The 57,671-nt window shown below is 46.5% G+C and carries 48 protein-coding genes and 1 pseudogene (2 of these 49 only partly in view); 14 read left to right on the top strand and 35 right to left on the bottom strand.

The window, feature by feature from the left end; translation table 11 throughout:
- Together QFZ80_RS37260 and QFZ80_RS37255 are read right to left on the bottom strand one after the other, a co-directional pair.
- Positions 1-988, bottom strand: the 5' end (the start) of a protein-coding gene (locus QFZ80_RS37260; protein ID WP_307563642.1) for a hypothetical protein. The gene continues 3,326 nt to the left of window position 1, outside the view; the window shows 988 of its 4,314 coding nt (coding positions 1-988); its start codon is at positions 986-988; the stop codon falls past the left edge of the window.
- 316 nt (positions 989-1,304) lie between these two features.
- Positions 1,305-2,369 carry a zinc-dependent alcohol dehydrogenase gene (locus QFZ80_RS37255; protein WP_307563640.1) on the bottom strand — a complete coding sequence of 355 codons (1,065 nt, stop codon included), beginning with the start codon at positions 2,367-2,369 and terminating at the stop codon, positions 1,305-1,307.
- Positions 2,370-2,557: 188 nt separating this feature from the next.
- Here QFZ80_RS37255 and QFZ80_RS37250 point away from each other — a divergent pair, with 188 nt between their 5' ends.
- The 3 genes from QFZ80_RS37250 (at position 2,558) to QFZ80_RS37240 (ending at position 5,576) form a co-directional block, all read left to right on the top strand.
- Positions 2,558-3,391, top strand: a complete 834-nt coding sequence (locus QFZ80_RS37250; RefSeq protein WP_307563639.1) for a helix-turn-helix domain-containing protein — start codon at positions 2,558-2,560, stop codon at positions 3,389-3,391.
- 125 nt (positions 3,392-3,516) lie between these two features.
- Complete coding sequence (locus QFZ80_RS37245) at positions 3,517-4,530, top strand: zinc-binding dehydrogenase (RefSeq protein WP_307563638.1); 1,014 nt, start codon at positions 3,517-3,519, stop codon at positions 4,528-4,530.
- Positions 4,527-5,576, top strand: coding sequence for a Gfo/Idh/MocA family protein (locus QFZ80_RS37240; RefSeq protein WP_307550131.1), 1,050 nt, complete (start codon positions 4,527-4,529; stop codon positions 5,574-5,576). The genes QFZ80_RS37245 and QFZ80_RS37240 overlap by 4 nt, the downstream gene beginning before the upstream one ends.
- Before the next feature lie 67 nt (positions 5,577-5,643).
- Here QFZ80_RS37240 and QFZ80_RS39260 read toward each other — a convergent pair.
- Both QFZ80_RS39260 and QFZ80_RS37235 read right to left on the bottom strand, forming a co-directional pair.
- Positions 5,644-5,775 (bottom strand): annotated as a pseudogene (locus QFZ80_RS39260) (helix-turn-helix transcriptional regulator); the annotation flags it as partial.
- Positions 5,776-5,785: 10 nt separating this feature from the next.
- Positions 5,786-6,859 (bottom strand): AraC family transcriptional regulator, encoded by a 1,074-nt coding sequence (locus QFZ80_RS37235; protein WP_307563636.1) that lies wholly within the window; start codon positions 6,857-6,859, stop codon positions 5,786-5,788.
- A 173-nt stretch (positions 6,860-7,032) separates the two neighbouring features.
- Here QFZ80_RS37235 and QFZ80_RS37230 point away from each other — a divergent pair, with 173 nt between their 5' ends.
- The 3 genes from QFZ80_RS37230 to QFZ80_RS37220 are packed head-to-tail and all read left to right on the top strand — an operon-like array spanning position 7,033 to position 10,057.
- Positions 7,033-8,136 (top strand): Gfo/Idh/MocA family protein, encoded by a 1,104-nt coding sequence (locus QFZ80_RS37230; protein WP_307550134.1) that lies wholly within the window; start codon positions 7,033-7,035, stop codon positions 8,134-8,136.
- 20 nt (positions 8,137-8,156) lie between these two features.
- Entirely contained in the window at positions 8,157-9,014 is an 858-nt protein-coding gene (locus tag QFZ80_RS37225) for a DUF6807 family protein (RefSeq protein ID WP_307563634.1), read from the top strand.
- An 8-nt stretch (positions 9,015-9,022) separates the two neighbouring features.
- On the top strand, positions 9,023-10,057 hold the full coding sequence (locus QFZ80_RS37220; RefSeq protein WP_307563632.1) for an NAD(P)-dependent oxidoreductase: 1,035 nt from the start codon (positions 9,023-9,025) through the stop codon (positions 10,055-10,057).
- A gap of 104 nt (positions 10,058-10,161) precedes the next feature.
- Here the strand turns inward: QFZ80_RS37220 and QFZ80_RS37215 are convergent, their stop codons facing one another.
- The 3 genes from QFZ80_RS37215 to QFZ80_RS37205 form a co-directional block, all read right to left on the bottom strand.
- Complete coding sequence (locus tag QFZ80_RS37215) at positions 10,162-11,130, bottom strand: CapA family protein (RefSeq protein ID WP_307555801.1); 969 nt, start codon at positions 11,128-11,130, stop codon at positions 10,162-10,164.
- A gap of 195 nt (positions 11,131-11,325) precedes the next feature.
- Positions 11,326-12,162, bottom strand: coding sequence for an alkaline phosphatase family protein (locus tag QFZ80_RS37210; protein ID WP_307563630.1), 837 nt, complete (start codon positions 12,160-12,162; stop codon positions 11,326-11,328).
- A 22-nt stretch (positions 12,163-12,184) separates the two neighbouring features.
- Positions 12,185-13,945, bottom strand: coding sequence for a glycoside hydrolase family 35 protein (locus QFZ80_RS37205; RefSeq protein WP_307563627.1), 1,761 nt, complete (start codon positions 13,943-13,945; stop codon positions 12,185-12,187).
- A gap of 162 nt (positions 13,946-14,107) precedes the next feature.
- Between QFZ80_RS37205 and QFZ80_RS37200 the strand changes: the two genes are divergently transcribed.
- The gene (locus QFZ80_RS37200; RefSeq protein ID WP_307550142.1) at positions 14,108-15,022 is read left to right on the top strand and encodes an AraC family transcriptional regulator; all 915 of its coding nucleotides are present in this window, start codon (positions 14,108-14,110) and stop codon (positions 15,020-15,022) included.
- 103 nt (positions 15,023-15,125) lie between these two features.
- Here QFZ80_RS37200 and QFZ80_RS37195 read toward each other — a convergent pair whose 3' ends face one another.
- The 7 genes from QFZ80_RS37195 to QFZ80_RS37165 form a co-directional block, all read right to left on the bottom strand.
- On the bottom strand, positions 15,126-16,034 hold the full coding sequence (locus QFZ80_RS37195) for a copper amine oxidase N-terminal domain-containing protein (RefSeq protein WP_307563625.1): 909 nt from the start codon (positions 16,032-16,034) through the stop codon (positions 15,126-15,128).
- Positions 16,035-16,146: 112 nt separating this feature from the next.
- On the bottom strand, positions 16,147-18,426 hold the full coding sequence (locus QFZ80_RS37190; RefSeq protein WP_307550145.1) for a helix-turn-helix domain-containing protein: 2,280 nt from the start codon (positions 18,424-18,426) through the stop codon (positions 16,147-16,149).
- A 173-nt stretch (positions 18,427-18,599) separates the two neighbouring features.
- On the bottom strand, positions 18,600-19,478 hold the full coding sequence (locus QFZ80_RS37185) for a carbohydrate ABC transporter permease (RefSeq protein ID WP_307550147.1): 879 nt from the start codon (positions 19,476-19,478) through the stop codon (positions 18,600-18,602).
- A gap of 12 nt (positions 19,479-19,490) precedes the next feature.
- The gene (locus tag QFZ80_RS37180) at positions 19,491-20,408 is read right to left on the bottom strand and encodes an ABC transporter permease (protein ID WP_307563623.1); all 918 of its coding nucleotides are present in this window, start codon (positions 20,406-20,408) and stop codon (positions 19,491-19,493) included.
- Positions 20,409-20,618: 210 nt separating this feature from the next.
- A complete protein-coding gene (locus QFZ80_RS37175; protein WP_307550149.1) occupies positions 20,619-22,259 on the bottom strand; it encodes a type 2 periplasmic-binding domain-containing protein in 1,641 nt (546 codons plus the stop codon).
- A gap of 240 nt (positions 22,260-22,499) precedes the next feature.
- Positions 22,500-23,270, bottom strand: a complete 771-nt coding sequence (locus QFZ80_RS37170; RefSeq protein ID WP_307550151.1) for a DeoR/GlpR family DNA-binding transcription regulator — start codon at positions 23,268-23,270, stop codon at positions 22,500-22,502.
- 139 nt (positions 23,271-23,409) lie between these two features.
- A complete protein-coding gene (locus tag QFZ80_RS37165) occupies positions 23,410-25,065 on the bottom strand; it encodes a DUF4091 domain-containing protein (RefSeq protein ID WP_307550153.1) in 1,656 nt (551 codons plus the stop codon).
- Positions 25,066-25,355: 290 nt separating this feature from the next.
- On the opposite strand from QFZ80_RS37165, the gene QFZ80_RS37160 reads away from it, so the two are divergent.
- The 5 genes from QFZ80_RS37160 (at position 25,356) to QFZ80_RS37140 (ending at position 29,929) form a co-directional block, all read left to right on the top strand.
- Positions 25,356-26,306, top strand: a complete 951-nt coding sequence (locus QFZ80_RS37160) for a metallophosphoesterase family protein (protein ID WP_307550155.1) — start codon at positions 25,356-25,358, stop codon at positions 26,304-26,306.
- A 27-nt stretch (positions 26,307-26,333) separates the two neighbouring features.
- A complete protein-coding gene (locus tag QFZ80_RS37155; RefSeq protein ID WP_307563621.1) occupies positions 26,334-27,185 on the top strand; it encodes a DMT family transporter in 852 nt (283 codons plus the stop codon).
- A gap of 112 nt (positions 27,186-27,297) precedes the next feature.
- Positions 27,298-27,885, top strand: coding sequence for a TetR/AcrR family transcriptional regulator (locus QFZ80_RS37150; RefSeq protein WP_307550158.1), 588 nt, complete (start codon positions 27,298-27,300; stop codon positions 27,883-27,885).
- 65 nt (positions 27,886-27,950) lie between these two features.
- Entirely contained in the window at positions 27,951-29,375 is a 1,425-nt protein-coding gene (locus QFZ80_RS37145; protein ID WP_307550160.1) for an MFS transporter, read from the top strand.
- A gap of 287 nt (positions 29,376-29,662) precedes the next feature.
- Positions 29,663-29,929 carry a hypothetical protein gene (locus QFZ80_RS37140; protein ID WP_307550162.1) on the top strand — a complete coding sequence of 89 codons (267 nt, stop codon included), beginning with the start codon at positions 29,663-29,665 and terminating at the stop codon, positions 29,927-29,929.
- Positions 29,930-30,183: 254 nt separating this feature from the next.
- Here QFZ80_RS37140 and QFZ80_RS37135 read toward each other — a convergent pair whose 3' ends face one another.
- The 3 genes from QFZ80_RS37135 to QFZ80_RS37125 are packed head-to-tail and all read right to left on the bottom strand — an operon-like array spanning position 30,184 to position 33,234.
- Positions 30,184-31,344 carry an SMP-30/gluconolactonase/LRE family protein gene (locus QFZ80_RS37135; RefSeq protein WP_307550164.1) on the bottom strand — a complete coding sequence of 387 codons (1,161 nt, stop codon included), beginning with the start codon at positions 31,342-31,344 and terminating at the stop codon, positions 30,184-30,186.
- A 31-nt stretch (positions 31,345-31,375) separates the two neighbouring features.
- Positions 31,376-32,386, bottom strand: a complete 1,011-nt coding sequence (locus QFZ80_RS37130; RefSeq protein WP_307550166.1) for a zinc-dependent alcohol dehydrogenase family protein — start codon at positions 32,384-32,386, stop codon at positions 31,376-31,378.
- Entirely contained in the window at positions 32,383-33,234 is an 852-nt protein-coding gene (locus QFZ80_RS37125; protein ID WP_307563619.1) for an SDR family NAD(P)-dependent oxidoreductase, read from the bottom strand. Before QFZ80_RS37125 ends, QFZ80_RS37130 begins: the two co-directional genes overlap by 4 nt.
- Before the next feature lie 277 nt (positions 33,235-33,511).
- Between QFZ80_RS37125 and QFZ80_RS37120 the strand changes: the two genes are divergently transcribed.
- The gene (locus QFZ80_RS37120) at positions 33,512-34,171 is read left to right on the top strand and encodes a TetR/AcrR family transcriptional regulator (protein ID WP_373460459.1); all 660 of its coding nucleotides are present in this window, start codon (positions 33,512-33,514) and stop codon (positions 34,169-34,171) included.
- A 265-nt stretch (positions 34,172-34,436) separates the two neighbouring features.
- Here the strand turns inward: QFZ80_RS37120 and QFZ80_RS37115 are convergent, their stop codons facing one another.
- Together QFZ80_RS37115 and QFZ80_RS37110 are read right to left on the bottom strand one after the other, a co-directional pair.
- Entirely contained in the window at positions 34,437-34,766 is a 330-nt protein-coding gene (locus QFZ80_RS37115) for a carboxymuconolactone decarboxylase family protein (protein ID WP_307550172.1), read from the bottom strand.
- 2 nt (positions 34,767-34,768) lie between these two features.
- On the bottom strand, positions 34,769-35,179 hold the full coding sequence (locus QFZ80_RS37110; protein WP_307550174.1) for a tautomerase family protein: 411 nt from the start codon (positions 35,177-35,179) through the stop codon (positions 34,769-34,771).
- 110 nt (positions 35,180-35,289) lie between these two features.
- On the opposite strand from QFZ80_RS37110, the gene QFZ80_RS37105 reads away from it, so the two are divergent.
- Entirely contained in the window at positions 35,290-36,168 is an 879-nt protein-coding gene (locus QFZ80_RS37105) for a LysR family transcriptional regulator (protein ID WP_307550176.1), read from the top strand.
- A gap of 175 nt (positions 36,169-36,343) precedes the next feature.
- Here QFZ80_RS37105 and QFZ80_RS37100 read toward each other — a convergent pair whose 3' ends face one another.
- From QFZ80_RS37100 to QFZ80_RS37025, 16 genes are all read right to left on the bottom strand, one after another.
- On the bottom strand, positions 36,344-38,035 hold the full coding sequence (locus tag QFZ80_RS37100; RefSeq protein WP_307550177.1) for a hypothetical protein: 1,692 nt from the start codon (positions 38,033-38,035) through the stop codon (positions 36,344-36,346).
- Positions 38,036-38,068: 33 nt separating this feature from the next.
- The gene (locus QFZ80_RS37095) at positions 38,069-40,186 is read right to left on the bottom strand and encodes a phage tail protein (protein WP_307550178.1); all 2,118 of its coding nucleotides are present in this window, start codon (positions 40,184-40,186) and stop codon (positions 38,069-38,071) included.
- Positions 40,187-40,215: 29 nt separating this feature from the next.
- Complete coding sequence (locus QFZ80_RS37090; protein WP_307550180.1) at positions 40,216-42,450, bottom strand: putative baseplate assembly protein; 2,235 nt, start codon at positions 42,448-42,450, stop codon at positions 40,216-40,218.
- A 302-nt stretch (positions 42,451-42,752) separates the two neighbouring features.
- Positions 42,753-45,827, bottom strand: coding sequence for a baseplate J/gp47 family protein (locus QFZ80_RS37085; protein ID WP_307563616.1), 3,075 nt, complete (start codon positions 45,825-45,827; stop codon positions 42,753-42,755).
- Between the two features lie 53 nt (positions 45,828-45,880).
- A complete protein-coding gene (locus tag QFZ80_RS37080; protein ID WP_307550182.1) occupies positions 45,881-46,282 on the bottom strand; it encodes a GPW/gp25 family protein in 402 nt (133 codons plus the stop codon).
- Positions 46,283-46,300: 18 nt separating this feature from the next.
- Positions 46,301-47,026 (bottom strand): phage baseplate assembly protein V, encoded by a 726-nt coding sequence (locus QFZ80_RS37075; RefSeq protein ID WP_307550184.1) that lies wholly within the window; start codon positions 47,024-47,026, stop codon positions 46,301-46,303.
- Positions 47,026-48,114 (bottom strand): phage late control D family protein, encoded by a 1,089-nt coding sequence (locus QFZ80_RS37070; RefSeq protein WP_307563614.1) that lies wholly within the window; start codon positions 48,112-48,114, stop codon positions 47,026-47,028. Before QFZ80_RS37070 ends, QFZ80_RS37075 begins: the two co-directional genes overlap by 1 nt.
- A gap of 4 nt (positions 48,115-48,118) precedes the next feature.
- Positions 48,119-48,745: a CIS tube protein gene (locus QFZ80_RS37065; protein WP_307550186.1), complete on the bottom strand. Its 627-nt coding sequence runs from the start codon at positions 48,743-48,745 to the stop codon at positions 48,119-48,121.
- A gap of 63 nt (positions 48,746-48,808) precedes the next feature.
- Positions 48,809-53,215, bottom strand: a complete 4,407-nt coding sequence (locus QFZ80_RS37060) for a hypothetical protein (RefSeq protein WP_307563611.1) — start codon at positions 53,213-53,215, stop codon at positions 48,809-48,811.
- Between the two features lie 23 nt (positions 53,216-53,238).
- Complete coding sequence (locus QFZ80_RS37055) at positions 53,239-53,694, bottom strand: phage tail protein (RefSeq protein ID WP_171642337.1); 456 nt, start codon at positions 53,692-53,694, stop codon at positions 53,239-53,241.
- A 7-nt stretch (positions 53,695-53,701) separates the two neighbouring features.
- Entirely contained in the window at positions 53,702-53,881 is a 180-nt protein-coding gene (locus QFZ80_RS37050; RefSeq protein WP_307449325.1) for a DUF6760 family protein, read from the bottom strand.
- A 20-nt stretch (positions 53,882-53,901) separates the two neighbouring features.
- Positions 53,902-54,279 carry a hypothetical protein gene (locus QFZ80_RS37045; RefSeq protein WP_057304095.1) on the bottom strand — a complete coding sequence of 126 codons (378 nt, stop codon included), beginning with the start codon at positions 54,277-54,279 and terminating at the stop codon, positions 53,902-53,904.
- Between the two features lie 122 nt (positions 54,280-54,401).
- Complete coding sequence (locus QFZ80_RS37040; protein ID WP_057304094.1) at positions 54,402-54,836, bottom strand: phage tail protein; 435 nt, start codon at positions 54,834-54,836, stop codon at positions 54,402-54,404.
- 42 nt (positions 54,837-54,878) lie between these two features.
- Positions 54,879-56,612, bottom strand: a complete 1,734-nt coding sequence (locus QFZ80_RS37035; protein ID WP_307550189.1) for a phage tail sheath family protein — start codon at positions 56,610-56,612, stop codon at positions 54,879-54,881.
- A 126-nt stretch (positions 56,613-56,738) separates the two neighbouring features.
- On the bottom strand, positions 56,739-57,542 hold the full coding sequence (locus tag QFZ80_RS37030) for a beta-sandwich domain-containing protein (RefSeq protein ID WP_307550190.1): 804 nt from the start codon (positions 57,540-57,542) through the stop codon (positions 56,739-56,741).
- 12 nt (positions 57,543-57,554) lie between these two features.
- Positions 57,555-57,671, bottom strand: the 3' end of a protein-coding gene (locus QFZ80_RS37025) for a Pvc16 family protein (protein WP_307550192.1). The gene runs 462 nt beyond the window's last position; only the last 117 of its 579 coding nucleotides appear in the window; its start codon lies beyond the right edge, outside the window — the gene reads right to left on this strand; it ends in the stop codon at positions 57,555-57,557.

Here is a 57,671-nt window from a genome sequence, read left to right as displayed (position 1 = left end):
TCGCTGTTTCTGCTTTATCCGGAGCTATCCCCTCTATTTTGATTTGCTTCCATGTATTCAGCGGTGTGCCATGTGAAACGGAGGATGTTCCAATTTCTTTGCCTGATTCATTATAAAATTTGATATAAATGCTTACGCCTCCTCCGGATACTAAGTAAACGCTGGCTTTCGCTTCATATATGCCGTCTTCTTTCACACTGATCGCTTGAGTGCTCAGCCCAACGGATTTATCCGTATAGGTGTCATCAAGGAGAAGACTAGACAACCCGCTGTTCTGCTCCGTCTTACTTATCGACACAGAGCCCGCAGGCGTACCCGTGAACAACCCCCAACCAGGAATAGTTGATCCCGAAGCAGGATCTTCAAATCCGGGATTGAGCACGGCAATCGTATCGGCCACGCGGTAAAACTGGGCCTCGTCCACATATGCCGTCATGGTAGTACCCGATGAAGCATACACGAAGACCGTCGCAAAGGCTGCATCCGCCGGAGCAATACCTTGGGCTCGAATGTCCAGCCATTTGTTTAACGGAGAAGCGGTGAGATTATAAGTCGCCTGTTTGTTCAAAGGTTTCCCCGCTGCGTCGTGCCAGCGAATCCAAAGAGCAGGAGTTCCTGTAAAGTTTTCGATATACAACTTGACTGCTGCCTCAAAAGATTTTCCGGACGTTACAGCCAGCTTTACGCTTTCCGCTCCAAGCGCCCCTGCCACTGCCCCAGTTCTCTCCATCTTCAAGCTTCTATTGCCTGCGAATTTGATCGTTTCTGACAAAGAGAGCCCTGAAGGTATTCCGGCAGAAAAATAACCCCAGCCCGGAATTTTGCCTGATACCAAATCTTGTTCGAATCCGGAGTTGGGCACCGGAATGATCTCCGCCGCCTCAGCGGCTCGTACGTTGGAGGGCAAGTAAAAAGCTAAGCATAGTAAAGCCAACAATCCCAACAACCATTTGGATAACGTGCTTCTTCCAACCATTGATATAGCCATTCTCATCATCCTTTTTCAAAATTCTACCCGATCGGCAGTGTGTGTGGTGATAGGCGAGATTGATGTAATGCTTTTGTGAAATCGCTTACATACCGTGTATAAACGAACTAATGAGAAAAAGTTGTAACCTGACCAGTCAAGGAGCATGACAACGCTATTTTTAAATAAAAATGGCTAGAAATATCTATAATACTCTCATGGACTAGTAGGATTTGATGAAGGAAAACGAGGTACGCATCAACAATGAATGGCATTGAACACTTGTACAATATTGGCTTTGAGCGTTTCTTTGGGGATCGTATACAAATAGCAGTAACTACAACATTTCAAAAGATACAGGTACAGCACTTACTTGTTTTTCAGCTTCTACTTCTTGCTCCTTCCCATAATCAATGAGAACGCCTAATACGTCTCGTGGAGATTTGCGAAGTAATTCGTAAGCCACTGTCATAGATGATAAAGCCATCTCATGCGTGATAAGTGCTTGGATGGAAAACCGTCGTTCAGAAAGTAAACGGATAAATTCCGCCATGTTGCGACCTTCTGTCCAACGTACGTAACCGATCGGATAGTCAACGCCCTTGCTTTCGTAGCTGTCATGATACCGCCCAGGACCACCAGCGCGCGAGATAAGCACCTGTGCCTCTTTGGCAAACATCAACTCCCGATCGAAGTCCATCTTCACATCGCCGACGATGACGATTTTCCCCCTGTCGCGAATCCAGCGTAGAGCCTGATCAATAATGCCGGAATTGGCACCATTGGCACAGATGATAACCGCATCAACACCTTCATGCTGATGTAGTGAATCGATGGTACGGTTGACATCCTGTACATTGTCACACACTTGTACGGCACCGGCTTCCGAAAGCTTGGCGCAGCGTTCTGCCAACAAATCAAGCCCGATTACCCTACTGCCGGAAACGTCTGTAATCCGACATACGATTTGTCCCAGAATACCTAGTCCAACCACGACAACCGATTCTCCAAAACGCAAATCCGCTTGACGCAGCGCATGAATAGCGATCGCACCGAGTCCGACGAAGGACGCTTCTTTCGAACTGCATTCCTCCGGAAGCGGAACAACCAAAAGCTTAGGCACCACTAAGAATTCCGCATGCTTAACATAAGGAGAACCGTAACAAGCGACTCTCTGCCCTACCTTCACATGGGAGACGCCTTCGCCGATTTCCCGCACGATTCCCATCGCACTGTAACCAAGTTGAATGGGAGTATCGGTCATCAGGTTTTTCAGCAGAAGCTCTGTGCCTGAACTAATTGCAGAGTAGCAGGTTTCAACACGTACATGGTTCGTTTCAATGGAAGGTTCTTCAATGTCTAAGACTTCAACCTTGCCTTTCAAGGAAATGACGGCTTTCATCTCTTTCCTCCTTTCGTCATTGGTATTTATCTGGATCATATGATTCATGTTAAGCGATAGTAAAAGGACTGTCAAACCTTTTTTCATAGGCATTTCGTCCTTTTCTTCTGCAAATAGATTTAGATAAGAATCAAATAAGAACCAGTGATTATGATATAATCAACTTTAAGATGGGGGGGGGAACTAGCATGAAGAATGATATGCTCTCTTCTCTGCTGGAAACAGCCGAGCTAAAAGTGTTAAAGTTTGATATCCATCGCCGTCGCGAGATGAACTACCGGAACCGTGTATTTCAAGAGTATTACATGATGACCTATGTGAGAAAAGGCTCGGCCAAACTCAAGGTTCAGGACAACATCTATGTGATTGAACCGGGATCCGTCATTTTTATCCCTACTTTTCTGGAACACGACCAATATAAAGATAGTGATGAGGAAACCGAGTTTCTCTGGTGGCATTTCACTTACAAGATTCAGAATGTGATCGATGTGCTGCCGTTTTTACAGATCCCTTATATCTATCCGCTGAAAAATCACAAAAAATTCGAGGCCGTATTCGACGAATTCGTACTATCCACCACAAGGGAAGGCCATATCCCTAACATCATTTTGCAAAAAGCAAAATCTCTTGAATTGCTTTACTTGTTATTGGACAACGCTTTGGGAAGTATGAATACCTCGGATTTGAGACAGCAGTCTCACAGCTTTTTGTCCATTTTATTGAAAATTGTAACCCAGCCCGAGGCTTCGCTTTCATTAGCGGATTTAGCCAAGGAATTACATATGAATCCAACCTACGTAAGCAACCACTTCAAAGCGATGTTCGGCAAATCACCGATCCTGCTGCATCGAGAGATTAAGATCGCAAAAGCGAAATCGCTTTTGGAAATGCAGGAAATGAACATCACCGAAATCAGCAGCACTCTCGGATTTAATGACCTCCAAACCTTTACCCGCCTTTTCAAGAAATACACGGGCATTTCCCCTGCTCAATACAAGCGTTTGTTTGATAAAAATATTTAAAAATGCTTCCAGCTGCACGACCTGTATAAGTGTTAAACTTCAGCAAAGTTGTGCTCTATTTTTGTAAATCCGATACCTATACACTAATCTTGAGGGTCAATGAACCCGTTCGAGGAGGTAGGGAAATGGAAACACTGCGTATCGTTTTCACAGAAAAGCAAAAGGTTGAGGTCCGAAAGGAAACATTCGATCCTACAATCGGCCAGACCGAAATTTTATGTGCCGCTCTATGTTCCCTGATTAGTACAGGGACAGAGCTTCAATGCCTTAGAGGTGTATTTGACCCCGATACCAACTGGTCGGACTGGGTGAAGTATCCTTTCTATCCCGGTTATTGTATGGTGGCTGAAGTGCTTGAAGTTGGCCCTGAAGTTACGGGAATACAAAAAGGCGATCGCGTATTTGTCGAGAATTCGCATTCGCAATATTTTAAAACAGATGCCAAGCATGCCTATCTTCTTCCGCAGAATATCAGCGCCGAGCAAGGCGCATGGATCAATCTTTCCAAAACAACACAACTTGGTGTAAGAAGAGCAGAGCTGCAGCTAGGAGAAACGGTAGGCGTCATCGGTCTCGGACTTCTCGGACAGCTGGTTACTCAATATTTATATCTGTCTGGGGTGAAAGAGATTTTCGCCATCGATCCTGCTGAGAGCCGTTTACAGCTGGTTCAAGAACGACCGGGCATTCATCTGCTTCCCATGGATGCGGGAAAAGCACATGAAGAAATCAAGCATAAAACAGATGGCAGGATGCTGGATGTTATCTTCGACATTACCGGACATCCGGCCGTTTTAGCCCAAGCCACTCGGCTCGTCAAGCCTTTGGGACGAGTTATTTTGCTGGGAGATACAGCTACACCTTCTGAGCAGGGAATGGGGCGCAATGTTGTGTCTAATTCCGTTTCCATTCTGGGTATCCACGCCCAAATGAATTACAAAGGTTGGAATCATCCTGAAATGGCCGCCTTATTTTTAAGTTATCTCGCGCAGGGACGAATGGACGTGTTACCTTTGATTACCCATTATTATTCTCCATCAGAGGCCCCGCAGGTGTACGATTCATTGGTGCAAAACCGTAGTTCTGCCATGGGCGTTCTGTTTGATTGGACGAAATTAATGGGAGGAAGCGAATTGTGAAATCACAATTGAGGGTAGGACTAATTGGATGCGGGGCCATTTTACAGCGCCGCCATTTGCCTGAGTACCTTGCACATAAGGATGTAGTCATTGTAGCTGTATGTGATCCTAATTTGGAACGCGCACAAGAAGTCGCTAGACAGTTTGGTATACCGAATGCATACCAAACACATCAACAATTGCTGCAGAGTGGCGGCATTGACGCTGTTTCCGTCTGTACCCCGAATCATCTTCACAGCTCGGTGTCCATTGAAGCCATGGAATTGGGCATTCACGTACTGGTCGAAAAGCCGATGGCCACCTCTCTGAAAGAAGCGGAAGCTATGATTCGCACGGCCAAAGAACAGAATGTGTTTTTGATGGTCGGCCACAATCAAAGGTTTATGCCGGCACATCGCAAAGCGAAAGACATTTTACAATCCGGAAAATTAGGCAAGGTGTTAAGCTTTAGTACGGTATTTGGTCATTCTGGACCCGAACATTGGAGCATAGATGGCAAAAACAGCTGGTTTTTCAACCAGGAGCACGCCTTTTCCGGGGCATTAGGGGATTTAGGCATCCATAAAGCGGATTTGATCCACTGGCTGTTGGAAGACAGTTTCATGGAAGTCACGGCATTTTGCTCGACGCTGCATAAACCTACGAACGTGGACGATCACTCGATGATATTATTGAAAACAGCGAGCGGAACCGTTGGCTCGCTAACAGCCAGTTGGACCAATTACGCGAATGAAATAAACGCCACTATTTTATACTGCGAAAAAGGTACACTAAAAATCGGAACCGATGACCGTTTCGGAGTGATCGTTGAATACTCAGACGGTATGAGGGATTACCATGAAGTCGGGGCATTGCAAACCAATAAGGCTGGGGAGCAGCATAATTCGGGTGTTATTCATCATTTTGTCGAAGGTATTCTGTCTGGAAGCGGCCATGAAATTACCGGAGTGGATGGGTACAGAGCACTTCAGACCATACTTGCGGGTATGGAATCTCAGCAATTGAAGAAAGTCGTCGTTATTCCGGAGCTGGTGGTAATTAACTAATTCTTTTCTACAATAAAATGTAAAAAGTGCCCCTCCCACGCGATTGCAATGAGAGTGGCACTTTTGTCTACAAATCTTGCATTCGATGTTTATTCTGCTGACGAAACTCCCCAGGTCTGATTCCAGTCGCTCTCTTAAAGACTACACTCATATATTCTGTATGCTTAAAGCCGATGCGTTCGGCGATGACGGCTAATGAAAGTTTTGTATCAAGAAGTAGTTTTTTTTACAAGCTTAAGTTTTACATTTATGATTTCATCATGTGGTGTGCGACCCAATACTTTCTGAAATCGGCTTTCCAATATACGACGCGAAACCTTAAGTTGATCAAGAATATCTTGAACTTGAATGTCATCATAAGCATGATTGCGAATAAATCGTACGGCATCAGATACCATTTTATCCTCTACGGCAAGAACATCTGTTGACAATCGGACTTGAACATTTAAGGGTTCAATCAAGTGCATTTGTCCCCCTATTACTTCACCTGACATCATACGTTCGAGTAACTCCGCTGCTTGGTAGCCTGTTTTGACGGCATTCGTTTGGATGCTGGATAAGGGGGGATTGGATAATTCGCACAAGAGCTCATCGTTATCCACACCCAAGACAGCCACTTCATCAGGAACGGGAATCCGAGCAATGCGACAAGCCTCGAGAAGCTGTTGGCCGCAAATGTCATAGCACGCCATTATCCCTATTGGCTTGGGTAGGTCATACAACCATTGGACCAGCTTGTCTTTTTCTGTCTTCCATGATTTTTCACCTAATAGATTTTCAGAGGCTTCAAAAGCATGGCAATGATAGCCTCTCTCCGCAAGATAGACCTCCAAATAGGTGCATCGTAATTTAGACCATCGAAAACGAGAGTCCCCGTAAAATCCTATATGTTTAAAACCTCGTTCGAGAAAATGCTCTGCAGCCAATTGAGCAATGGATTGGTCATTGGTCTCTACATAAGGAAGGCTCGGAATCATTCTTGAGGCACTGAGGTCCACTGTTGGAAGACACGCGTCCTTAATAAACCGCGCGGTTTGCTCGTTTTCTATACGGGCGATAATACCATCACCCTGCCACTCACGAAGCCAACTCAAATCGGTGTTATTTCGGCTATATTCACTGAGAAATATCGACCAAGGACGGTTTTCGCGCAAATAGGTGTTTATCCCGCTAAGAAGTCCACGAGCGTACCCATTCGAAGTTTCAATTAAAAGAGCAACCTGTTTTTGCTGTGGATTCGTTATGGATAAGTTTTCGTTGAATCTTGATGTGAATAAACTCATTCGCAAACACCCCTTTACGCACTAGTAACTAATATATGGTTATATTCTACTATTTACAACTATAAAAGAACAGGTGAAAAATCTCATTTTAAAAAGCAAATAATCTCATCGACTTCCTTTGTTGTTTGGTCTAAAGTCAATTTATAAACGGAATATGATAGGAGGATCCACCTGTGTCTTCAAAAATACGAGTCGCCATTGTTGGTTTAGGCTTTGGAGCAGAATTTATTCCAATCTATCAAAATCATCCCCATGTGGACATGTACGCCATCTGTCAAAGAACAACGGATAAATTGAATCAAATAGGTGACCATTTCGGTATCCAAGTTAGATATTCCAGTTTTGATGACATGCTGAAGGACGACAACATTGATGCCATACATATTAATTCACCAATTCCAAACCATGCCGAGCAAAGCATTGCGGCATTGATGGCAGGCAAGCATGTAGCTTGTACAGTCCCTATGGCAACGACAGTTGAAGATTGTAGGCGAATAGTCGAAGCTGGGCAGCTGTCTGGGAAGAATTATATGATGATGGAAACCTGCGTTTACACCCGCGAGTTTCTATATGTGAAAGCATTGCGGGACAGCGGCCAACTTGGGAGGATTCAGTTCCTGCGCGGAGCTCATCAACAAGAGATGTCAGGCTGGCCTGGATATTGGGAAGGGCTCCCACCCATGCATTATGCGACGCACGCGGTAAGTCCATTGCTCGCACTTGCCGACAAGGAAGCAGAATTCGTTTCGTGCCTAGGTTCTGGACAAATAGCTGACAATCTTGCTGCAAAATATGGGTCACCTTTTGCAGTCGAATCCGCGTTATTCCGACTTCGTGACTCTAATCTTGCCATGGAGGTTACGCGTTCTCTATTTGAAACATCCCGTGAATATGTTGAAAGCTTCGACGTTTATGCGGATCAAATGAGCTTTGAATGGCAGCAGTTAGAAGGAGAAGAACCTATTATCTTCACCGGAGAGAACGCCCAGCGGGTTACAATTCCAGATTATGCAAACTTGCTCCCAGAAGGCATACGTAAATATACGATGCAGGGTGTCTACGATTCGGCAGATAACGTACATTTATCCTTTAAACAAGGAAACGGGCATGGTGGCTCCCATCCGCATTTGGCACATGAATTTATCATGAGCATAGTTGAGAAGCGTGAGTCTTTCCCAAATAGCTATACGTCTGCCAATTGGACTTGTGCCGGCATATGCGCACATGAATCCGCCATGAACAATGGTGCGCAAGTGAAGCTGCCAATATTCCGTTAAATCATATGGAGGTCATCCCCATGGATATTCCTTATTTAAGAGCTGAAAATGATGAACAAAGCATACGTATTTATCGTGGTAATCATCCAGATCCGATTCTTGTACAGAATGCACAAACACATCAACGTCCCTTTATTCACCCCATCCTTGCTCCGGATGGAAATGGTGTGTTAACTGAAAATGCTCCGCCTCATCACCCCTGGCAGCATGGCATTTATATCGGTTTGAATGATGTAAATGGCATTGGATTTTGGGAGGAAGGCATTAATCATCATCCAAAGGACGGCAGCTTTCACCCTCTGCCGCTCAAGCCTGCGGTTATTAATCTACACCATGCTTCATGGGAGATTGAAACATGGTGGCGCGATCCAGAAGGAAACCACATGATAACAGAACGGCAGCAATGGAGTCTGCATGATCTGAGGAGTACATATGAGCTTGATTTCCAATGGTCCTTACGAGCAGAAATCAAGCTAACTTTCGGACGTTACGATTACGGCGGTCTTTTCCTTCGTATGCCTTATCGTCATGAACTAGGAGGCGAAGCGCTCAATAGTGAAGTTCAAATAAATGGTGAAGCAGAGGGAAAACGTGCCCGTTGGGTTTCCTGCAGAATGCCGATTGAAGGCCGAACTGATAACGCTGGCTTTGTGCTTATGGATCATCCGAACAATGCTGAACATCCTGTGCCATGGCGTGTTGATGGACAATTAGGTATTTCACCAAGCCGGTGTATTGCAGGTCAGTGGATGCTTGGTAAAGGAGAAACACAAATCCATCAATATCGGATACTCGTATTTTGTGGTGATATGGATCCATCCCATGTGAATAACAACTGGCGAAATTTTGCGTCAAAAATATCAATTTACAAGGAGTGAATCCTATTATGAGAAGCGTTATTATCGTCCATCCTAGCTTCGATGCGACCTGGCCGTGGACCGCGGACCACTTTCACACACTTTGGAAAGCCCAAGGATCAACTGATTTTATTCGATTGGCCCCTAATGAGTTAAAAACGCTTGGCGAGCTTGTTCCCGAACCCGGCAGCGTTACCCGTTTGATTTCTTTAAATGTAGCTGTAACATCCGATTGCTTACATGCTTTCAGTAGTTTAAAAGAAGCCGTTATTACAACCTGCTCCTATGGGAGTCCTGTAACGGAAGAACAAATGGCCATTTTGAAAGATGCAGGGGTTAACATGTACACGCATCCAAGCGAAGGTTATTGGGGACAATCGGTATCCGAATTTGGTCTGGCGCTAACCTTATGTGGTTTACGTAGAATTCCTCAAACGCATCATGACATCATTTCAAGCTTGCAGCCCTGGAATTATGAACCTGAGAATGGTGTAGGCACACCGAAAAAAAGAGGAGAACAGTTTTGTGACGATCCCAACTTTACGAATGGAACCGTTGAAGGTAAACGAGTCCGTATTGTTGGGGCAGGCAATATTGCTTCCCGTTATGCAAGCTTTGTCAGCATGCTTGGGGCAGACGTTGCGGCGTGGGATCCCTTCGCTACGGAACCTTCATTTCACCGTGCAGGAGCTAGAAAAGAATGGCATTTGAGTCAACTCATCCATGATGCTGAGATTTTCGTACCCATGGTGCCATTAACAGAGCAAACAAGAGGACTACTTACATCGGAACATATTCATTCACTGCCTAAAGGATGTTTAGTGGTACTGGTAACGAGAGCGGAAATTTGCGATATGCAGGCAATTCGTGAGCGTGTTCTTAAAGATGAGATTAGCCTTGCAGCAGATGTATTTGATATCGAGCCCTTACCATTGCAGGACTCGCTGTTAGGAAGACACAATGTTGTTCACACCCCACATAACGCTGGACGAACTGTGCAGGCGAATCAACGTTGGGCCGAAAAACTAGTCGAACAGTTCCTTCCGATTTCACAATATGAATAAAAAAATAAATCAAAAGTGCCCCTCTCATGTGATTACATGTAGAGAGGCACTTTTTTTATGTTCGATATGCCATCGTATGGATTTTGGAAAATCCCCCTATTGTGTTATCTAGCCGGAACAACAGTAAACGTAGTCTTATCCGCTTTCTTCTTCTCCACTATCGTGGGAATTCGGTCAATTTTAATAACATCTATGACGCCACTTTCATTTTTAGTTAGAGTCAACGACAAAATCATTCCCCGAATCGTATTCTCACTTCTCGTCAGCTTCGACGATACGAAGTTGCCTAAGGAGGAAGCAGCGACTCGATTACGCACCTTACCATCGTTGTCTTTCACTACGGTCTGAGTTAACGGGTGCAGCACATGAGGATGTGAACCTAAGATTACGTTAACGCCTTGTTTAAAGAGGAACTGTATCAATTGTTTCTGATCCCTGCTCGGGTACGTCTGATACTCTTTCCCAAAATGTAAGCATACTATGATGAAATCGGTTTTGTTTTTCAATTGGCGGATATCTGCAATCATTTTTTTTCGATCAAATGGATTAACCATCCATCGATGAGGAACAGGTATGGCATTCGTCCCTTTGGTATAGGCCAAAATGCCAATATTCACCCCTTTTACACGCATGATCAGATGCTGATTAGCTTCATTAAGGGTACGAGAAGTCCCCGTATGTTTGAGCCCATGTTGATCGAGGATCTTCAATGTTCGCTTTAAGCCGACTGCACCACCATCCATACAATGGTTATTGGAAGTTGTTAATACATGAAACCCTACGTTTTTTAGCGTTGCTGCTAATGCATCCGGGCAATTGAATACGGGATACCCTGTTCTCGGATTTCTTCGTTCCATTGGACAATTGCATTTGGGTCGGATTCCCATCGCGCCTAATTTCCTGTTCCCGGAGAAGGTCGTCTCTAGATTACCAATCGAAAGATCGTGGTTCATTAGATAAGGTTTAATGGGTTCAAAAATAGAGTCAAACGAATATCCGTCTCCTTGTTTAGCAGAGTCAATGATTTCACTTTTCATCAACAAATCTCCCACAGCGGCAATCGTTATTTGCACCAATGCTTTCACTCCTCTCATGAGCACATTATTCGATGAAAGGGGGTGTTGATTGCAAAATAGGCTGAGCTTTGGAAGAAGAACCTCCATTCCCACTTCAGGTGGATTTGGAGGTTCCTTTACGAAAATTCGTGACTGACTCCTTGTGCTGAGCCCATACAACGTATGGCTAGCTCCAGCCGCTGTGCGTAATCCTTAGCGCTGCCCCGTTTTCACCAGCAACCCGTTCGGAAGCTTGGCATCCCAATTACCCGGGACTGGTAGACCCAGCGCAGACAGCACGACGGCAGCCGTGTCCATGATAGTCAGGCCAACCAAATCAGCCTCTGATTGAACGCCAGAACCACGGCAGCCCCAGAAAATCGTCATATCTTTCGGATGATCGCTGCCATGATTGAAAGCATCCAAGCCTCCGCCACCATGATCCGTCGTTACGATAATCAGACTGTCTTCCAGCATTCCGGCATTTAAAATGGCTTTACTGATCTCACCGATTTGTTTGTCTGCACGCGAGATCGCCTTTAAGTACTCCTCGGAGCCATACCCATGCTGATGGCCGGCAGCATCCACATCATCCAATTGAACGAACAGCAGCTCAAAATCCGGATTGTTACGGATATACGCGACAATGGCAGGAACCAACTCTTCATCTGGTGCAGCGTATTTATATACCGATTCGTTCTCTTCAATGATTCCGGTCTGGATCGGTTTCCATGAGACGAAGGATGCCATTTGGCTGTTAGGTTTGGCTTCGCTTATGATTTGAAATAAGGAAGGCGCATCCGAGGCTATTGGGTAGTTCTGTTCCATTTTAATATTCAAATGGGACTCATGCCTCTCAGGCGTTACACCATGCAGCAGAGAACCCCAGCATTCCCCGCTATTGGAGGGAAATACGGTCTGGGCATGATTCGTTTTGGCTCCGCCCAGGAGGAGTACATCGATATACGGCGTATCAGCTTCGCTGACGAACGCCCCTGCTCCATCAATACCAAGAATGATGACTCTTTTGACCGCCATTGATGATGCCATTGTCAATCCCTCCGACTACAAGTTATCCCAAATCCGGCGTATCCGTCAGTTCAATGACCGACGTATCCGTATGATGTAATTCAAATACGATAATTTCATTGCGTCCAATTCGCAGTAATGGCGCCGGTAGATACAACGTTTGCTGCGGCCCTTTCTCCCAGTAACGTCCCAAATTAAACCCATTAATCCAGACTATGCCTTTCGACCAGCTATCTAAACGAACGAACGTGTCCCCCGCTTCTTCCACGGTGAATTCTCCTCGATAAAAGGCAGGACGATCATTCCTTTCACTCACCTCAGCAGAGCGTCCAAATGGAACCGTCGTCAAATTGTCCAGTGGGAGTGGATATATTGTCCAATCAAACAAGAACTGATTGTTCATCCGTACACCCTCTGTTATACCTTTATAGTCCTTTAATTTCGGACCGTAGTTGACGCGCCCCATGTTCTCGACCACAATGTCCAGCTTCGCACCTTGAGCGGGAATATCCATCGGGAGTGGACGCGAGTCCCATCTTTCCACCGTGCCTTGGTAGACACCGTCCAAGAAGACTTGCGCACGGTCATGTACCTCCTGCAGGTGCAGCTTTTCACCCGTACGCGGCCCGGACACATGCGTGGAATACACGATGAATCCATAGCTTTGGCCCAGCTTTTCCATCGGCTCTGGATAGGTGCTCAGTACCGGCTTCGTGAGTTGTGTCAAATGGTCAAGCATATCTGCTTTTTCAGTCAAAGCGATACGACCATAGCTTTTCTTCTGAATAGGTGCAGGCCATTCTGGAAAATCCTTAACATCTTTTCCTAGATAGCTAGCAATCACGCTGCGGACAGCTCTATATTTCTCGGTCTCATCTCCGCATTCGGACAAAGGCGAATCATAGTCGTAGCTAGTGATTGTCGCCTCATATTTATCATGATAGTTCGCTCCGTTGTAGAAGCCGAAGTTCGTCCCGCCGTGGAACATGTAGAAATTCACTGAGGCGCCAGCGCGAAGCATACGGTCGAATACGTCCGCAACATCGCCCGCATCACGCGTATGGTGAGGCTTTAACCAGTGATCAAACCAACCGTTCCAGTACTCCATGCAAAAGAGTGGCTCATCAACACGGTATTCACGAAACTTATCAAAAGCTTCCTCCGGTTTAGAACCGAAGTTCACCGTGGCAAGCGTGCCTGGAACAGTCCCGCCCTGCAGCATGCCGTCCTCTGGACCGTCAGACGTAAACAGCATAACATCTACGCCGCGCTTGATGAACCCATCCCGCAAATACGTTAAATACGCCGTATCATTGCCGTAACTGCCATATTCATTTTCAATCTGCATCGCGATGATGGGTCCACCATTTGTGCTAAGCAGCGGGACCAATAGAGGGATCAGCATGTCATAGTAACGGTCTACTTTTTCCAGATAAGCCCGATCCATGCAGCGAAGCCGCATATCCGTATATTTCAACAGCCATGCCGGTAATCCGCCAAACTCCCACTCCGCACAGATATAAGAGCTCGGTCGCAAGATCACATGCAGCCCTAGCTCGCCAGCCTTCCGAATGAATCGCTCCACGTCCGCAATGCCAGCGAAATTAAAAACATTTTCCTCCGGTTCATGCAAATTCCAAGGCATATACGTCTCTACGGCATTAAACCCGCAGGCTTTGAGCTTCAATAAACGATCTTCCCAATAATCAGGCACGACGCGAAAATAATGGATGGCTCCAGATATAAGTTGAATAGGCTTCCCATCTAAAAGAAACTGCTTATTTTGGGCTTGTAAAATGGCCACGGTTATCCCTCCGACTAATGAATGCGATAGTGTATTAATGATCTAATCATCGCTGAAAAGTCGGTCAATCCTCAATCTCCAAATGGAGCATTTTCTATACCAAATGTGCCAGTTCAATGATATGATGGAACGTACAGCGATGACATACGGAGGGAGCCCTTCATGGAAGATTTGTACCGTTTTCCGAATATGATCAATACCTTACAAGTAGTAGGATGCCATTTTGGCTTGAAGCCCCCGGGATGGCACTACCCTCGGCATCATCATCATTTGTTTGAGCTGCTTTACTGCTCGGAGGGTGAAGTTGTGCAAGAAATGAACCGCGAATCGATTACGATGCGGCAAGGAGACTGGCTGCTGATCAAATCCGGCATCAGGCATCAATCTTCGAATTTGGCTTCCGTAGATTACGGCTACTTTAATGTGCATTTCGATCTAGATGATACCGAAATACGCAGCCTGCTATCGACGACTCCTTATCGGCACATCCATCATCAAGATGCAGAGCAAAGCAAGCTTCAGTTCTACTTGAGCGAACTAGAGGCCGTCATGCATCGCAATCAGTCGAAGGATACCGCCAAGCAAGAGCAGCAACCCTATTTGCGCTTCGAGGATAAGCTGCTGCTGCACTCATATACATTGCTCATCATTCATGACGTGCTAAATTTAATACGTGAACACGACTCACTAAGTAGACATGTGCCAACGAAGGACAAAGACGCCTCCTTGTTCACCGCAGATGTCGCCCATGCGATTGAAGAGAAGCTATCGCTCGGTCTCTGTGAGGAGGCGTCCGTCGCGGGGGTTGCGAAAGAACTGAACCTGAGCCGCAGTCAATGCAGCAAGCTCTTCTCCAAGGTGTACGGGCTATCGCCGCGTCAGTATGTCAGCCGGCAAAAGCTGAATCTAGCCAAAGAGCTGCTCGTCACAACCAATTTGCCAATGACGGACATTGCGGAGAAGCTCGGCTTCCACTCGGCCAGCCACTTCTCACGACAATTCCGGCGCTGGACCGGCCAGTCGCCAAGTGAATTCAAGCCGAAGCATCATGCCACGCAGCAGCCGCTCGTACTTTAGCGGAACTACGATATTACAAACAAAAACGCCCACAAACTATGAAGTTTGCGGGTGTTTTGCGTATTTTACTCCTGTGTCCCGGTTTACGGGCGTTCTCGCGATTTTACTCCTGTGATGCGTCTATGTCCGGTGTTTGTTCTTCAACCTCGTTAATCACGACGCTTTGTGATTCTGGTTCCCACTGCACATCGGCTTTCAGCGCTTCACTAATGAAGCGAGCTGGCACCATCGTGGACCCATTATAGACTTCTCCGGCCACTTCTAGATCAACGGCTTGTCCATTCACAAAGGCTTTACGAACACCTATTACAAGCTTCACTGTGACACCATCTTTCACTACGGTAACCGAGTTATCTTCTGGATTCCAAGTAACGGTAGCCTGCAAGGCTTCAGCAATCGCTCGGAAAGGAACTAACGTGTTCCCATCTTTAATCATTGGCGGGACTTCAAAGTTAGGTTCAAGGCCATTAACGTAAGCTTTGACACCAAGCTTGCCTCTCTTGCTATTCAGTGCTCCAAGCTTTTTGTATACAGTCAGGTTCGTTGAATCTGATTTAATCACTTCTGTTTGAATCTCTGCAGCTATGTCCAAATCCCCGTTATTCTCAGCTTCAATAACCGAGTCCGCGAGAATTGAACCAATATCTGCCGTATCATTTAACTGCAAATTATACTTTTCCAACAATTTGGAAATGATGGCACCGGCAGGACGGTCTTTGACATTTTCGTACGCGTTCTGTAAACCTTTATACCCCTTATGTCCATGAGAACCGTAGGTAGATGAAGTCACCGTTTCTTTTTCTCCGGAAACCTTCTTTTCCTTCTTTTCCTTTTTCTCCTTCAGCTTCCCATCCGCTTGATCGTTAGTACTTGTACTTGTACTTGTACTTGTACTTGTACTCGAACTAGATTGATTCGAACCTTTATCATGCTTAGGCTCTGCATATGCCGCAGAACTTAATAAAGTACCCAGAACTGCTAACGAAACCACAATGTTAAGTTTCCATTTCATGCTGTACACGCTCCCAGAATAATTTGTCGTTTTTTGTTGGTTCACTCATTATACCTCACAAACAGACAACATTCTGTATCACAGCACACAAAATGGCACTTTCATTCTTGCACTATTCGCCTTTCCTAAACTGCCCTGGTGTAATCCCCTCATAGCGTTTAAACACCCTAATGAAGGTGTTACTGTTCGAAAAGCCAACCTTTTGCGTAATATCCGTAATCGTATCATCGGTCTCCGACATCAACTGCTTAGCCAGCTGGACACGCTGTTTATTGACATAATCAATAAACGTTTCACCAGATTGCTCTTTGATGAAGCGTGATAAATAAGGCGCATTGACTTCAAACTTCAAAGACAGTGAGGTCAGGCTCAAATCCATATCCGCCAAATGCTCATCAATATAGCTCAGCACTTGATCTTTCAGATTCGTGTTGTGACTTTTCTTCTTGGAATCGACGTAGTCACAAACGGTTTTCAAAAACTTATAAATTTCATCTTCAATTTCCACGAAGGATTCGCACTGGGTCAATTGTTTAATGAGTTCATGCTTCTCTACCGCCAGTTCATTAGGTCCCTGATCCAGATGCTCGATAGCCTTCAAGATCGTGCCGATCAGTTCAAACATGAGAAGCTTGCCGAGCTGCAGCGATAGCGTGCCATCAGACACATTGGTTACGATCAGTTCGCTGACGGCCTCCATGGCCTCCTCGTATTGTCCCGTTCTAATATGATTGATCAACTGCCGCTCCATATCCAACGGATAATACAGCTCATTCTTCGGTCGTTTGATCCGATCAAAAGGTATAATCTGGCTCGGTCCAATGACGAATTTATATTCAAGCGCCTCCAGCGCCTCGTCAAATCCTTGTGGTATTCCGGTCAAAAGTGGATGGATATCACTGATTCCTATGGTTAGCTGAATATAAAATTTCCCCTGAATAATCGTCTGCGCCTCTTGCGCAATCTCAATCAATTCCTGTTTCGTCCGAACTTCATCTTCATTCTGAATATTAACCAGAAAAGCAATCATACCGTCCACTTCGGTCGTGAAAACCGTATGTTTTCGACCAATCAGCTCTTCCGTAATGTTCGTCACGATATAATAAACATACTGCAATTTGGACTCCGCATCTCGTGTCCCGCTGTCAGCAAACAAAGCCGCATAATCGCCGATATGAAACAGCAAGACGGCAAAACGGTTCGTCTCGAACCGCAGGTCAAACGATTCCATCGATTGCGCGAGTGCAGAACCGCTCTCGACTCTGCCTTTGAGCAGTCGTGCTAGAAAATGGCTGCGCAGCACGTCTTGCTGTTTCTGGATGGTTCGGTTCGCCGTAACCTGCAAAGCTTCATTCTCCGACATGAAGGACTGAAGCAGTGAGAATTCATTCCCAATACCTTCGAGATTGGACTTCACCTTCGGAGAAACCAAATCCACCATACGGCGGATCGGCATATAATGTCTTCGCGTCAGCCAGATGGACATCGGACCACCGACAAAAATACACATAAATAAGCCCGCATAAATCCAGCTTCGCAATTGACTTACTTTCGCTGAATAAATTTTCGTAGGAACGATGGACACATACTTCCATTCATTTTCAACGGAAGAAACGTAAGAAACCGTTACCTCTTCCTTGCCCCATTTTTGACTAAATGAGCCTTCCGCTGATTGGATCTGTTCGAAATCAATATCGGATACATGATCTGAATCGCCAGCGGTCATCAGCAGCTTATTGGTGGAATCGAGTATTAACACACTGCCAGCTTGGGCAATCTGAATATTCGAGATGGCTGCTTTCAACCGTTCTGCATTCAGCATGACAACAAGTGTTGCCGGCGCTTCGCTGGCATTCTGAATCGGCAGTGACTGCATGTACACCATGTCATTGTCAGCGAATTGCAGGAAATTTCCATAGTAGATTTTCTCCATACTGTCGCTCCACTGCTTCATGGTGATGCCTTTATTCTTTGCGTGAAGCAATTGGAAAAGGAGCTCATCTTGATTCATTGTCGATGTCGTGACTCCGAAATGATCTTTTTTCATATATACATATAAATCGTTAATATCCCCATTCGAGGCGGCATACGAACGAAGCGAAGTGATCAGATCCAGTGTATCAATCTTGACTTGCGAATTGTTGAAATCAGCTTGATTAACATACTTAATGACTTTAGGATCCAGGGAAAGCTGGAGACCCATTCGCTTAATATCTTTGAACTGATTGTCTAGCGATTGCTTCACCTGGTTAAGCAGCGCTTTGTTGGATCGAATGACCTCCGAGTTCAATAAATGCTGCGACTGAAAAAGAACCAACATCGTGATGACGATGGGAATACATAGAATGGTTAAGTTCGAGTAAAGCCAGAATAAAAATACGCTTCGCTTCACAAAGAAGTCCTCCCTTACTCATGCTGTATGCAGTATTATCCCATCTTCATCAGCTCAAGTACATCTACGATTTTTGTATCATCATCATTTTTAGTGATTCCCTCACAGAAAGTGGAAAAAACCAAATATCCCGCCCTCTTTTTGAAGATCCAAAAAGAGAACAGGCCTGGTCATTATTCTTTGAGCGCTCCAACCATGACGCCTTTCACAAAATATTTCTGTAAAAAAGGATAGGCAATCAGAATAGGCAATGTAGCCACCATGATCGTTGCGTATTTAATACTTTCCCCAATCGCTTGCGTGTCGTTCGCATTCCCCGTTCCAGTGGTCATCGAATCCGTGCTGTTTTGCACCAGAATTTCTCGAAGAATCAGCTGCAGCGGGAACATCTCCCGATCGTGCAGAAACAGCATGGCATTAAACCAGGAATTCCAGTGGGCTACGCCATAGTAAAGCACCATTACGGCAATAACAGGCATGGACAGAGGCACTACAATCTGAAACAAAATGCGGTATTCGCCTGCCCCGTCGATCTTAGCTGATTCCAACAAGCCCTCTGGGATGGCTTCGAACGAAGTTCGCATAATAATCAAGTTCCACGTGCTGATCGCCACAGGTAAGATGAGGGCAAGGTAGCTATTTCCCATGTGCAGATAGTTGTTGATTAACAAATATGTCGGAATCAATCCGCCGCTGAAATACATCGTAAACACGATACAGATCATCAAGAACTTTCGCATCATGAACTTCCTGGACAGTGCGTACGCTCCGATCGTCGTAAAAAACAGATTAACCGCCGTACCCACAATCAAGATGAGCAAAGTATTCCCATACCCCGTCAAAATGTTGGGATTTGCAATCACTTTCTGAAAAGCGTCGAGGTTAAACCCCAGTGGTTTCAACAACAAGCCGGAGTGCTGGATTAGCAAATTGGAATCACTGATGGAAGCCATGAAAACATAGTAGAACGGGTACAACGTACAGACGATAAGCAATATCATCAGAATCGCATTACCGATATCGAATAGACGCTCAGTTGCGCTTAATTTCATCGTGAGTTCCTCCTACCACAACCGGTTGCCGGAGAATCGGCGGGATAAGCTGTTAGCGCTAATAAGTAAAATGAAGTTGATCATGGATTGAAATAGCCCCACGGCCGTTGTATAGCTATAATCATTCCCTTGTGCAAGCCCTTCGCGATAAACAAAGGACGAAATCACATCCGCAGTTTCATACGTATTTGGATTATAAAGCAGAACGACCTTCTCGAAGCCGACCTCCATCAATCCGCCAATTCGAAGAATGAGCAAAATCATAATCGTTGGAATGAGTCCCGGAAGCGTTACACTCCAGATTTGCCGGAACCTTCCTGCCCCATCAACGCGAACAGCTTCGTACAACTCGGGGTTTATCCCGCTAAGCGCGGCCAAATAAATGATGGATGACCAACCGAGTTCTTGCCAAACAGACGTGCTGACGAAAATGGTACGGAAATTCTCTGCATTATTCATGAGGGCAGAATCTTGCCCGCCGAAGAACATAATGATGGAGTTTACAATACCTCCGCGGTTCGTGAAGTCAATAATTAACCCAGAAATGACCACAATCGAGATGAAATGCGGCAAGTAGGAAACCGTCTGCACAATTGATTTGAAAAGCTTCTGGCGTAGCTCATTCAAAAGGATCGCAAGAATAATCGGTGCTGGGAAGCCGAATATCAAGTTATAAAAGCTGATCAGAAACGTATTGCGCAGCACGCGGATAAAATAATAGCTTTGAAAGAAATCTTTGAAATGTTGAAAACCTACCCAATCGCTGCCCCAAATGCCTTTCGCAGGACTAAAATCCTTGAAGGCGATAACTGCGCCATACATCGGGAAATATTTAAAAATGAAGAAGTACAGCACAACCGGCAGTACCATCAGGTAGATCGCGCGATTTTTTCTTATGTCATCTAGTAAAACCCGAATGGAATTGGCCATGTTCTCACTTCCTTACGGACCCCCACAAAGTGACGTGAAACCTTCGAAGCTTATTCCGTCCGCACCGAGTGCTAGCTCGGTCGGCGTCTAAACTTTCCGCTTAATGCGGTCAAGCTTCTTCGGATTACTTCGATAAGAGTTTATACAATACTTTGCGGGGAGCCCCAGAATTATTAATTCAGAAGGGGAGGCTGGCTCCCCACGAGCTTTTTAGCGTTTGTTGTAACGATCTGTTGCCGCTTGGTAGATCTCCACAGCACGGTCCATATTCATCTTTTTCACTTGTTCTATCGTTTTATCGTAATCTTCAACCTTTGCGGCACCCATTACAATTTTAGTAATTTGCTCCGTCAACAGCGTACTCACGTCGTTCAAAATTTTCGCTGACTCCTTAGCTTCATCCGTAGACAGAACCACAGGCGGCAGTATCACTTTATAGGCATTATTCGCATATTTAGCGTATAGTTTCACGGCATCTTTTTGTGCTGGCAATTGATAATACTGATCGTTGTAACGGTCATCATCCAAACCAGAGAAGCCGTAGTTGGCAATAAAATATTTAGCCATCGCTTGACTGATCGGCAGGTTGTCTGGATTTTTCAAAATCAGGTCCGTGTATTTCGGTTGACCGTCTACTTTCGTGTACGTTTGACCTTCGATACCGAAGTTTTTGAGCATCGCGCCTTCTTCGCTATACAGATAGTCCAAGGCTTTTACCGTTTCTGCCGCATGCTTATTCGCACTTGTAATGACCGTTCCGATGTTGTCGTATTCCCATGACGCTTGCACAAATTTAGGCTCGTCACCCTTTTTCAAAACTGGATATTGGACAGCAGAGAGCTTCGCTTTCGGGTCTGTCTTCTGCAGCGCTGGCGTATACGTACCGATGCTTCCGCCGATGAAACCGTAGAATGCTCCCGCTTTGCCGGAAGTTACTTTCGCATCCATCGTTTTGGTGTCATTGGAAGCGAAGTCTGGATCGATCAGACCTTCCTTGTACCATTTTTGCATCGTCGTCAAATATTGCTTGAACTCTGGTTGTGCAGGCCCGAATTTCACTTTTCCATTATCGATATAGAAGCTGTTCGCGTTGGCAATCGTAGACATGCCCGTAACACCGTATGCGCCTGCGAAGTCAGCAAATGACATCGGGTAGGATTTGTTCAATGTGAAAGGAATAGCGCCTTTCTTCTCTTTAAACGCTTTTAGCACCGTTTCCCACTCATCAATCGTTTCCGGCGTTTTCAATCCGAGCTCATCCAGCCAATCCTGACGAATGACCATGCCGCTGAACGTTTTGTACTGGCCGTATTGACCAACCTTCAGGTGAGGCATTGCGTAAATATCACCGTTATCCGCCTTGATTTGTTTGGCGATTTGAGGATTTGCGTCCATAATTTTTTTCAAATTCGGCGCATTCTTTTCAATTAAATCATTCAGTTTAATAATCGTGCCGTCTTTGAACATTTTGGATGTTCCGCCCTGTACACTGTTCCAGTTCCAGAGCATCGAATCCGGCAAATTATTAGAAGCAACCATGACACCGTATTGCTGAACATCATCTTGCGGTGTGTTTCCAGATGAATGTTGGAAGTCAAATGTTACATTTGTCTTCTTGGCCCACTCTTTCACCATAGGCAGCTCGTTTAAGCTTTTGACGACTGCTTTCGCATTCGGATTCATCGGTGTCCATAATGTCACCTTCACAGGTTCTTTAGAATCAGCAGTTGCGGTTGGCGCTGTGCTGCCCTTATCTTTTGTAGATCCAGCGTTTCCGCAAGCAGTTGCAAGCGTTAGAGCTAGAATGGTTGCCGCAATAGGCAATACTTTTAGTTGAGATCTTCTTTTCATGGAAACACTCCCCTTATATCGTAGTCCGGCACTAACGCCGTGAAGCGGATTAGCCCTGTGGAAGAAGCATATCTCACGCCTCATCATGTCGTATATCGTCGATTATTCAATCGTATTGTTTTCTTAGGAATAGACGTCGCTTCTTTTTGTAACATCCTCATTATTTGAGAATTCCCTTATTTGCAAAGAAAAAATCGCCCTTTCACCGCTATGGGAGCCGGTTCTATGGCGATTTGCGTGTTAGTCGCTGATCAGCACTTCAATGCCGAGCGCCTCAATCGTATCGATCCATTCCTTCGAACAGCCTGAATCGGTAATGAGCATCGAGATTTCCTCGAGCTTTGACACTCTAGCGAACGTAGACATACCGAATTTGGAATGATCCGCTACCAGAATGGATTCCTCGGCTCGCTGCATCATTTTTCGCGAAATAATGGCTTCAGCTAAATGGAAGTCAGTAATGCCGTCCGCGAGTGAGATGCCTCCTACGGAGATAAACGCTTTGTTCACTTTAAATTGATCCAGCATCTGATCCGTCAGGGAGCCTGTTGCAGCTTGATACTCGACGTTCACTTCCCCGCCTGCGAAGATAATTCTTCCCCGGAACGTTTCCATGGCCAAATTGAGAATCGGCACAGAATGGGTGATCAAGGTTACATTCGTTCGATCCTTCAAGTAAGGCAAAATTTCAATCGTCGTTGTGCCGTTATCCAGCATGATCGTTTCGCCGTCTTGGACTAAAGAGGCAGCCAGCTTGCCGATCGCTGTTTTCTCTGACTTCATCATTTGGGTCCTCTTGAGAAAGGGAGGCTCAACAAGCTCCATGCGCATTTTGACAGCGCCTCCGTACACTTTGCGAAGCTTGCCTTCCTTCTCTAGCCGATCTAAGTCCCGCCGCACCGTTTCCGTCGAGACGTTAAGCATCTCAGACAGGTGATGCACCTGTACTTTCCCTTCCATCTCCAAATGGTTCAGGATGGTCATCCTGCGATCTTCGTATGTTAATGACATAATGGCCTCCTAAAAGTTTTCCGTAAGGAAAACTGGCATCGTCAGCATCAGCTATTGACCGATGATATCCACATGGTGATGTTTCCTGTTGTTTTCATCCAGTTTATAAGGTGGCGCTTACGATGTCAACGGATCGGCTTCATCCTTTAGCCAGCGAAGCAATAAGTTGATTGATCTGCTCACGCTTCTTAATAATCCAGTCGGGTTCATGCGGATAATCGCTGAATGTTAATGGCACAGCAAGATCTTCTTCAATGATGGCAATAGTTCTCTCGCGACCAATCAAACCTTCTAACATTTCAAGCGCCCTTACATCTTGCAAAGCTTCATAAAATACAACCATTCGAATGGATTCGATAGGTCCCGTTTCTCCTGGATATACAAGGAAGGCATCCCCAGAAGGAAAAGCTCGATCTGCATCCGTTTGGACAAATGGATTCACCATTTTACGTGCATATTGTGAATACCAGAAGTTATACCCCCAATGTAAAAATCCTCGTATATCAAATTTATATAACTGGAATCCAATGATCCGATTTCTCTCCGAAGGAAATACAAAGAATCGATTTGATACTTTTTTGTACTGCGCACAGCAATAATAAGTCCAAAGGTTATCCACGCCGCGGCTAATAAAGGAATCAATATGATTGTTGGCAACCACTGGTGTGTTCACAAGGCCATGTGCGTAAAATTCATAGTCCGAAAGTGCGTCGAACGTAGGATAGCCTTGAAGGAACTGGCTCAACCGGCTACTTGCTGCTCGATATGACTCCAAATTGTCCAAGGTCGGTTCGTCCGAAACGTGGAAAAACACGCGATCCTGAATGCCCTGCTTTTTGATAAACTGATCCAATTTAGGTAAAAGTGCCTCTAGGAACTGGCCATATTCTTCTCCAGTTGCATCTGTTTCCCAACCAAATATTCGCTTCAGCTGCCCCTTTTCCGCAGCCATGATTTTGGGCGCAAACTGTGCCCCCCATTGCGTAAATAAATGAGAAAACTCATAATATTCAACCCCGCAGCGTTCTCCAAGTGCTATCCATCTCTCCAGTAAGCGAAAATCAAATCGGTACCCATTCTCATCACGCTCTACCTCTACTAACTGCACAGTAGTCCGCTCACCGCCAACTTCTGTATCCAATGGAGGCGTGAATAATGGTGTTAAAATCATATTGATCCCTTGTTTGACCGCAGTTTGAACATATTGCTCTATAAGTCTCCAATGCTCTTCGCTGAAGACATTCACATTGTAATGATTGGCCAAACAATCCGTATGAAACCATTCGGTTCGAATCAACCTTTGCTTGGGCAAAGAACCGCTTAATACTTGCAAATCGATGCGCTCTGAACCCATCCGATTGCCATCAGTAGATAGCAATATCACATCAATTGGGTACACTCCTTCTGGATGTTGATTTTTGAGATCCACCGTTATCCATAGAGAGCTCCAGCTCCCAGGTAAAGCAACCTCGCCATTTGCATCCATAGGCATCAACGGATCGGGATACAGACCCGGATGATCACTGATTATATAATCATCATGATCGCCATAACATGCTAATTCACTTGGCGCCAATCCAACTTTTCGTACCGTCATACACTCGGCTAGTGGTGATTCGATTTCGATGCGTATGCCTTTAATAAGCTGCTCCGAGCGATACGCTACCTGAAACGAGTAAATTTCGTTGCTGAATGTTGTTGCTCGTTCAAGGAAATAACGGGAATCGAGTTCATGATGAGCGATTACTTTAGCCAAAGAATTCAAACATCGTAATTCAACCTTTTTATCAGACATGATGTAGTCTCCTCTTACTTACAATTAATATGGTTATTGATTACAAAGATACGGTTGTTACTCCGTACAGTATATCGGCATTTTTTGCTTAATCGCTTTTTTTTGAGAAAAAACCGTCCCCACGATCCATACTCTCGGAAACGGTTTCATTCTTGCATTCACTCATTTTATTTAAAAAATTCCTCATTGACAGTATATCAAACCAGCGATACAATAGCCAACAAACAACAATATATTATAAAGAAACAACATGATTACTACAAAATACAACTTATAGGGGGACATTTATTGTGCAGCATCAGCTTGCCTTTCGCGAAGATCGCACTTTTACGATTGCCCAGTTCACTGATTTACATTGGGAAAATGGTGAGGATGAAGATCAGCAAACACGTCGTCTAATGGAAGAAGTGCTAGACGCTGAGCATCCTGACCTTGTTGTATTTACGGGCGACGTCATTTACACAGGGTACGGGGCATCCGGTGAATCTGTTTGCAAGCATCCGCACCAAGCGTTTCGCGATGCCGTTCACACGGCCGAATCTCGTGGTATTCCATGGGCTGTTGTGTTCGGTAACCACGATACAGAAACTACCATCACTAGAGATGAGCTCATGAAAACAGTGCTGGAGCATTCCCATACAGTTACCCAGCGTGGACCAGAAGAAATTAACGGTGTTGGCAACTATACATTGTCCATTTCCGGTCCCAATGGTCAGACCGCTGCCGCTTTGTACTTCTTTGATTCCGGGGATCGCTCTGTGCTGCCGCATATCCAAGGTTATGATTGGATTCGCAGCAATCAGATCGACTGGTACAGAGAGGAATCGCGAAAGCTCCAATCGAGTATCGGATCGCAGGCATACCCTGCCTTGGCTTTCTTTCACATCCCGCTTCAGGAGTATAAACAAGTTTGGGACAATGAGACTTGCTACGGCGACAAGTTTGAGAACGTCTGCTGCTCCCCCGTTAACTCAGGACTATTTACTGCCATGGTAGAAATGGGCGATGTCATCGGAACTTTCTGCGGCCACGACCACGTCAACGATTATTGGGGCGAGCTTCACGGAGTACGTCTCTGCTACGGAAGAGCAACAGGTTACAATACCTATGGCAAAGACGGCTTCCCTCGTGGTGCCAGGATGATTCGACTCCGCGAAGGCGAGCGTTCTTTCGAATCCTGGCTGCGACTGGCTGACGGCACGGTAATCATGGATCAACCCGAACACAACCCCAACGTTTAACTTCTCTCAAGGTTTGGAGATGATCGCTTGTTTATCGTTTCAATTTTACTAGTCGTAGCTTCAGGTCTTACGCACGCGGTCTGGAGCTTATTCACCAAAAGAAGCCAGAATAAAAGCGTCTTTCTATGGTCCATCATGATGGTAACCACAATCGGACTTCTTCCATATTTAATCAGAGAACTCTGGCTTACCCCTTTATCCCTACAAGCCTACGGATTCTTACTTTTATCTGCGTGTTTGCAAAGCGTCTACTCCCTGTTGTTGGCACGCACCTACAATATGGGCGACCTCTCCCAGGTATATCCGATTATGCGAGGCACCAGCACGCTCTTCATTCCCATTGGCAGCGTCTTGTTCCTTCGTGAATCCTTATCGATATACGGTTGGATAGGTCTGCTCTGCATGGTCTTTGGTTTCATTTGGCTTAGCGGTATTTTCACCCGTAAACAAGCATCCGCCGGAACGGTTAAGCCATTCCTTATGGCCCTTAGTGTCGGCCTATGTACGACATGTTACGTTTTTGTTGATCGCATCAACCTTCAGCATGTCTCAGCTATCACTTTATTGGAGGTTACGAATATCGGGTTCATGGCTGCACTGACGCCCATTGTACTGGCTTCTAAACAACTTCGCGTCGAATGGAAGCTTAACGCCAAGATCATTTTACTGGGTGCGATCCTCAACCCCGGATCTTATTTGTTATTTTTGATCGCCATGAAATATGCTCCTGTTGGCCATATCTCACCAATTCGTGAGATTGGCACTGTCTTTGCTACGATTCTGGGCATTGTTGTGCTTAAAGAAAAGCAAGGCACACTACGAATTATTTGCTCGATTCTTATCTTGATCGGCATTTTGATCATTAGTTTTTTTGGCTAAAAAGGCCGGAAAATTTTTAAAAAGTAGGATATATCTACATTGACTTTATTCCATATCCAGCATATTATAATGTCAGTGAGTACTGACATCTTTTCGGAAGAGGGATAATAACATGGACAGCAGCAAGCTGGGAAGCAGCGATAGACTTCTCTTGGCGGCGCTCAATTTGATAGCAGCTAAAGGCTACAATGGGGTAACCACCCTTGAAATTGCCACGGAAGCAGGTCTTAGTGAGAAGACATTGTTTCGCCAATTCGGCAGTAAGCAGAAGCTTCTCGAAGCCGCATTTGACCGCTATCATTATGCCGAAGAGATGAAGAAGCTGTTTAGTGAAAAGCTCGTGTGGGATCTGGAGAAGGATCTGCTTCTGGTCAGTAAAACCTATCATGAGATTATGAACCGTAATCGCAAATTGATCCAGATCAGTCTCAAAGAAGAAGGCCAACTGCCCGGATTCCGCGAGCGTACACATAAGCATCCTCTGCAATTGCTGGAAATTTTAACGAATTATTTCATCGAGATGTCTGAGAAAGGCAAAATGATTCCCACGTATCCGGAGATGCACGCCTTCTCCTTTATGATGATGAATTTCGGGGCGTTCATGAACGATCTCGATAGCCATAAAAATTATTCAACCATTTCGTTGGAGCCATTTATTCAAGAGAGCGTAAAGATTTTTGCTAGGGCCTTACAACCCTAGTTTTTTTATAGATCGTATGTCAGTCAGTACTGACAGTCAAATTTTAAAGAAGGATGTGGTAACGTATGACTACCCAAACCCAAGAACTGCAGCAAGCCGGCGACAAATTAATGCGTATTTTGATGTTCACCCTGACTATATCCATGATGAGCGGCATCATGTTCAACATCGTCTTGCCCAAGATTAGTGAAGACTTCTCCCTTACAATTGCCCAGGTCAGCTGGCTCTCTTCTGCCTACATTCTGATCTACGCCATTGGCGCAGTCACCTACGGAAAGCTGGCAGACCGCTATAAGCTGAAAAATTTAGTAACCTTCGGACTCCTATTATTTACGGCCGGTTCTCTTATCGGGCTGACTTCACAAACATTCGGGATGGCGCTAGTCGGCAGATGTCTGCAAGCATCCGGAGCTGCGGTTATTCCCGCGATTGCGATGATCATACCCTTACGTTATTTCGCTCCAGAGCGAAGAGGCGCAGCTCTTGGCATGACCGCAGTAGGTTTAGCTTTCGGTAATGCACTTGGGCCTGTTGTCGCTGCTTTAATCGTTAGCACGGTACACTGGCGCTGGTTATTCGCTGTACCTTTGCTTATTTTGGCTAACCTCCCTTTTTACCGCAAGTATTTAGGAAATGAACAGCCTGGGACAACAGGGAAATTTGACTGGATTGGTGGCAGTCTGTTGGCCATCACAATAGCCTTATTTCTGCTGAGTGTTACGAAGGGAATCTGGCTTTTGTTAGGTGGCTTACTCGCTTTAGGGTTATTCATTGCTCGAATTTGCACGGCTGGGGAGCCCTTTATTGCCCCAAAACTCTTTCGAAATAAAAAGTACACACTCGGACTGACTATTTCATTCCTCATCAGCGGTACTTGCTGCTCACTCTATGTACTTAGCCCGCTTCTATTAGCAGATATTCAGAAGTTACCTTCCGTTTGGATCGGCTTCGCGATGGTTCCTGCAGCAGTCGCTTCGGCTGTATTTGGTCGTAGAGGCGGTAAACTCGCGGATGTAAAAGGCAACTCATTTGTCGTTTATGTGGCTTCAAGCTTACTGCTAGCTTGTTTTATGTTACTCTCCACTTTTACCGGAGGTTCTCCCTTTCTCATTGCTGTTTTTCTGGTTCTCGGCAACGTCGGGCAATCTTTCATTGTCATTGCGTTATCCAACTCAGTTTCAAGAACTTTGCCAAAGGAACAGGTTGGTGTCGGGATGGGCATGCTGGCAATGGTCAATTTCATTTCGCAAGGGATCGCGATCGGCATATACAGTAAAATCGTTGATCTTGGATCACAAAGCATTCCAAACTGGAACCCCTTTTACAGCTATTTATCTGGCTTTATTTTTAGCAATATCTGCTTAGTTATAGCCGCATTGCAACTGGTTATTCTAGCGATTTACTATTTTTCATTTGGCAAAAAGAAGCAAAAGAAGGTTGTGGTCTTGAAGGAGTCTGAGGCAGCTGCTTTATCAAGTAGTTATAACTAAACGACAAAATCAAGTGGACCCATGCAACTGCGCATGGGTCCACTTGATTTAATTGACAAATTCTGGGTATAACAATATGCTAGAACACAAAGCAAAAACTGTTAAGTTATGACTAACATACGGGAGAAACAATGACTATTTTGATCAGAATATTCTGCTTCATTTGTTTCTTTCTATTGATTGGATGTTCAGATGAACAAATAACTCCCAAGAACATTGAACGTTCTGATCTTGATACAAATCTACGAACATAGGTGCAATCAAAATCAAAAGAAAATGGTATTTATTTGAGAAAAATGAATGAAAATAAGGATCAAACAGAGAAGATTCGTTACCTTATTTACTCCAAAAAAGACCTTAGCTACGACTACAGAACAATTAAATTTGATGAGAAAGATGGGACTCTTTCTATCTATTTAAAAGATAAAATGGCCGCTGACGAGCAGTACTTGAAAAATGAGTCACTTTTCATAATTACTTTAGATACCCAGCCCGAAAAAATTGAAATGTACTTAAATGAAAATACCGTTGATTATCAAATGGAACAGCTTTGAATTAAGCAGCAAACAAAAGGGTGGTCTTAAGAAACATGAGGAAAATCCTATTAACCATTTTCTTTTTATTCACATATTTTCTGTTGTTCACCGGTTTTAAGTGGGCATATACTTTCTTTTTCGATGGAGGGATATCACCTTTTATTAATGTATTGCTGCTTATTTTTATAATAGCTTTATTTCTGCCATCCCTATTAATCACTAAATTTGCAGCTAAGTATGTAAAATGATTCGTTCCCTCCCGGATTCCAACATTATTTTGTTAAAAGCACGCGATGAACGCCTCTACTGCCTCCAGGTGCCGTTCCTATATATAAATATCCGTTATGGCTTGCAGCCGTAGTTACGCCAAACAATGAGCCTTCCGGATCATGCCAGCTTCCGATAAGTTCCCCTTGCGGGCCGAACTCCGCAGCAAGCCCATGCTTCGCTGGTGCACTTGCGCCGCTAAGCAGCGACTCTGGTACTTTGGCCATGATACCAGCCAACCACGGGCTGCGATGCATCTGATCTGCAAAAGAAAGGCGAGTCGTAAAGATCCCGACCCAGAAATGACCCTGTTCATCACGCGTAATGTTATCTGGAAAGCCTGCGAGATTGTCCGCAAAAATATCAGATGTCCCCTTCTTTGGACCCTTGAGCCAGTATCTGGTCAACTGATAATGATACGATTCCGCCACAAGCACGAAATCTTCATCCGCAGACAAGGCAACCCCGTTCGCAAAATAGAGGCCTTCTAACAGGACGGTCGTCTGTTTGGTCATTGGATCGTACTTCAGCAAGCGTCCATGCGGCTTGTTCTCGGCAATTTCTCTGAATGTCACACGTCCATAGTTCGAGGTATCGGAAAAATATATGGAGCCGTCCCGGGCAATATCAAGCTCGTTAGCTAAATAGATCGGCTTGCCATCTACTTGATTGGCCAATACCTCTATGCTCCCCGATGGGTTAATAGACAGCAGTCCCCTCTTGATATCCGTAACGATCAAATCGCCTTTGGCATCGAATTTAAGTCCATTAGGCGTTCCTTTGGTGTCTGCAAACACTTGGGCTTTTTGCGGATTGCCCTCTGCATCGAAAGGAACCTTGTAAATTTTTCCGTCCGAATCTCCTGTATATAACTGGCCGTTTTTATCGAATGTAATGAATTCCGGGAATTGTGGGGCATCTGTAACAAGCTGAGCAGAGCTGAGTTTGTTGTTCTGTTTCCAAGGGCCCGCTTCCTGAAAAGAGGGAGCCGTCGGTGCCAGCCATTTTACCGGTTCGATAGGTGAAGGAACTAGTAAGAAAACGATGACTCCAAGAATGAGCACAGCAAGCAGCGATAGCCCCAAACTGCGCACTTTACGTGGTGAGCGTTTAGGGCGATTCACGCCCTCTGGAGATTTAACGGAACGAACTTGTGGATTTGGCATTAGAGTGCCTCCTATGTCTTTTAAGTGAGATTTAAATTTGGACTACGATTTTTCCGAAATATTGCTTTCCTTCAGCCAAGAGCGCGAATGCTTCGCTAATTCGATCCAGAGGGAATACACGGTCGACGACGGGATGTAAACGATGATGGGCAATCGCTCGATTCATCTTTTCAAAGTGATCCCGGTTGCCGACTTGACTGCCGCGAACCGTTGTGGCTTTCTGCAAGATGCCCGTGACATCATATTCCGGAATCGTCAAGCCCGATAAGAATCCGACCATACTCAAGGTCCCTCCAATGCGAAGCGCATTTATGGATTTGGACATCGTTGCCGCTCCTCCAACATCTAGAACATGATCGACGCCGCCAGTCCGTTCTAACACTGCTTTATCCCAATCGGGAACTTCCGAATAATTGATCGTTTGCCATGCACCGAGAGCTTTTGCTCGTTCCAGCTTGTCGTTGCTGCTCGATGTGATGATCGCTCGTGCTCCAACCATAAGAGCGAATTGAAGCCCGAAGATAGAAACCCCGCCTGTTCCTTGCAGCAGCACGGTATCCCCCGCTTGCAAACCACCGTATTCGATTAGCATGCTCCATGCGGTTAATGCCGCGATCGGCAAGGTGGCAGCCTCCTCCCAAGTGAGGTGATCGGGAATATGGACAATTCCGTCTTCATGTAGAACGACATATTCAGCCGCTACTCCGTTCAACGGACCTCCCAGACTGTCTTCTAATACCCCCGGTCTTGGGTTGCCGGCAAAAAATCGCTGTTGCAAATTACCCGCTACTCGGTGTCCGACCTGAAACCTTGTTACTTCTTGGCCAACGGCTACAATTTCTCCCGCTCCGTCTGATAATGGAATGAAGGGGAATTTGATTTCAATTGGCATTAATCCGCTGAGGATCACTAGATCCCGGTAATTGAGAGAAGCTGCCTTCATGCGGATCAGCACCTCACGGGGGCCTGGCGTTGGTATGTCGAGTTCCGTTAAGTTTAATTCCTCAAAGCCGAAGCCGTTTGTCAGTTGTATAGCTTTCATCGAATTGTCCTCCCTGCAAGATCAGATTGATTATCTGTATTCTTATAAATATTATTATTGCCGGATCCTCCGCGTGGACGAAGCATGCCTCCAACAAGACGAAGACCTTGTTTGCGTGTTATGAATCGCGATAACTGCGCCCCGATATAATTCTGCACACCCGGAACGACGTATATTTTTCCTTCCTTCAACGCGCGAAGTGCAACCTCTACGACTCTTTCCGGCGTATCTTTCTTTCCGACGGATGCTTCTTCCGTTCCTACGACATTAAAGAAACTGGTGTCCGTCGAACCTGGACAAAGTGCAAAGAATTTCACTCCGCGGTTTCGATTTTCCCACCATAACGCTTGAGTAAACGACAAGACGAAAGCTTTCGTTGCTCCATATACGGCCATATAGGGAAGTGGTTGAAATCCGGCGGTTGATGCAACATTGATAACTGCACCTGAGCTTTTGCGCAACATGTCCGGCAAGAACAAGTGGGTCATATCTACAACAGCGGCGACATTGAGCATCACTTCTTCATGCTGACGCTCACCTGACACTTGTTCGAACAAACCATGTGTAGCAAAGCCTGCATTGTTAATCAGCAGTTCGATATCCACTTTCAAAAGTTGACATTGCCGATATAACTCTCTGGGCGAGCCCTCTTTCGCAAGATCCATCGCGATAACCTCGGCATTGATGCCATAATTCATTCTGAGCTCTGATGCCAAGCTCTCAAGCTTGCTCTTCGATCGGGCCACGAGTACCAAATGGCTGCCTTGTTTGGCTAGTTGTCTCGCGAATTGCTCTCCAATACCTGAAGAAGCTCCAGTGACGAGCGACCATTTCCCTTGAAATGTCATAGTGTTATTCTCCTTTTAGATACGATGTTTTAGTTAAGAAACAATGTTACTGAATGCTTAGAAGTATTCCCCAATTCCGAAGAAAGTTAAGAATCTTCAGTCTCGGTAACAGTGTTTCTAATTGAATTCATTGTAACCACACATTTTTAGAAAGTCAATATGATCTTTGAACATCCAACGTCACATTGACAACCACCTAACAACTATATAAAATTTCTGGTAAGAGAGTCAGAAACCTTGTTTCCTGACGAAAACACGATAACCGAAGGTGAAGATGATGAGCGACCAAGATATTTCCTCCACTGCGAACACACGTGTGTTGAAAACCTACCAAGAAGCTCGTTTGCAAAACAATGAAAATCTCCGTAAGCTCGTTGTTGATGCTGCGGCAACGCTCTTGCAAGAAGAGGGCCCGGAAGCCGTTACCGTACGTAAAGTAGCGCAGAAAATGGATTGCTCGACAAAAATCATTTATAGCTTGTTTGTCAATAAAGAGGGTTTGGCTCAGCAGTTGTATCTAGAAGGGTGTAAACTTCTAGCTTACGAATTCGAGGCGACACCGCAAGCAGCTAATCCAGTACAGTATTTTCTGAATTTAGGTGAAACCTTTTGGCAATTCGGGCAGCGTTACTCCGGTTATTATAAGCTGATGTTCGGAGGAGCCTTCGGAAATTTCAAACCGGACGAGGAGAGCATGCAAGGCACCGTAACAGCCATGCGGCAATTATTGACCGTGATCAGCAATGCGAAAGAGCAAGGGCTGATTCCTGGCCAGTACGACACGGAATCCGTTGTACGAATAGTCTGGGCCTCGCTCCATGGCGTTATTCATCTTTACATGGGTGGACATTTGGGAGATGTACAATCGGCCCATTCCGTATACAGGCAAACGCTATCAATGATAGTCAGCTCGTTGCTGCCAAGTCACAGCACTTAATACGGGATCCTGATCAGGTTGACAAGTCTCACACTATACAAAAATATGGCATGATACCATGCTCCTCCGTAAACGTCAAATAGCCCCCAACTTGAAAAGATAGGGGCTTTTTGACGTTTACAGAGTTCTATTTTGTATTAGAAGTTATTTTATAGTGATAGCTCACTTGTTACATTCTTCAGTCCGCGAGGGCTGAACTCCTGACGCATCACTGCCAGTGATGCGAGCTCCCGCAGTGGTTAGTTACACACCCCTTATCCCGTCTTTATGAGTTCTCCTCGAATACATCCTTCGCAACTTGAATCGCAGATGCGGCGCGCGGCCATCCGGCGTAAAACGCGAGATGGGTCAAGGCTTCGATCAGTTCTTCTTCGGTCAAACCGTTCTCTTTTGCTAAGCGAAGATGATAAGGAAGCTGCCCTGTAAGTCCTCCGGTGACTAGCACTGATATCGTAAGGAGACTACGTTCCCGAAGCGATAATTGTTCTCTTCTCCAAACGTCCTCGAAGAGTACTTCTTCCGAATAGCGCACGAAAGTAGGGGCAATATCCCCAAACGAGTCACGAGCGTTTGATACAATTTTTCGATGCTTCATTCTTATGCCTCTCCCTTGTTGTCCGGACGTTCGATCATTTGCGCAGCGCCGTTACCGAATGTCCAGTCCTCGAATTCCGTGTCGACCAGCACGACGAATACGTCTTCTTTCCTCATGTTAAGTGTATTTGATAATAGTTCGGCTAACTTTCCGTAAAAGCTTATTTTCTGCTCGGTGCTTCTTCCGGATTTGAGCGTGATTTGAATATAGAGCAGCCTGTCACTTCGCTCTATGTTTAAGTAATTCCGACTATAATAAAACTCGCTTGCTTTGTGCGAGTGGAACACTTGAAAGTAATCGTCTTCCGGCACATTGAAATGCTGGATTAGAGCTCTCATAATCGCTTGGCTTATGAAGGGCAGTTGCTGTGTCCCATATTGATTTTCCATATAGCTTACTCTGATGAATGGCATTTTAATATCACTCCTTCAGCAAGATACCCTAATTGTACTTCCCACTTCTTTATTTGTATAATTGAATAAAATCATATTTTAATTCAATTTATTCGATGGAGAGATGTGCCATGGACTTAAAGGAGCTAACTACGTTTCAAACCATTATTCAAGAAGGAAATTTCACCAAAGCGGCAGTGAAATTGAATTACGCTCAGTCTACGATTACAAATCAAGTCCAGCGGCTGGAGAGGGAATTGGGCATCCAGCTATTCAAGCGAGGATGGGATGCAGAGTTAACGGCTTCTGGACAAATTTTTGCCGCGGAAATTGAGAAGCTCATTCAACACTGGAACCATGTAACTGAGCAGGCGAAAGCTTTGCAAAGAGAGGAGATCGGCTCCCTGCGCGTCGGAGGGCTAGAATCGTTGATTGAGCATGTGCTACCCAACTCTCTGCGACGATTCTGGGAACATAAACCAAAAGTATCGTGTCACTTTGTCAATGGAAACACCGACTCCCTGTCACGCGCGGTACTCCAGAATCAATTGGACTTTGCCATATGTGGAGAGCCTGCCGATCTTTCTTCTTTTCACTTCGAACCGTTATATAGCGAAAATATCTCCTTTATTGTAGCGAACAACCATCCCTTGGCCGAAAGAAACGGAATAATCCCCTTTGAAGAACTACTTAACTATCCGATGATCGTTGGGGGAAATACCTGCTTGTATTATCTGAGGTTATCTAAGCAATATTCCCATTACACCGAAACTCCTTTTCTATATACAGTGAGCCAAATCTCGGCTATTCCCGGGTTCGTTCAGCGAATTCCTTCCGTAGGAGCCGTTCTCGGTTCCACGGCGTTACCCCCTAATATCGTGGGAATACACGTCGAACTGAAGGATTCATCCATCCCGGTCGGCCTGCTGCAATTACGTAACACTGAGTATCCTTCGTCATCAAAAAATCTTTTAATGCAATATGTAAAAGAAGAACTGCGGCGTAACTAAGCGTATTGATCTTAAGCTTTTGGAAAACTCCGGGTTTCGCTTCCTACAGAGACTCCACCAAACACAAAAAAACACGCCCCACTGGGCGTGTTTTTTTGTGGATCCTTTTAGCCGACCGAATCGTTCATATTACGAAAAACTCATCCTTTGTCCTATAGGAGAGAGTACACTAGAACTACTCAGCCCCGCTGCCCGCAGAGGCCGCTTCTCTCATCGCGGAAAGCGCTTCGTCTAGTGAATCGACTCCACTGTTTGCGCCGCTTCTCGCAGTACTTGCCATTTCAGCGCTATACGCCCACCAACGTACACGTACATTCCCCGGCTCAGAAGTTTGCTGTACCTTCACACCAATGCGGAACGTGCCTTTTTGTGGATAGGCAATCGTGCCAATCTTCACTTCAGGTGCATCGGGTTCAAACTCGCTGCCTTTGAACACATCGGAGGCTCCGCCGTATACGCGGTCACCGCTGGATAGCATTTCGGAGAAAGCTTCACCACTGCTCTCTTCCAAGCTAGTGATGATCAGCACGTTGCCCTCGCCAAGTCCATGTGCGATTTCGCCGGAGAAGAAGCTTTTGGTCGCTCTCCCGAATGGGGACACAGCAATCTTCGTGAAAGGCTCTATCGGAATGTCCACGACACCGCTCAGCATACCCGCAATGCCGCTGCCGCCGCCTGCTGGAATGCTTAAATCAAATGAAAGCTCGCTAATCGCTTTATTGAAGTTAACCTTGAATTCCGGAGGCTGTCCTGGCGCCAAGGTTTTCACTTTGGACTTCGTTACGAACTGACCGGATGTTTCCTCGCGGTACTCGTTCGCTTGAGCAAGCCTGTACATAACCGAGGAATTGTACACGTATTCGCCAAATGGCACTTGCTCGACACTTTCAATAACATAGGTTGGTCCCACTTGAACAAGGCATATTTTAGCCAAATAAATACAAGGCTCGGTAGGAGCTTCTAAAGAAGCCTCCAACGATTGTTTCACGAAATCCGACATCAACCGTTCCCGCACGGCCTCGCCAATAATCTGCACTTCGCCAATAGCTTGAGTTTGCAGCTCCAACTGCCTGTCATCCAGCTTCAAAACAGCCGTGCTCACCTGCACACCAATCGTGCCCTTCACGGAAGCTGTACTATCCGCTCGTAAAAGCACCTTCATTTCATATTCGCTCTCTTGCCCATCCTGCGGCTCTTGGAACACAATCGTTGTTCCATCAATCGCCTCTACGCGCTCAGCAGCCAGCTCATATTGAAAGGACAGTCTGCCAGCATTAAGAGTCTTCTCGAAGCGCAGCTTCATTTCGAAAAGTTGACCTGGATTCACATAACGAGGTGTTGTTTGAAGCACGCGCACCCCAGAATCTTGATAAAGTACGACCGTCTGATCGGACAGATTTGCCAAAGGCAATGACGCTGGATCAGGTGCATCTTCTCGGATAAACAGGCGGTAGCTTTCCAAAACGCGATTATAGTCATTAATTTCGTCAGAACGAACAGAAGAATTAGCCACCGCGTGAACGGGTTCTTTTTCCTTTTCGTCATAGGCAATACATAGGTATACGTTCTTGGCATACTGGTTATTGCTGAAACCGTCCATCATCGATAGCTTCAATGTCATTGGAGAAGGCACGACAATTTCCCGGCCAAGTGCGTCAATCGCAGCTCCCATCTCTACAGAAACGGACTTTTCATCGACCGCGACAACCTGCAGACCTGTAAGTACGCCAGAACCATGCAGCAAGCGGTTCATCATCCTGCGCTTATCGTTGAAATACTTTTGCTCAGACTCGAAATCCCTTACCGTCAGCAGCTTTCCATAGAAATACCGATTGCGCTCGAACGGGTAATAGCGTGTTTTTTTCATAAGTATCCCCTCACCTTCCAAGGCTCATTTCATTTATTCGATTTCGGAATCCAATTCCAAGCGCGTATGTATGTCCATTCGTTTATCGCGATCTACGTCAATCAGAACCGTATTGTAAGGCATCGACGAACGCTGATCGAGTGTTAACAAGGTTGGCTCTGATAAGTAAGTATTTATGCCCAGATAGGTATGCATGTCCGCGTACATCCACGGTTGTAGAACAATTAATTTGCCTTCGGTATAGGCTGGTTTTTGGTCTTCGATGATTTGCTCGATCGTTAGCCGTTGTGCATCTGTCTGTACGAATTCAGGCTTCAACATGATGCAGAAGCAATAAGGATTATCCCCATATAACTGGGCAAAAAGCTGGCGCAGCTCCGACGTCTCCTGCATTTGTTTAAACTGAAAATATTCCAGCAAAAACGGTTCAGACCCTGTGTAAATCTTAAGCATGTTCATCAAGCCCTCGCGAGTTCCCCGCAATTTGTAAAGCTCAGGGGCCTGTTTGATCAGCAATCTTAGCTTCGTCTCGCCCCATGCCTCATGATCCGTGATAGCCAGCCAGCGACCTAACCATTCCAGATAAGTGCCGGATACCGCATCCGGATCGAAATGAGAGGAAATACGGTCTATTTTATCCTCCATATCGTCAAAGAACGTGCTGAACATCGCTAGAAATCTTTCCAGAAAAGGGCTATGATCCTCGTCCTGTTGGTAAATCGGCGGCAAATAGGCAATCAGTGACGTTCTCGGGAAGTAGACCCGAAGCTTTCGGATGTAAGGTGATTTTTGCTCGCTGCCTACCAGCTCGATTTTGAACCATAGATAACGGCCTCTGGCATTCATCAGAAGAGCATCCTTCGGATTCAGAATGGACTCCGACCATAAGTCACGCGTCGCAGCCAGCTTATCTCGAATCGAAATGCCTGGATCCGTCAAATAGCCCGTATAATTTACGTATTCGCCATCAATGAATCCTTCACTTTCATCTGATGTAAAATAGGAAAAACGAACCTGCGTTTCCTCCGGAATATCGGCATCTAAACGAATCTTATGCCACTGTGTCTCCGTCTCTGTTGTATCCAGCTCAGCCGAGAAATAGATGGCCTCCGGAAGCTGAGTCCCCTCCAGCAGCATCGTACGTGCACGAAGATCAAGCAGGCTAATCTGACCACTTATCCGATCAAAGACATACAACCGGTTGCGCCCATCGTGCAGCAATTTATCCGTTCGCCCTCGAAAGCTAGTCACTTTATCAAACTGCTCACCATTTCCGCGAAACTTTAGAATAAACCGCTCCGTTACTCCTTCTTGCTGTGCGTATCCGCTGTCCCCTATATAGATATTATGATTCGTATCAATGGAAATACCGGCAAAGCGCCCTTCCTGCTCCAGCTTAAAATGAAACGGCTCCCTACCATCTTCATGGAATACCGTTACCGTTCTGAGCAGTGCATCCAATAGAACTAATGTACCACCCGCAGCAGCGGTGTAATAACGCCCTCGAAGTGCAGTAATTTCAGCCGCTTCTTCCAGACGGTGTATTTCATGCTCATACACATGTACCACTTCGCCTGCCGCGTTCCACTGTATAATGCCAATCCGGCCGCCCTTAGGGACTTCGGGACTTCCATTCATACCAATCGCAATGTCCAAAGGGACCGCCACGTAAAGACAATTCGCCGTTGTTAATCTCGTATTAACCGCGAGAGGGAATAATTCAAGCCCCTCCCAATCATGGATAGCCCACATGGTCTGTCCATTGGAAATCGAATAAACCGCAAGTCTTCTCTCGCTTTCAACGTGGGCATCTGCTATCACCAAAAGATCTGACATAGAAGCCAGCATCGCTTGTTGGCTAAACAACTGATGACCCTGGCGAAATAACGACTCCCGATGACGACTTTCATCATCATAAATCCATACATTCGAAGCCTCGTCTAGCAAAAATAGCTTCCGACCTGGCCCAACCGTTATCTCTTGAATAGGATGAATGCCTTCCAACTCATCTGTGCGAACGATGCGATGAATGCTGTATTTTTCCGTCTGTTGAATCGAAAATCCTTCGCTCTGCATATGAATATTGGCTTCATATCCCTGTTCCCAGTCAAGCGGTTTGTTAAGTGAGAAAAACGTTTGTCCATCCTGCATCGTTCGACACCTCTTTTCCTAAATAAGGATTATAAATCCGTCTGGCTAATGGTTTCCACTTCATGATCACCGGAATAGACCAAGGCATAAGGCGGAATATGAATGTCGCCAGCGCCATCCTTGTGGAAGCCTGTGCCCTCGGCATCTATCCAAATGTCCTGCACATAGACAACCCCTTTAATCCGTGAAATAACGCCATAAATATCGCCTTTATAGACAGTCCGGCCAAAACGCCAGCCTTCCGAGCCTTGCCCATGATCCATCGGCTGTAGTAATAGTCTGAGCTCTTGCATAATTCGGCGCTGTTCATCTTTGTGCTTGGGCTCCATCACCACAACAGCGTGAACCGTTATTTTAATATATTCGGCGGGAATTACATGTAGTTCTGTGGTCAAAAGACGATGCCGATCTAGATGCTGCTTGATCGTTTGCAAGAAACCCTTGCCTGCTTTCGGCTTATCGCTCTCGCTGTAAGGCACGACCACGACGGTCATCTGAGCGGGCGCTTTGACCTTCGGATAATCCCGCATGCCTAGCTTGTATAACGGGATTGCCTTCACACGCGCGACACGCAGACCCGGCGTCGCCTTCGTGATCGCCTCGTAGTCCTCGCCAGTCACGGCCCGCGTCGGCGTGTCGAGCTCACGCCGCACGCGAAGCTTCGCCTGCGTGAGCGTCTCCGCTTCGAGGCCGCCTCGCGCCGGGAACGGATTCGTCACACGCACGCCTTTGGTATTCGTGAAGCCGGTCACGAGGCCATCCTTCACGTTGCCTCGCACACCCCCGCCCGCTTGCAGCGCCAGGAACCGAATGTTCGGTTCCACGGACTTGGGCGGAGTGAGACCCGCTTCGTTATTGCCGAAGCGGATCGTCCCTGCCGCAGCGTCGTAGACGTAATGCCTGTCCGTGGACTTCGAATTATCGAAGTCATCCACGGACTGCCAGTCGTCCCAAACGACGTCAGTCTCTCCACGTGGCCGATAGCCAACCTGCAGCAGCATGCTGCTGGGCTTATACATCCGGCCACGGCTGATTTCAAAGGTCTGCCCGGGCAGACCTCTGCTGCCCCCGACAAAACGGCCATAGTCGAACTCGGCCGTATAGGCAATGAGCCGTACCCGCTGCGGACCCTGAGGCGGGATACTCCCGTTCACCCCGTCGCCAAAGCGCAGACGGGTGATGCGAAGAGCCGAGTCCTGCTGCAGCTGGCAGCAGAGATCATCCGGCTCGCAATCCTCAAGCTCCGCGACGATGTGCCAGTCGCGCCAGTGCCCTTGCTCGTCCTGCACCTGCACAGTGTGCAAGCCGTTGTAAGCGAGGTACGAGCTTACCTCGAAGCTCTGATCAGGCTCTCCAGAGCTGTTGAAAGCAGTAACTTCGCTGAAGGTTTCCTGCTCAGCCGCTTTCACCGCATTGAGGCTAACCTTCTCAATCTTCGGAGACAGCTCATAGCCGTCCTCCTCGAGTGTACAGCAAATCCAGAACCGGCTGCGATCATCCGCAGGGTAAAGAGCAATCGGCTTCATCTCCGACGTGATCCGAAAACGGAGCTCGCCGCTCTGCGACAGATGAACCGTTGAGTCGCTTATCTGCTCGATCGGCAGCCAGCTTTCGCTTTGCCTCTGCTGCTCAGCCCCCGCGAACGTCCAAGCCACCTTTGCAGAAGAAATCATCGGCGTTGTCCCATCTTCACGGTTACCCACGGTTACCGGATAGCGGTCAAATAACTTAAAAAAGATTGATATCTCCGTTTGCTCAGGCAGCGCTCTATCGAAACCGAGATACAAATGCGCGCCCTTACGCGCTTCAGGTCCAAAAGCATAATAAGCAATCTTAGCATGATTATTGGATGTAAAATCACCAGCCGCCGTTTCCGTACGGACCAGCACTTTTTCAAGCTCGGAAGGTACAAGATTCACCGTGTCTAGTGTCTCGAACAGCTGGTCCATCGCTTGTAGCGGTGTCCCCTTGGGGAGCACAAGCTGCTGCTGTAATCCAGCAAACGCCACCTCACAAACCGCGGATACAGCTTCACGAGGGCTAATCCCAAGCAGTTTCAGAAACTTCCGCTCACTGCGCTCCGTCACCCGGTTTAAGTAATACTGCTGCATCTCCGTCATCCATGACATCAATTCCAGCAGCGTAATCCCCGGGTCATGTTCATTCTCATCCGTCCACTCCGGAAAAAGCTTCGGTATCGACTTCCGAGCCTCCAGCACCATCTGTTCAAACATACGATCATCCAAATTAGGTATTGGCAGCACTTGTGCTCACCTCCTTCGATTATTACTAACCCCCACCAAATAGAAGTCTCTAAAGGCTCCTATTATCGCTATTTTCCGTTGGAGCTACTGATTAGCAGTCTCTAAGGACCCTTATTTCTGTTAAATCCCATCTTTTTATATGATATTGCTGAAATAAGAGTCTCTAGAGGCTTCTATTACAGCAAATCTAGGTTAAAAACAAAAATAGCAGTCTTTAAAGACTCTTATTTGCCGAAAACCCCTCATCAACAAGACTAACTCACTTGATGCTGGTGGGAGTAAGGGTACGGAGTCTCTCCTCACTACAACGCGTTCACAACAACCTTGTGCTTACCGCTCACAATGATCCCGTGCGGGAGCGCCGGAAGGCGGTTCACGTCAAGTTCCGTACGCTCGCCGTCCTCAATCTTGTATACGGTCATGTAAAGCTTCTCTACATGACTGATCACTCGAATTGATTTCAACAACGCGTAGAACACGGAGGGGTGGATTTGCTGGCCGATTTGCCAGCCTTTGCCGTCGAAATTGCCGGTTAGCGGATCGAGGAAACGGTTCAGCTTCTCAATCGCCTGAATTTCGGTAGCTACTACAGCCTCCATTCCCTCAACGGCCACGATCGCCGAAACGGAAATTTCCATATAGACCGGCTCAATCACTTGCAATCGTTCCGGGAAAGCAACCAGGCTGGAAGCCCGTTGTAGAATATACCTCTCCACCTGCTTCTTCAGCTCTGGAAACGCGGAGCTTCCCTTCTGCCCTTCTTTTGGCAGTACCACTAAAGTCATAGCCCCGATTTCTTTGTGCATATAGGCGTTCCGATTCGGGATGCAAGTGACTTTGGCAATGTTCGGATAAGCCTCACGCGCCAGCCACTCGTAATCTTTGGACGATACTGCCCGGTCCCGATGCTTCAGCAATTCTGGACCGCGCTGCAAGGCCGACTCCAGCTTTTCAGCTTGGCAGCCGCCTGACGCTGGTTCTGGGTTAAAAACCTCACCGACAAACGCAATAGAGTCCTGCATCTGGTTAATTTGCCGAGCCCCTACGTTTCCGATTTGTCCGGACGTAACTTGGTAAGTTACCTTCAGCTGCTCCAGCCCACCCTTTGGCGGTCGCATGCCATGGATACCATCGCCTACACGAATGCGTCCAAACGTACGATCGATCATATAATGACGATCCCGGTTGCCGGAATCCGCCATCTGGCGAACCGCTGTCCAACGAACCCAAAGTTGAAGTAAGTTTCCTTCGGAATCTCGACTTATTTCCATAAGAGGCACTCCCGTACGTTCGTACTCAGCGATTTCCTCTTCTGTCACAAACTCCGTCTCATCCACCCATACCTCTTCGGAGACAATCCCGCTTCTGCTGAGCTGGTATTCCGTTTCTTCAAGCCCTTTGGAATCGGGAATTTCCCCGATAATCGTCTCCTGCTGAAGCACTTGAACCGTATTCATGTACAGACCCTGAATGGTAGGAATTTGTATCCGACCGGAACTATCATCATATTTATCATCACGATTAACAGCACGAATCCAGTAGCCTTCTTTGCCAAACAATGACGCTCCAGTAAAATCAGATGGACCTACGAATTGCACGGTACCGCTCTGGGTCAAACCGTTCGTATCATCAATAACTTTGAGTGCAGCCCATTCGGGAAGACTTCCCGGCATCAAACTAGCTCGCAAATACTCCCATTCTAGTAATGGCATGTCCTGCTCCGAGAACCGCTGTTGTTTCACTGAGACGAACATCGCTATCGGGCCTTTTACAGGCGGTGTATCAAAAGAAAGATGCAAGGCAGGATGACGGCCCTCCAATGGTTGAAAGAGCTCAAATCCGCCCTCCAACTGACGGCTATGCCGAGTCCGATCCTCAAACACCGTATTATTCAGAGCTAAGCAACGTTCGGCTGGATACAGACGATCTTCATACTGATAGGTTAAGGATACATCATCCACCCAAGGTGAAAGATAGATCGCTTGTGCCACATATGCATTCTCAATATGTAAAATCCTCGCTCGGATCCAGCGGTTTTCGTTGCCGTTCACATATGTCGCTTCTAGATCATCCGGACAGCGAAAGTGAATTTCTTTGCGTACCTTCTGCTCCTGCGGATAATAAAACAGCTTCTCTGCTTCCTTCCCCACATCCAGCCGTAACCAAGTTGCTCCATTCCAATACTCCCAAGCAACCTCCAGAACGGTGACGTGAGTAACTGGCGGCTTATCGAACTTGGATTTTTTCATCACCATTTTCCAATCGACTTGTTCCGTCAGCTCCGGCTGAAACCGATTCTGAATCGCTTGCAGCCCAAAGCCCAGCTTAATATCGCCGTCTTTTTTCGAAAATACTTCCTGACTTCCGATGTAAAAAGAACCATAAAGTGCAAACTGATCACCAAACGGATAAAACCCCGATGGGTCCGCGCCAATATCATTGTAAAACATCTGATCAGGCCGAACGCCACCTGTTTCCAGTGTATCGACATAATCGGTTTTAAATGAAATATGGTCCATGGACATCCTGCTGTCAGCCAGCGTTTTACCTCCGCTTACGAGCGGCATTAAACGGCATTGTATCCAGCGTCCGGATGCCCCGTTCACTGCTTGGAGTGCTATCTCACCCGCGACTGCTTTCAATAAAATAACCCTATTACCTCTAGCCTCTACGTGGTCAAAAGCCCTCCAGCCTTCCTCTGTGGCATACAGCCACTCGGTTAGCTCGGGATCCGCTAGTTGGCTGGACATCGAAAGTTCATCAAAACGCCGCTTCGAGTTACGGAATTCGATTTCGATACGTGCCGTATTATACACGGTGAAAAGAGAGCTGTGCTCCAAATAAATGGCATGCTCCTGTAAATTGTCGCCATCCTGCAAACGGAAAAGCGCCGTCGGCGCTGCGTATCCTTGCCGGGATGCCGTGACGAACTCATCGGATACACGAATAATCATATCCTGTTTCCGGCTCGTCATGTACACATCCGTAAGCAGCGCAGGAGTCAATAACGCGCTACGAGCGGTCTCATACAGGATGCTGCCTTCCTCTGCTGCAGCGGCAACTTGTGTGCCTGCCGAGATGAACACGGATTCCTTCGTACCCTCGTTCAGCGCAAACGTCAAGTAACTTCGGGCAGGACGTGCCGGAAGCAGCGTAACATCGAACATATTGAGGAACGATATCAAATTTTTCGTGGGCACTCGGTTCAACCGTTTGATATTGTCATGAAACATATCAGCAAACATCAAGAACAACGCAGAACCCGGGTCCGGATTGTCAGGCGTAAACCGCCACTCGGGCGTATAGTATGGTGCCATTTCCTTCATTTGCGCGATCAAATCGAGTAAATCTCTAGAATCAATTTTGGGAGGTTGCACAGCTCCACCTCCTCTCTGTACGTGTCGTCATCGCTTCCGCAGCCAGCCTCTCTCTATTTCGATCCTTCAAATAAATAAAACGGATAGACTTGGTTAAATAAGTTATTCGTCGTACGTACCAAATAAGAAATATGAATCATCACCTTAGCAGGGTCATCTGCTTCCGGAATGGCTTGTACATCAACTTCGTGAACCCTAGGTTCCCAGTTCCGAATGGCTTCTTGAATATTGCTTTGAAGCAAATGAAGCGTTGTATCGTCCGTTAATCCGAAAATAAATTCCTGAACTCCGCATCCAAAACTCGGGCGCATAACCCGCTCCCCTTGTGTGGTCCCCAGAATAACGCGGATCGCTTCGGCGATGTCTTCCTCATACTCAGACATGCGGATTCGACCTGTTGCAGGATCGACCTGAATGGGGAATTTCCAGCCTCGTCCCAAAAATGCCTCCGACACCTCGCCACGCTCCTCTCGTTAATTGATTTTGACCATACTGCCTTTAATATTAATGATGCCGTCGGACTTCAGATCCAGTGTTGCCCCAGCCTTCAGAGCCATCGTGGCAGAAGCTTCTATGCTAATTTGGGTGGATTTGATTTTGATTTCCTTCGTGCTCTCCATACTGACCTCGCCTTTGGCGTTCAAGGTGATCTTCGAAGTTTGGCTGACAACCGAAATTTCATTCGCAGATCCGCCTTTGATCAAAATCTTGTTATTCCCACTTGAATCCGCGATCGAAATACTATCATCTTTATCCTTCAATTCAATAATTTGGCCCTTTTTCGTCTTAATCGTAATGCTCTCATCACCGCTTTTATCATTGAACGATAATTCATGGCCAGAGCGTGTTTTAATCATGCGCAGATCATTTTTCTCCGCGGGCGCAGGCGGCTTATTCTTCGGATTCCACAGCATTCCTATGACGTAGGGCTGGCGGAGTTCTCCCAGATGGAAAGCAACTAAAACCTCATCATTCACTTCCGGGATAAAAAGACTGCCCATATTATTGCCGCCCATTAACGTCGCGATGCGAACCCAGTCCGTTTCGGTCTCTGTTTCCTGCATGGACAGCTTGAGCTTCACTCGCCCCATTTTATCAGGATCGGTATTATTCGTTACAATGGCAACCATAACGCCACCAAATTTCTGACTGGCAAAATCGGACACGCCACCTATCGTAATATCGGGAGTTTTGAACATTAGACCGCATTTCCCCCCAGCTGAAACCGAGTTGTATAGCCTTCATCGTCAAAAATGTGTATAGCCCCGGTAATATAGTAAGTCTGGTCGAATGTTTTCCCAACACCACTGAGTTTGATATAGCGCCCGGCGCGAATTTCAGGAATCCCGATACATTCCCCGTTACCGCTAATCAACTTCATGGCCCGGCGATTCAGAATCGCATTTGCATAGCTTTTCGCTTCTTCCACAGAGGACACATTCGTATACATATGCTCGATGAAATCACCTTTAGATGCCAAGATATCCTTGCCTGTCTTGCTGTTGGAACCGAGCTTCGTAACGCTGGCCGATTTACCTTCAATTACTTTCAGCTCTTTATTATCCCAGGCACGAACGGTTACACCCGTAATTTGCTCGGCTAAGTTCATATCAATCATTAGACTGCGGAGCATTTTTCCCATTTCCAGCGTCATCACTGCTGTCATCGCCGTGAGCGGCTTACGGAAATATAAATTCTTCCCCACAACAAAGAAATCATAGTTAACCAAGTTAGCTAAATTTTGAATAAAGTGATAGTCATTAATCTGACTCTGCGAAAGCGCAGGAAATTCCGTCGTCGTTGCATCAATATGTGTTTTGAAGCCATACGTTTTGGCGATTTCCTCAACAACATCACTATATTTCTTCTTATTCCACGAACGAGATTTGGCACCTTTCATCATGAGATAAGATATGTCCATCCCCCGCACGACGAGGCCAGGAGCACCCTCTTCCGGGAAATCAACAACAACGGATGTAATATGTCCCGAAAATACAGCGGTCATTTTGTCTACATACCCTAAACTGATCTCAATGGCTTTGCCTAAAGAGAACGTAGACAGCCACTGGAACTCATTATTTGTAATATCGTACGCATTCGCAATCCGAAATGAAAAGGAGTCTGCGGTTCCATCGATAGACGTTTCAACGCGAAGAATATCAATGGCGATCGTGTCCGATATTTTCGTTCCATCTACGCTAATTAGATAGGAAGGCGCATAAAAATCTTTGTACTTTTTGGCCAAGTCGTCATAGGGAAAGGAGCTTGTTTCTAATTCTAAGGGCATCGGCTTAATCCAGCCTCGGAACTGAAATGCGGCGTCCCGTTGCGACTTTCATTGGATTATCAATCTGGTTGGCTTTGGCGATTTCCCGCCATAAGGTTGGATCCTCATATTCAGTTGCTGCAATCATCCAAAGCTGTTCCCCTTGATTCAGCATCTTCAGCTTCGTCCTGTCGGCCGAATGGCGAGGTATCTGCTTAAGCTGGTCTTTCTTGCTCAGCGTAGATTTAAAGGTCACTTTCAGCTTGGCACGAACCGGAACTCCGGTTTCCAGAAACATCGTGAAGTGCTGATTAACCGCCACAACTACTCCCTTGAAGTCCAGAGAACCCCATACAAACCGGCAAAGCGGCGGTGCATGAATCTCCTTCTCGACATCCAAGAGGCCTGAGATTTTCTTCGTAAGCAGACGGACGTCCGTCCCTTTCTCATAAGTATCAAAGAAAAAATCCATGGACAGCGTCGTTGTCCCTCCGCTAACGAATTGAGCGATGGGCATGGACAGACCCGGCACTGTTTTCCAAGAATAGCTGTTATTCGTGTCCAGGGTATACTCACCCGGATTGAACATCACTTGAACATTTTCTGTTTTGCTTCCCTTGTGAACGATAATCATTGCTTTCTTGAGTGCCATAGGTGTCTGTCCTTTCTGCTTTTATCTATACTTAACGTTATTAACGATTCATGATGAAAATAATTAGATGCCTCGACGCTGCCGCTCGAACTTCATCTTTTTCTCAATTTCGCGGTAAACTTTGTCCGCAATTTTGGCTATGTCCAGCTGCGGGAGCTGTTTCATCAGCTCCTGCAGCTGCTCGGCACTTAGCTCCGGCGCCGTCTGAGGAACCGGCGCAGCTGGGGTTGGTGCTTCGTCTGCGCTTGCTTTAGTGCGCAGCCAGTCCATCTCCAGCGGCGTTTCCGCTAGCGCGCTGCTGATCTCTGCGGCTGGAGTTTGCTTATGCTCCAGCGTGGGTTGCTGTTGCTGCTGCGAGGCTAAGTAATCTTGCCTCGCGTTTGGCGTGCCGCTGTTCATCGGCGCGCTTTGGTTTGGAGCGCCGACGCTCGGCACGCCGCCGGCTAGAGCCTGCCGCTGCACCTGCGTGGGCAGCGGCTTGTTTGCAGCAGCAGCCAAGCTTACGCTGCTGCTGTGGGTCATGCTGGCGCTGCGCTGAGCGCCAGCTGTAGTTGCCCAGGCGGCGCTGCCGATGGCAGCCGCCTGGGTGAGACCCGCAGGAGCAGCGCGAAGCGCTCCTGCGCTGCTCGCCAGCAGCGGCATGACACGCGGTGTCATGCTCACGGGCTGGCGAGCTATCGGCGCACGCGCAGCACGCGCGCCGCCGGCATTACCTGCTGCTAGCGAAGCGGCAGCAAGCTCAACCCCCTGAGCGCGCTCCTCTTCCAGCGCACTCACTCTAGCCCGAATGGTTCGCTCCGTTGAATCTGACTGGAAGCCGCCGGCTTCCAGTCGATTCTCCGAACCATTCCCTGCCTGCAGCTCGCGCTCGCTGTTATCGACAATAACTTGTCTCTGAACATGCTCGACTTGCGCCCTGCGCCAAACTGCTTGGCCGGTCTGACTCGTCGTTTGCCCAGCCATCCCTTCGCTTACTGCTCGATAATCCATCGTTAGACTGGTTTTTCTTGCACCCGTGCGAATATCTGCTGGTTGCCCGGCTTCTCCTTGACTTGTTCGACTCTTCACCTGTCGGGTCATTGCTTCACCCGTCCCAGTTTGAGTCATCGATTGTCTAGCCCCGCCAATCTCTGGCCGAATTGATGTCATTACCTCGGTATCGATTTTTCTTTGTATCACTGCTTGCTGTTCTCTTACTCGATCGATTCCCGTCGGCCCGCCTGTTCTTCTTACCATGTCCACGGGTGCCTGATTTATAGTGCCTCTAACAAGTTCCAGTGGGTGGTTTACTACTTCATTACTTGTACTGTCATTCCTAAGTTTGCTGCTAGCTGTGTTACCAACCTTTTCACTGGCTCTTTCTCGGTTGGTTCCACTTACTGCCTCTATATTCGGTGCTGTCTCACCTATCGCCCCTTTTTCAGCTTGCCTCCAAATGGCACGAACGGAAGCTGACTCTGATAGCTCAGTATTACGGGAGAAGCTGCGCTGTACGCCTATTTGATCTGCATCCACTGTAAGACTAGGACCAATCTTTTTCAAACTGTTTTCAACTACTTTTGTAGCTATCTCAGAAGCTAAACTTTGGGAGGAGGGGATGACACCCTGCGACTTAGTCCCAAATCTGTCTTCGTTCATCCTTGCACGTTGTTGTCTGCTCTCTTCTAACTGTCTCGAACCTGCTGACTCAACTGGCGTAAGAAAAATCCGTCGAGCCTCCGGCTTAGGAGATCCAGGTCTAGCTTGTCGGCTAGTTTGAAAACCATCAAGTCGATTCTCAGAACCAGCGTTCCTTTTAACTTCTGCTGCCAAGTTCAGGCTTGTTCCTATTTTCATGACACTGGATTTGGCCATTTTCGCAGCTAGTTCAATAGCTAAAGTTTGAGAAGGTAGTACGCTTCGTGCAGCAGCTGATCTATCTTCTTGTTGTAACACATGTTGTTGCTTGCTCAACTCACTATTTGTTTCGGTTCCTGCCACTTTACGAAATACACGCCCTACCTCTTGCAGCTGTATACGCGAGCTGGCTTGCATGCTAGCTCGATATCCCTCAAGCGGCTTCATAGCACCCAGCGCATCTGATGTTTGGTCCCTAAGTATCGCCGACCTCGCAGATGTTGGGATATTTCGGCCTATTTTCAAGCTTGTTTCATCTTGTTCTTCAGGTTTCGAAGCCGTTCGTAAAACACGCTGTGAATCACGCAAAAATGAACTGGCTTGCAGACTGGCCAGGTATCCCTCACGAGGAATTCCTGGTTGGAGTGTCACTCTATTGGAGCTAGAGTTGAAAGATAGTTGTTTACTACCCTCTTTCCTTTGTGCTTTGACAACTGCTCTTGTACTCCTATTTGGTTGTAGTAGCAATGCCTCAGAGCGTGACTGCATCATCAATTCCACATTCGGATTCGCAACCGATCTTGCGATGGCTAGGGGATTATCAGCTTTACTTTGCACAATATTCTCCCTGCGCATAATCCGCGGAATATGAGTAGTCATGGTTAGATGATCGGAGATCACCTGTAATTTATTTTGTGGAACTGTATGTATACTCCCAACAAATGAATCATTAGAAGAATTTTGTCTTTGTTTTTGTCGTTGGACCAGCTGCTTTAGCAATTTCTCGTTGCTTTGAATTTTCACAACAGATTCTAGTCCATTGTCCATCACACTAGGTTTTCTATGTATCTGGGAAGGATAAGCAGCCTCTACATATGGAGATGCTTCAATACCTTGCTCAGTCACTTGCTTAGTAACTAGCTTGATGAGGCGTTCCATCATGGAGGAGCCCCGATTTCTCTTGTTACCTTCACGCGAGCTTGAACGAGTTTTCCAATTTTCATATGAGGTTGCTTCCGAAATCGGCTGCTGCCCAGTCCCCATATCAAGCTTTTGACCGGCAGAAGAGTTAATCTCTAGCTGCACTGGTTGGTGTGTATGCTCGTCTTGCGGCACATGAATCAGTACTTGATCTTGATTTCGATTCGGTACCTGATCCTGTACTTGATTCGGTTGATTCTGTATTTGATCCTGAGCTCGTTTTTGCACCGAAGTCAAAGCATCATCTTGATGCACCACTTGAGCTGTTAGTCGCTCTTGTCCAAAACCTTCTACCTGTTCATTCCGTTTATGCCAAACCTGTTGCACACTTTGCTGGGCTCCCCTTGATATGGAAGCATGCATAGCAAAAGGCAAAGTTGAAGTCAATCGCGCCGCATTAATAGCTAATGGTTGCTGACTAGCAGCGAGAAAACCTCTAGCCGTTGAAGCTTCTCCCTTGCGATTTAGTTTCCCATCGCTCTTCCATTCACCTATAGGCGACAATAGGGCAGTTGGCGAAACATTCTCCTCATCACTGACATTAGCCATATTTTTGACAAGTAAGCTTCTAATAAAATGTACAGAAGCAGGTGCTTCCGATTTCGAGAAGGGCCCCTCACCAAGCTTTGGCAATAACTGCGGAAGTCTTTGTATTCCCTGCTGCAGTGTTTGTGTTTGGTCCACACCATTTAAATAAAGCTTGGCCGCATGCAGGTAAGAAGGCTCCATCCCAAATGTAGATACCACAGAAGGAGCAATAGCAGAATGATCTACCTTGGCATCAGGCAAACCAATGCTTGGCTTCCCCTCTTGGAACTGCTCTATCCATTGCGATGTATGCCGGATAGCATCCACATGTTTGACTACTTGCACATGATTATTCTTAGGTGCAGCTCTATGCACGTTTGAGCGCTGTGTATGTAATTTCGTATGTTGAGGTCCATTCACCGATTGCGCGTGTTGATTCGGGTTACTGATTTGGGCATGTGAAAGCATCCCAATTGAAGCCGAAATCTGCCGAATAGAGCGCTGAATTAACGGTGAATTCCCTTTGTTAACGTAGTTAAATGAAATTGATTTCTTTGGCGGCATCGCCTGCTTCTCACCCAAAATCTCATGAGCAGCAGCAGCTTGATGATTCAATTGATTTACGGATAGTTCCGCATTCTTTTTGCTTTTTCGTCCTTTTTTCTTGCTTTGCTTGTCAGCAAGCACTTGCATCTGTTGGTGAGACGATTGTACAGACGTTTGGCTCGACAAATGATCAACAGTCGTCTTTGAAGGAAGCCTGTAACCACTATTCGCAATCAGCTGCTGTAGCTGACGAATCGTTTGCTTTTTCGTAATAAGCGGTGCGGATTCAGGATGCTGCAAGCTTTGCAGCTGCAGTTGCAGCTGGATAACCCAAGACTGGTCATTCGTATCCGTTAAGGCTGATAATTCCTTATCCGTGAGAATTCCTTTTTGTTTAAAAATAAGAGCTAACAAACCTAAATAGTTATTACGCCAAAATCCGTATTTGCCCATAATGCCAGATGCAAACTGTTTGGACTGCATGGCTGCACGTCCCGCAGAGCTACTGCTAGCGGCAGAAATCTGCAATATGCCCTTGGTTCTCTTCACTCGGGGTTTATGCGATTGTCGAGATTTCATAAACAATCCCCCTAAGAGCACACTTATTTTTTGAAAATAGTTTTCAAACCGGCATGTACCAGCTCGATCGACTCGATAGCTACATTACCGCTGCTGGCATTCAAATCAGGTCCGTTCCATTTCACCGGAAAAGCACTAAAAAAATTCCATCGGCACATCTCCGTGCCTGCTTGATTATGTAGAATAATGGAGCCATTTTTACGCTTTATTTTGCCTTGGGCGACACCATTGTACCATTCCCAGAGCTCGCTGGAAGTGGTGATGCCTCTTTTTAGCACAATATTGGGATACTTCGTATGTTCGATCATATAGTGGGGGTGCGTATTCACGCCGCCTTCCCACAAGGGCTTAACTTCCGTTTCAGACTTCATGCCTGTTACTTCAGAAAAACCGCCGACAATGAGTCCGTCAAGCTCTACCTCGAACCGGAATGCGCCGCCTACGTTATGCAATTTGGACTCGTTTTTGGACTGTTTCACTTGTTACTCACCTCTTACCGAACACATCAAACGGATTGTCAGGCTGCTTTTTACCATCGTCATTCAGATTGCGGTTGATGCGGGATATTTCCTCACACCACGTTCGGCGCTCCCGGTGCTCCATTGACATGATTTCATCATGCGTCCAATGAAAGTAGTAAGCAATAAAGCCCGCTTCCTCATAGATCTTGTCAATGGGATAACCCGTTATGCCCCCGCCATCTCGTCCAAAAAAGACACGTCCACATCAAACTCATGCTCACATTTCGGACAGCTTGTGTGTACTCTCGGCACTTCCATTTCATTGATTTGACGATAAAAGTTTTGTAGGAACGCGAGATCGGCCGTGAAGAACTTCTCTACCACTCGGGTATCTATTGCACGCAAATCACCAAGATTGGTAATCACTCGTGTAAGTAGGATAATCGTTAAATAGCCCGGATTTTGCTGGACGCGCTGGTCACGCATGGGTAGGATTTCATCTGCAGCTGTTGCTAACCGCATAACGCCTCTCTTGTGCAGCGTACCGTTGTCATCCACATATCCTCTAGGCAGCTCGAACTCATATTCCGTTTTGAAAGCCATGATGTTACCCCCTTAGCATTATCAAAGAAAACTTACTGCGTAAGCAAACTAGCTTAGCGCCTGAAAAAAAGAAGAGTTAGGAGCCGGAGACTTCGTGCTCCGGCGCCTACTCTAGCGCTGCATTACTTCGTGCGTGTCATGCCTTCGTGGGCAAGCTCTAGGCTCTCAATGGCAATTTCATTGCCTGTACCTTTGAAGCTTGGAGCAGAGTACTTGGACGGCCATGCTTCAATAACCTGCCAAGTCGCTACGTCTGCGCCTTCTTCGTTGATTGCGATGATCGTGACCGTTTTGCGGGAAACTTTCCCCTGAATCGACTCAGACATCCAGTTATACATGTCCATGGAGTCAGTAACACCCCACTTTAGTGAGATGTTGCCGTATTTAGCAAGTCCCGGAAGCTTCCGAGGCGTAATGGTTTCGTTTCCTTCGCGGTATTCAATTACCGACAAGGATGCGTCAAATCCAGAGATTTCGCTGAAACCAGCTTGCTGAATACCTTCTACTTCAATTCTAAATCTAAAATTGCGGTATGGATCCCTACGTTCGCCAGCCATATAATACCCCTTTCCTAATATGAGAAATATCTAACGTTTCGACTATTCTTCTCTTGTTTTCTGAGTAATGCGGAAGATTACAAACTCGGCAGGTTTGACCGGAGCAACCCCGATCACACAGATCAATCGACCGTTGTCGATATCATCCTGCGTCATTGTGCTGCGTCCGATGTTGATATAGAACGCCTCGGAAGGACTTCCGCCCATTAAGGCACCGTCTCTCCAGACACGAGTTAAGAACGCATCAATGGTTCGTTGTACACGAGCCCAAAGCTGTTCATCATTCGGTTCGAATACGACCCAGTTCGTGCCGTTCTTGATGGACTCTTCAATGAAGATGAACAAACGTCTCACGTTCACATATTTCCATAAACCGTTCGACGACGTTGTACGAGCACCCCATACACGAATACCTTGTCCGGCAAAAGCACGAATCAAGTTTACGCCTTGTGGGTTCAGGATATCTTGCTCGCCCTTGTTATATTGGCAATCAAGACCCACTGCGCCACGAACGACTTCATTAGCAGGCGCTTTTTGAACACCACGCGTTTGGTCGGAACGGGAGTAGATACCAATAACAGAGCCAGATGGCGGTATGTATATATTTCTTTTGTCTAATGGATCGAACACTTGAAGCCAAGGATTGTACATCGCTGCGTAACTGCTGTCAAAGATGTTACGGTGCGTCATCACATCGGCTACTTTTGTCTTCTCACGCGGAATGTCGAGAACGGCAAAACGGCTGCCCAGGTTTTCGCAATGCGCTACGAGAGATAATTGAACCGTAGGCTCAGTTACACCCGGAATCGCGATGATGCTCACAACATCGTTGTCGATGAAAGACTGGATACCTGTACGTTTACCAGGTCCACGATCTACACCCATGAAGATATCAGGAGTCACTTGCGCGATGGAACCGTTGCTTCCGCCAGACAATGCGATCTGGAATTTGCCCACCGTCTCATTCTCACCAGAGAGCACTTCGAAAGGAGCAACAGCACCCAGATCCTTACCATCTGTCAAATCTTTCACCGTAATGATGTTCGAACGGGAAACAATTTTCTCAATGTGGTTCGCCGCAGAGATGTTTAGGGACACTTTCTCATAAGTCTCTGCTTCATCGCCGTAAAATACATGCAACGTGAATTCGCTAGTTGTTAACACTTTGGATGGAAGCAGACCGCTATCCACAACATCCCCATCAAGCGCTTCAGCAAGCTCAATAATGTTGTCTTGGGAAGAAACGACTTTGTTGTACTGCTTCTGGCCAGCGGCTTCGAAGGCAACTACATCGCCGACATTAAAGCCAGCATTATTTTTCACGCGATATTGGGTCTCGCTCAGCACTTCATAGATTTGCGTCTTAGCTTTACTGGACGGAACAACCACGATACGAACTTGGTTCCCCCATGTCCCTGGGTTCTTGGAAGCAATCTCCAGAATCGCGGATTCTTTGTTCGTTGCCGCTTTGTTCGTTGCTACCTTAGCGTCAGTTGGCGCTACGCGCATGACATAACAGCGAGAACCTCCATTTAAATAGAAATGCTCAACTGCATAAGAAAGGAAACGATACTCACCGAATTCATTCTCGGACAAGTAACTGCCGAATAAACGATGGAAATCAGCTACGCTCGTAACCAGTTGAGGGACACCTTCAATTTCCCCTCTTTGCGCAAGCCCTATAAACCCGGCCGTACTTGTGCTTGCACCTTCAAGCGGTTGCGCCCCGCTGTCAAACTCTTCCACATAGACTCCAGGTGATAAATAGTCAGCCATTGTTCCCCAGTTCAGTCAGATGGCACTTCTTGCAAATCAATACGGCCACAGACATGAAACCAGTTCTCTCCTTTCTGCTTGTCATTTTTGTATAGAAGATGGACGTGTCCATTCTACTAATTAGGGTTACGTGAGCCGAATAACGCCGAGGTTCGTCGTTATTCCTTCTGCTACTATTACTTCCTTCATAATATGCCGCCGATCTTCGCCGTATGTAATAGCCAACTCTGTCTGAAAGGACGGAATCCGATTGCCGCGAAAAGCAATAACGGCCTCTCCTTTTTCTGTAACGCGGCTTTCTTGGATGGGCAGCAGCAGTGCACCTCGAGTGAATACTTTAGTCAGCTTTTTCTCTAGACGAAAACGCTTTTGATGCTCCAATACCTGGGCAATTCGAATTTGCTCTTCGGCAGATTTAGGACCTCGTCCTCGAAGCAAGTAAGAATCTCCAACTGCAATAACACCTGTAAACGAACCCAGTGTTACTTCGAGTGCTCCCTTGTCGACTTGGTCTACCATAATTCGAGCACGGGCACACTCCTCCGATAATATCATCGCCTGCAGCTTGGCATCCTTCAAAGGAGCCCCGTCTGCATGCTGCAGCATGACTCGGATAAGTCCTGTTCCTTGCGAAAAAGGATAAGAAGGAAGCGGCTTTAACTGAACAACCTCTATAAAATTGTCGGTTCCTACTGTGATGAGAGTTTGCTCCTGAAAATAGTGCTCATTGCTTACCTTAAGACGGTAATCACCGGGCGGTAAATCATTGAATATATAGGAACCATTCGTTTTATGAATTGCTTTCGAACGGGTGCCTTCTAGATATACGGTGGTGGTGTTGCCAAGAGGAGTTTTTGAGGTAATTGCATCAATGACGCATACAACCAAGGATACGCGGGTTTTCAATTGCGATACGCGAATATGGTCCACAACCTATGCCCCCTAACCCTGTATACGAAAATCGGTTTCCGAAACTCTTTTGGTTGTCTTGATGCGGGTTGAATCGATATTTACAGGCCCAACTGAATAGCAAACAGAGAGTCTGTAAGGGGTATCAGC

Source organism: Paenibacillus sp. V4I7 (assembly GCF_030817275.1).
Lineage (GTDB): Bacteria > Bacillota > Bacilli > Paenibacillales > NBRC-103111 > Paenibacillus_E.
The sequence above is the reverse complement of the archived record's forward strand: the minus strand, read 5'-3'. Positions and strand labels throughout refer to the sequence as shown.

Bases quoted from the DNA above. Each gene is read 5' to 3' on its own strand.
- QFZ80_RS37255 (WP_307563640.1), bottom strand. From the start codon at position 2,369: ATGAAAGCCGTCATTTCCTTGAAAGGCAAGGTTGAAGTCTTAGACATT.
- QFZ80_RS37250 (WP_307563639.1), top strand. From the start codon at position 2,558: ATGAAGAATGATATGCTCTCTTCTCTGCTGGAAACAGCCGAGCTAAAA.
- QFZ80_RS37245 (WP_307563638.1), top strand. From the start codon at position 3,517: ATGGAAACACTGCGTATCGTTTTCACAGAAAAGCAAAAGGTTGAGGTC.
- QFZ80_RS37235 (WP_307563636.1), bottom strand. From the start codon at position 6,859: ATGAGTTTATTCACATCAAGATTCAACGAAAACTTATCCATAACGAAT.
- QFZ80_RS37225 (WP_307563634.1), top strand. From the start codon at position 8,157: ATGGATATTCCTTATTTAAGAGCTGAAAATGATGAACAAAGCATACGT.
- QFZ80_RS37220 (WP_307563632.1), top strand. From the start codon at position 9,023: ATGAGAAGCGTTATTATCGTCCATCCTAGCTTCGATGCGACCTGGCCG.
- QFZ80_RS37210 (WP_307563630.1), bottom strand. From the start codon at position 12,162: ATGGCATCATCAATGGCGGTCAAAAGAGTCATCATTCTTGGTATTGAT.
- QFZ80_RS37200 (WP_307550142.1), top strand. From the start codon at position 14,108: ATGGAAGATTTGTACCGTTTTCCGAATATGATCAATACCTTACAAGTA.
- QFZ80_RS37195 (WP_307563625.1), bottom strand. From the start codon at position 16,034: ATGAAATGGAAACTTAACATTGTGGTTTCGTTAGCAGTTCTGGGTACT.
- QFZ80_RS37185 (WP_307550147.1), bottom strand. From the start codon at position 19,478: ATGAAATTAAGCGCAACTGAGCGTCTATTCGATATCGGTAATGCGATT.
- QFZ80_RS37180 (WP_307563623.1), bottom strand. From the start codon at position 20,408: ATGGCCAATTCCATTCGGGTTTTACTAGATGACATAAGAAAAAATCGC.
- QFZ80_RS37175 (WP_307550149.1), bottom strand. From the start codon at position 22,259: ATGAAAAGAAGATCTCAACTAAAAGTATTGCCTATTGCGGCAACCATT.
- QFZ80_RS37170 (WP_307550151.1), bottom strand. From the start codon at position 23,270: ATGTCATTAACATACGAAGATCGCAGGATGACCATCCTGAACCATTTG.
- QFZ80_RS37165 (WP_307550153.1), bottom strand. From the start codon at position 25,065: ATGTCTGATAAAAAGGTTGAATTACGATGTTTGAATTCTTTGGCTAAA.
- QFZ80_RS37150 (WP_307550158.1), top strand. From the start codon at position 27,298: ATGGACAGCAGCAAGCTGGGAAGCAGCGATAGACTTCTCTTGGCGGCG.
- QFZ80_RS37145 (WP_307550160.1), top strand. From the start codon at position 27,951: ATGACTACCCAAACCCAAGAACTGCAGCAAGCCGGCGACAAATTAATG.
- QFZ80_RS37135 (WP_307550164.1), bottom strand. From the start codon at position 31,344: ATGCCAAATCCACAAGTTCGTTCCGTTAAATCTCCAGAGGGCGTGAAT.
- QFZ80_RS37130 (WP_307550166.1), bottom strand. From the start codon at position 32,386: ATGAAAGCTATACAACTGACAAACGGCTTCGGCTTTGAGGAATTAAAC.
- QFZ80_RS37125 (WP_307563619.1), bottom strand. From the start codon at position 33,234: ATGACATTTCAAGGGAAATGGTCGCTCGTCACTGGAGCTTCTTCAGGT.
- QFZ80_RS37120 (WP_373460459.1), top strand. From the start codon at position 33,512: ATGAGCGACCAAGATATTTCCTCCACTGCGAACACACGTGTGTTGAAA.
- QFZ80_RS37115 (WP_307550172.1), bottom strand. From the start codon at position 34,766: ATGAAGCATCGAAAAATTGTATCAAACGCTCGTGACTCGTTTGGGGAT.
- QFZ80_RS37110 (WP_307550174.1), bottom strand. From the start codon at position 35,179: ATGCCATTCATCAGAGTAAGCTATATGGAAAATCAATATGGGACACAG.
- QFZ80_RS37105 (WP_307550176.1), top strand. From the start codon at position 35,290: ATGGACTTAAAGGAGCTAACTACGTTTCAAACCATTATTCAAGAAGGA.
- QFZ80_RS37100 (WP_307550177.1), bottom strand. From the start codon at position 38,035: ATGAAAAAAACACGCTATTACCCGTTCGAGCGCAATCGGTATTTCTAT.
- QFZ80_RS37095 (WP_307550178.1), bottom strand. From the start codon at position 40,186: ATGCAGGATGGACAAACGTTTTTCTCACTTAACAAACCGCTTGACTGG.
- QFZ80_RS37075 (WP_307550184.1), bottom strand. From the start codon at position 47,026: ATGTTCAAAACTCCCGATATTACGATAGGTGGCGTGTCCGATTTTGCC.
- QFZ80_RS37070 (WP_307563614.1), bottom strand. From the start codon at position 48,114: ATGCCCTTAGAATTAGAAACAAGCTCCTTTCCCTATGACGACTTGGCC.
- QFZ80_RS37065 (WP_307550186.1), bottom strand. From the start codon at position 48,745: ATGGCACTCAAGAAAGCAATGATTATCGTTCACAAGGGAAGCAAAACA.
- QFZ80_RS37060 (WP_307563611.1), bottom strand. From the start codon at position 53,215: ATGAAATCTCGACAATCGCATAAACCCCGAGTGAAGAGAACCAAGGGC.
- QFZ80_RS37045 (WP_057304095.1), bottom strand. From the start codon at position 54,279: ATGGCTTTCAAAACGGAATATGAGTTCGAGCTGCCTAGAGGATATGTG.
- QFZ80_RS37040 (WP_057304094.1), bottom strand. From the start codon at position 54,836: ATGGCTGGCGAACGTAGGGATCCATACCGCAATTTTAGATTTAGAATT.
- QFZ80_RS37035 (WP_307550189.1), bottom strand. From the start codon at position 56,612: ATGGCTGACTATTTATCACCTGGAGTCTATGTGGAAGAGTTTGACAGC.